At 32.9% G+C, this 57,671-nt stretch carries 54 protein-coding genes, 1 tRNA gene and 1 pseudogene (1 of these 56 running past the window's edge); 21 read left to right on the top strand and 35 right to left on the bottom strand.

Annotated elements, in window-relative coordinates:
* The 13 genes from ftsZ to mraZ all read right to left on the bottom strand — a co-directional run.
* Window positions 1-1,146, bottom strand: the 5' portion of a protein-coding gene (gene ftsZ / locus E0F76_RS17980; RefSeq protein WP_132009523.1) for a cell division protein FtsZ. Its footprint begins 819 nt before the window's first position; only the first 1,146 of its 1,965 coding nucleotides appear in the window; it begins with the start codon at window positions 1,144-1,146; the stop codon falls past the left edge of the window.
* Window positions 1,147-1,177: 31 nt separating this feature from the next.
* Window positions 1,178-2,548 carry a cell division protein FtsA gene (gene ftsA, locus E0F76_RS17975; RefSeq protein ID WP_132009520.1) on the bottom strand — a complete coding sequence of 457 codons (1,371 nt, stop codon included), beginning with the start codon at window positions 2,546-2,548 and terminating at the stop codon, window positions 1,178-1,180.
* 6 nt (window positions 2,549-2,554) lie between these two features.
* On the bottom strand, window positions 2,555-3,277 hold the full coding sequence (locus E0F76_RS17970; protein WP_132009517.1) for a cell division protein FtsQ/DivIB: 723 nt from the start codon (window positions 3,275-3,277) through the stop codon (window positions 2,555-2,557).
* A complete protein-coding gene (gene murC, locus E0F76_RS17965) occupies window positions 3,264-4,613 on the bottom strand; it encodes a UDP-N-acetylmuramate--L-alanine ligase (RefSeq protein WP_132009514.1) in 1,350 nt (449 codons plus the stop codon). Before murC ends, E0F76_RS17970 begins: the two co-directional genes overlap by 14 nt.
* Window positions 4,614-4,739: 126 nt before the next feature.
* A complete protein-coding gene (murG, locus tag E0F76_RS17960; protein WP_132009511.1) occupies window positions 4,740-5,828 on the bottom strand; it encodes an undecaprenyldiphospho-muramoylpentapeptide beta-N-acetylglucosaminyltransferase in 1,089 nt (362 codons plus the stop codon).
* 14 nt (window positions 5,829-5,842) lie between these two features.
* Window positions 5,843-7,150 carry an FtsW/RodA/SpoVE family cell cycle protein gene (locus E0F76_RS17955; RefSeq protein WP_132009508.1) on the bottom strand — a complete coding sequence of 436 codons (1,308 nt, stop codon included), beginning with the start codon at window positions 7,148-7,150 and terminating at the stop codon, window positions 5,843-5,845.
* Between the two features lie 95 nt (window positions 7,151-7,245).
* Window positions 7,246-8,583 (bottom strand): UDP-N-acetylmuramoyl-L-alanine--D-glutamate ligase, encoded by a 1,338-nt coding sequence (gene murD / locus E0F76_RS17950; protein ID WP_132009505.1) that lies wholly within the window; start codon window positions 8,581-8,583, stop codon window positions 7,246-7,248.
* Entirely contained in the window at window positions 8,583-9,812 is a 1,230-nt protein-coding gene (mraY, locus tag E0F76_RS17945; RefSeq protein WP_132009502.1) for a phospho-N-acetylmuramoyl-pentapeptide-transferase, read from the bottom strand. Before mraY ends, murD begins: the two co-directional genes overlap by 1 nt.
* A gap of 6 nt (window positions 9,813-9,818) precedes the next feature.
* A complete protein-coding gene (locus tag E0F76_RS17940) occupies window positions 9,819-11,282 on the bottom strand; it encodes a UDP-N-acetylmuramoyl-L-alanyl-D-glutamate--2,6-diaminopimelate ligase (RefSeq protein ID WP_165932739.1) in 1,464 nt (487 codons plus the stop codon).
* Entirely contained in the window at window positions 11,279-13,282 is a 2,004-nt protein-coding gene (locus tag E0F76_RS17935; RefSeq protein WP_132009499.1) for a penicillin-binding protein, read from the bottom strand. Before E0F76_RS17935 ends, E0F76_RS17940 begins: the two co-directional genes overlap by 4 nt.
* Window positions 13,273-13,620 carry an FtsL-like putative cell division protein gene (locus E0F76_RS17930; RefSeq protein ID WP_132009496.1) on the bottom strand — a complete coding sequence of 116 codons (348 nt, stop codon included), beginning with the start codon at window positions 13,618-13,620 and terminating at the stop codon, window positions 13,273-13,275. The genes E0F76_RS17935 and E0F76_RS17930 overlap by 10 nt, the downstream gene beginning before the upstream one ends.
* 15 nt (window positions 13,621-13,635) lie before the next feature.
* On the bottom strand, window positions 13,636-14,544 hold the full coding sequence (gene rsmH / locus E0F76_RS17925; RefSeq protein ID WP_181954052.1) for a 16S rRNA (cytosine(1402)-N(4))-methyltransferase RsmH: 909 nt from the start codon (window positions 14,542-14,544) through the stop codon (window positions 13,636-13,638).
* Window positions 14,519-14,992: a division/cell wall cluster transcriptional repressor MraZ gene (gene mraZ, locus E0F76_RS17920; RefSeq protein ID WP_132009490.1), complete on the bottom strand. Its 474-nt coding sequence runs from the start codon at window positions 14,990-14,992 to the stop codon at window positions 14,519-14,521. Before mraZ ends, rsmH begins: the two co-directional genes overlap by 26 nt.
* 627 nt (window positions 14,993-15,619) lie before the next feature.
* Between mraZ and E0F76_RS17915 the strand changes: the two genes are divergently transcribed.
* The gene (locus E0F76_RS17915) at window positions 15,620-16,393 is read left to right on the top strand and encodes an alpha/beta fold hydrolase (RefSeq protein ID WP_132009488.1); all 774 of its coding nucleotides are present in this window, start codon (window positions 15,620-15,622) and stop codon (window positions 16,391-16,393) included.
* Window positions 16,394-16,420: 27 nt separating this feature from the next.
* Window positions 16,421-17,041 (top strand): ribosome biogenesis GTP-binding protein YihA/YsxC, encoded by a 621-nt coding sequence (yihA, locus tag E0F76_RS17910; protein WP_132009485.1) that lies wholly within the window; start codon window positions 16,421-16,423, stop codon window positions 17,039-17,041.
* A gap of 80 nt (window positions 17,042-17,121) precedes the next feature.
* Here the strand turns inward: yihA and E0F76_RS17905 are convergent, their stop codons facing one another.
* The 3 genes from E0F76_RS17905 to gldB form a co-directional block, all read right to left on the bottom strand.
* A complete protein-coding gene (locus E0F76_RS17905) occupies window positions 17,122-19,575 on the bottom strand; it encodes a glycoside hydrolase family 9 protein (protein ID WP_132009482.1) in 2,454 nt (817 codons plus the stop codon).
* A gap of 167 nt (window positions 19,576-19,742) precedes the next feature.
* On the bottom strand, window positions 19,743-20,078 hold the full coding sequence (gldC, locus tag E0F76_RS17900) for a gliding motility protein GldC (protein ID WP_132009479.1): 336 nt from the start codon (window positions 20,076-20,078) through the stop codon (window positions 19,743-19,745).
* Window positions 20,078-21,034, bottom strand: coding sequence for a gliding motility lipoprotein GldB (gene gldB, locus E0F76_RS17895; RefSeq protein WP_132009477.1), 957 nt, complete (start codon window positions 21,032-21,034; stop codon window positions 20,078-20,080). The genes gldC and gldB overlap by 1 nt, the downstream gene beginning before the upstream one ends.
* 147 nt (window positions 21,035-21,181) lie before the next feature.
* Here gldB and nadE point away from each other — a divergent pair, with 147 nt between their 5' ends.
* Both nadE and E0F76_RS17885 read left to right on the top strand, forming a co-directional pair.
* On the top strand, window positions 21,182-21,988 hold the full coding sequence (nadE, locus tag E0F76_RS17890) for an NAD(+) synthase (protein ID WP_132009474.1): 807 nt from the start codon (window positions 21,182-21,184) through the stop codon (window positions 21,986-21,988).
* Window positions 21,989-22,079: 91 nt separating this feature from the next.
* A complete protein-coding gene (locus tag E0F76_RS17885) occupies window positions 22,080-22,709 on the top strand; it encodes a response regulator transcription factor (RefSeq protein WP_132009471.1) in 630 nt (209 codons plus the stop codon).
* Here E0F76_RS17885 and dnaG read toward each other — a convergent pair.
* The 5 genes from dnaG to E0F76_RS17860 all read right to left on the bottom strand — a co-directional run bounded on the left by dnaG (window position 22,706) and on the right by E0F76_RS17860 (window position 28,828).
* A complete protein-coding gene (gene dnaG, locus E0F76_RS17880; protein WP_132009468.1) occupies window positions 22,706-24,682 on the bottom strand; it encodes a DNA primase in 1,977 nt (658 codons plus the stop codon). The two genes, E0F76_RS17885 and dnaG, sit on opposite strands and share 4 nt — an antisense overlap.
* Window positions 24,683-24,759: 77 nt before the next feature.
* Complete coding sequence (locus tag E0F76_RS17875; protein ID WP_132009465.1) at window positions 24,760-25,737, bottom strand: polyprenyl synthetase family protein; 978 nt, start codon at window positions 25,735-25,737, stop codon at window positions 24,760-24,762.
* 308 nt (window positions 25,738-26,045) lie between these two features.
* Window positions 26,046-26,291 carry a hypothetical protein gene (locus E0F76_RS17870; RefSeq protein WP_165932738.1) on the bottom strand — a complete coding sequence of 82 codons (246 nt, stop codon included), beginning with the start codon at window positions 26,289-26,291 and terminating at the stop codon, window positions 26,046-26,048.
* A 208-nt stretch (window positions 26,292-26,499) separates the two neighbouring features.
* Window positions 26,500-27,687, bottom strand: coding sequence for a pyridoxal phosphate-dependent aminotransferase (locus tag E0F76_RS17865; RefSeq protein WP_132009459.1), 1,188 nt, complete (start codon window positions 27,685-27,687; stop codon window positions 26,500-26,502).
* A 46-nt stretch (window positions 27,688-27,733) separates the two neighbouring features.
* Complete coding sequence (locus E0F76_RS17860; RefSeq protein ID WP_132009456.1) at window positions 27,734-28,828, bottom strand: fatty acid desaturase family protein; 1,095 nt, start codon at window positions 28,826-28,828, stop codon at window positions 27,734-27,736.
* 106 nt (window positions 28,829-28,934) lie between these two features.
* On the opposite strand from E0F76_RS17860, the gene rsmG reads away from it, so the two are divergent.
* Window positions 28,935-29,564, top strand: a complete 630-nt coding sequence (gene rsmG / locus E0F76_RS17855; protein WP_132009453.1) for a 16S rRNA (guanine(527)-N(7))-methyltransferase RsmG — start codon at window positions 28,935-28,937, stop codon at window positions 29,562-29,564.
* A gap of 131 nt (window positions 29,565-29,695) precedes the next feature.
* On the opposite strand, the gene pruA is transcribed toward rsmG, so the two are convergent.
* From pruA to E0F76_RS17805, 10 genes are all read right to left on the bottom strand, one after another.
* Complete coding sequence (gene pruA / locus E0F76_RS17850) at window positions 29,696-31,324, bottom strand: L-glutamate gamma-semialdehyde dehydrogenase (RefSeq protein WP_132009450.1); 1,629 nt, start codon at window positions 31,322-31,324, stop codon at window positions 29,696-29,698.
* Between the two features lie 351 nt (window positions 31,325-31,675).
* Window positions 31,676-32,062: a Co2+/Mg2+ efflux protein ApaG gene (gene apaG, locus E0F76_RS17845; RefSeq protein ID WP_132009447.1), complete on the bottom strand. Its 387-nt coding sequence runs from the start codon at window positions 32,060-32,062 to the stop codon at window positions 31,676-31,678.
* Window positions 32,063-32,142: 80 nt separating this feature from the next.
* A complete protein-coding gene (locus E0F76_RS17840) occupies window positions 32,143-33,399 on the bottom strand; it encodes a type IX secretion system plug protein (RefSeq protein ID WP_132009444.1) in 1,257 nt (418 codons plus the stop codon).
* Window positions 33,400-33,477: 78 nt separating this feature from the next.
* The gene (locus E0F76_RS17835; protein ID WP_132009441.1) at window positions 33,478-34,242 is read right to left on the bottom strand and encodes a class I SAM-dependent methyltransferase; all 765 of its coding nucleotides are present in this window, start codon (window positions 34,240-34,242) and stop codon (window positions 33,478-33,480) included.
* Window positions 34,243-34,294: 52 nt separating this feature from the next.
* A complete protein-coding gene (locus E0F76_RS17830) occupies window positions 34,295-34,711 on the bottom strand; it encodes a GxxExxY protein (protein ID WP_132009438.1) in 417 nt (138 codons plus the stop codon).
* 39 nt (window positions 34,712-34,750) lie between these two features.
* Window positions 34,751-35,569, bottom strand: a complete 819-nt coding sequence (gene map / locus E0F76_RS17825) for a type I methionyl aminopeptidase (RefSeq protein ID WP_132009435.1) — start codon at window positions 35,567-35,569, stop codon at window positions 34,751-34,753.
* 41 nt (window positions 35,570-35,610) lie between these two features.
* A complete protein-coding gene (locus tag E0F76_RS17820; RefSeq protein ID WP_132009432.1) occupies window positions 35,611-36,999 on the bottom strand; it encodes a TolC family protein in 1,389 nt (462 codons plus the stop codon).
* Window positions 36,999-38,348 (bottom strand): HlyD family secretion protein, encoded by a 1,350-nt coding sequence (locus E0F76_RS17815; RefSeq protein ID WP_132009430.1) that lies wholly within the window; start codon window positions 38,346-38,348, stop codon window positions 36,999-37,001. Before E0F76_RS17815 ends, E0F76_RS17820 begins: the two co-directional genes overlap by 1 nt.
* A 5-nt stretch (window positions 38,349-38,353) precedes the next feature.
* On the bottom strand, window positions 38,354-40,012 hold the full coding sequence (locus E0F76_RS17810) for a peptidase domain-containing ABC transporter (RefSeq protein ID WP_132009427.1): 1,659 nt from the start codon (window positions 40,010-40,012) through the stop codon (window positions 38,354-38,356).
* 34 nt (window positions 40,013-40,046) lie between these two features.
* The gene (locus tag E0F76_RS17805) at window positions 40,047-40,724 is read right to left on the bottom strand and encodes a TetR/AcrR family transcriptional regulator (RefSeq protein WP_132009424.1); all 678 of its coding nucleotides are present in this window, start codon (window positions 40,722-40,724) and stop codon (window positions 40,047-40,049) included.
* 156 nt (window positions 40,725-40,880) lie between these two features.
* Between E0F76_RS17805 and E0F76_RS17800 the strand changes: the two genes are divergently transcribed.
* Window positions 40,881-42,119, top strand: a complete 1,239-nt coding sequence (locus E0F76_RS17800) for a DUF445 domain-containing protein (RefSeq protein WP_132009421.1) — start codon at window positions 40,881-40,883, stop codon at window positions 42,117-42,119.
* Between the two features lie 58 nt (window positions 42,120-42,177).
* Here the strand turns inward: E0F76_RS17800 and gpmI are convergent, their stop codons facing one another.
* Window positions 42,178-43,695, bottom strand: coding sequence for a 2,3-bisphosphoglycerate-independent phosphoglycerate mutase (gene gpmI / locus E0F76_RS17795; protein ID WP_132009418.1), 1,518 nt, complete (start codon window positions 43,693-43,695; stop codon window positions 42,178-42,180).
* Window positions 43,696-43,837: 142 nt separating this feature from the next.
* A complete protein-coding gene (locus E0F76_RS17790; protein WP_132009415.1) occupies window positions 43,838-46,231 on the bottom strand; it encodes a DUF5916 domain-containing protein in 2,394 nt (797 codons plus the stop codon).
* A gap of 186 nt (window positions 46,232-46,417) precedes the next feature.
* On the opposite strand from E0F76_RS17790, the gene E0F76_RS17785 reads away from it, so the two are divergent.
* Both E0F76_RS17785 and E0F76_RS17780 read left to right on the top strand, forming a co-directional pair.
* The gene (locus tag E0F76_RS17785; RefSeq protein ID WP_132009412.1) at window positions 46,418-47,146 is read left to right on the top strand and encodes a murein L,D-transpeptidase catalytic domain family protein; all 729 of its coding nucleotides are present in this window, start codon (window positions 46,418-46,420) and stop codon (window positions 47,144-47,146) included.
* A gap of 236 nt (window positions 47,147-47,382) precedes the next feature.
* Window positions 47,383-47,455 (top strand) — tRNA-Gly (locus tag E0F76_RS17780).
* Window positions 47,456-47,486: 31 nt separating this feature from the next.
* On the opposite strand, the gene pepE is transcribed toward E0F76_RS17780, so the two are convergent.
* Window positions 47,487-48,194 (bottom strand): dipeptidase PepE, encoded by a 708-nt coding sequence (pepE, locus tag E0F76_RS17775; protein ID WP_181954053.1) that lies wholly within the window; start codon window positions 48,192-48,194, stop codon window positions 47,487-47,489.
* Between the two features lie 144 nt (window positions 48,195-48,338).
* Between pepE and E0F76_RS17770 the strand changes: the two genes are divergently transcribed.
* From E0F76_RS17770 to E0F76_RS17755, 4 genes and pseudogenes are all read left to right on the top strand, one after another.
* On the top strand, window positions 48,339-49,103 hold the full coding sequence (locus E0F76_RS17770; protein ID WP_132009406.1) for a peptidase associated/transthyretin-like domain-containing protein: 765 nt from the start codon (window positions 48,339-48,341) through the stop codon (window positions 49,101-49,103).
* Between the two features lie 78 nt (window positions 49,104-49,181).
* Complete coding sequence (locus E0F76_RS17765; RefSeq protein ID WP_246022107.1) at window positions 49,182-49,946, top strand: carboxypeptidase-like regulatory domain-containing protein; 765 nt, start codon at window positions 49,182-49,184, stop codon at window positions 49,944-49,946.
* Between the two features lie 88 nt (window positions 49,947-50,034).
* Window positions 50,035-50,274 (top strand): annotated as a pseudogene (locus E0F76_RS19800) (Sec-independent protein translocase subunit TatA/TatB); the annotation flags it as partial.
* A gap of 239 nt (window positions 50,275-50,513) precedes the next feature.
* Window positions 50,514-51,077: a phosphatase PAP2 family protein gene (locus E0F76_RS17755; protein ID WP_132009400.1), complete on the top strand. Its 564-nt coding sequence runs from the start codon at window positions 50,514-50,516 to the stop codon at window positions 51,075-51,077.
* 149 nt (window positions 51,078-51,226) lie between these two features.
* On the opposite strand, the gene E0F76_RS17750 is transcribed toward E0F76_RS17755, so the two are convergent.
* Window positions 51,227-51,868 (bottom strand): O-methyltransferase, encoded by a 642-nt coding sequence (locus E0F76_RS17750; RefSeq protein ID WP_132009397.1) that lies wholly within the window; start codon window positions 51,866-51,868, stop codon window positions 51,227-51,229.
* A 71-nt stretch (window positions 51,869-51,939) separates the two neighbouring features.
* On the opposite strand from E0F76_RS17750, the gene rlmN reads away from it, so the two are divergent.
* From rlmN to E0F76_RS17705, 9 genes are all read left to right on the top strand, one after another.
* A complete protein-coding gene (gene rlmN / locus E0F76_RS17745; RefSeq protein WP_132009394.1) occupies window positions 51,940-52,983 on the top strand; it encodes a 23S rRNA (adenine(2503)-C(2))-methyltransferase RlmN in 1,044 nt (347 codons plus the stop codon).
* A 10-nt stretch (window positions 52,984-52,993) separates the two neighbouring features.
* Window positions 52,994-53,569 carry a Crp/Fnr family transcriptional regulator gene (locus tag E0F76_RS17740; protein ID WP_132009391.1) on the top strand — a complete coding sequence of 192 codons (576 nt, stop codon included), beginning with the start codon at window positions 52,994-52,996 and terminating at the stop codon, window positions 53,567-53,569.
* Window positions 53,570-53,701: 132 nt separating this feature from the next.
* Window positions 53,702-54,418, top strand: coding sequence for a pirin family protein (locus E0F76_RS17735; RefSeq protein ID WP_132009388.1), 717 nt, complete (start codon window positions 53,702-53,704; stop codon window positions 54,416-54,418).
* A 7-nt stretch (window positions 54,419-54,425) separates the two neighbouring features.
* The gene (locus tag E0F76_RS17730; protein ID WP_132009385.1) at window positions 54,426-54,710 is read left to right on the top strand and encodes a GNAT family N-acetyltransferase; all 285 of its coding nucleotides are present in this window, start codon (window positions 54,426-54,428) and stop codon (window positions 54,708-54,710) included.
* A 2-nt stretch (window positions 54,711-54,712) separates the two neighbouring features.
* Window positions 54,713-55,120, top strand: coding sequence for an OsmC family protein (locus E0F76_RS17725; RefSeq protein ID WP_132009382.1), 408 nt, complete (start codon window positions 54,713-54,715; stop codon window positions 55,118-55,120).
* A gap of 2 nt (window positions 55,121-55,122) precedes the next feature.
* A complete protein-coding gene (locus tag E0F76_RS17720) occupies window positions 55,123-55,347 on the top strand; it encodes a (4Fe-4S)-binding protein (RefSeq protein ID WP_132009379.1) in 225 nt (74 codons plus the stop codon).
* Between the two features lie 280 nt (window positions 55,348-55,627).
* Window positions 55,628-56,155 (top strand): YceI family protein, encoded by a 528-nt coding sequence (locus E0F76_RS17715; RefSeq protein WP_132009376.1) that lies wholly within the window; start codon window positions 55,628-55,630, stop codon window positions 56,153-56,155.
* A gap of 197 nt (window positions 56,156-56,352) precedes the next feature.
* Window positions 56,353-57,225: an ACP S-malonyltransferase gene (gene fabD, locus E0F76_RS17710; protein WP_132009373.1), complete on the top strand. Its 873-nt coding sequence runs from the start codon at window positions 56,353-56,355 to the stop codon at window positions 57,223-57,225.
* 214 nt (window positions 57,226-57,439) lie between these two features.
* Window positions 57,440-57,671: ISAon1 family transposase N-terminal region protein (locus E0F76_RS17705; RefSeq protein WP_456236441.1), on the top strand; the 232-nt coding region annotated here is incomplete at its 3' end.

The raw sequence follows: 57,671 nt of genomic DNA, 5'->3' as shown, positions 1-57,671 counted from the left end.
TAAATCGAAAACAATTTTGTCTTCTGTTTTTGAAATTGGAGATTCTGTTGTTAAGTTGAATGAAGGAATTGCAGATTTTGATAAATCATGCACACTTTTTTGTTCGTCTTCAAGTGTGTGAATAATTTTCTTTGGCTCTGTATTTACTATTTCATTTTGTTGCTCGATATCAAATCCTGTTGCAATAATTGTAACAGCAATTGCACCTCCAAGTGACTCATCATCTCCAACACCCATGATAATATTAGCATTATGACCAGCTTCAGCTTGAATAAAATCATTGATTTCACCTATTTCATCAATAGTGATTTCATCAGAACCAGAAACGATGAGCAACAATACGTTTTTGGCCCCAGTAATTTTATTATCATTCAACAATGGAGAATCTAAAGCCGACTTAATTGCCTCTTTAGCTCTGTTTTCGCCTTCGGCAATAGCAGATCCCATAATAGCTGTTCCACTATTATACAATACTGTTTTAGCATCTTTTAAATCGATGTTTTGAGTATAGTGATGCGTTATTACTTCAGCAATACCTCTTGAGGCAGTTGCCAAAACTTCATCAGCTTTAGAAAATCCAGCTTTAAAACCTAGATTTCCGTATACTTCTCTTAATTTATTGTTATTGATAACAATTAACGAATCGACTTGCTTGCGTAATTTATTAATTCCAATTTGCGCTTGTTCTTGACGCACTTTCCCTTCAAACAAAAAAGGCAAGGTTACAATACCAACAGTCAGAATATCTCTTTCTTTGGCCAATTGAGCAATAACTGGCGCCGCACCTGTTCCAGTTCCTCCACCCATTCCTGCCGTGATAAAAACCATTTTGGTATTGCTGTCAAGCATTTTTTCAATATCTGCAATGCTTTCTATTGCCGATTGTTGACCTATATCAGGGTTTGCTCCTGCGCCAAGTCCTTCAGTAAGGTTTACACCTAACTGAATTTTATTGGGTACGGAACTATTATCCAAAGCTTGGGAATCGGTATTGCAAACAATAAAGTCTACTCCTTTAATTCCTTGTTTAAACATGTGGTTTATGGCATTACTACCTCCTCCACCTACTCCAATAACTTTTATTACATTTGATTGGTTTTTTGGTAAATCAAATGAAATACTTCCAAATTCTGAGTTGCTCATCATCTTATTGGTTTTATATATTATTAAAATTATTTTATTCTGCGTTATCTAAAAAATCTTTTATTTTGTCGACATACTTATCAAAGAAAGATCTTTTAATTTTATCTCCAGTTGATTCTTTTACATCTTCATTTTCCTCTACAACTTCGACATTAGCCGCCTCAACTTCTGGTTTTTGAAAAGCAGGGGGTCTTTGAGTTGCTTTTGACGCCTCTACTATATCGAGTCTAATAGCGCTTTGCGTTTTATTCTCAATGCTATTCATCACCAATCCAACAGCTGTAGCATATAATGGACTTGATATTTCTTCATCAGAATTTCCAGCTAAGTGTTCATTTGGATATCCAATTCTAGTGTCCATCCCAGTGATATATTCTACTAATTGCTTGATGTGTTTCAATTGTGCACCACCACCAGTAAGCACTATTCCCGCAATTAATTTTTTACGAGGATCATCATGACCGTATTCTTTAATTTCTGTAAAAACTTGCTCAATAATTTCAACTACTCGAGCATGAATTATTTTAGACAAATTCTTTAACGAAATTTCTTTTGGTTCTCTACCTCTAAGTCCTGGAATAGAAACAATTTCATTGTCCTTATTTTCTCCTGGCCAAGCTGATCCAAATTTTACCTTCAACAATTCGGCTTGCTTTTCTATAATAGAGCATCCTTCTTTTATATCATCTGAAATCACGTTTCCTCCAAAAGGGATTACAGCGGTATGACGAATAATTCCGTCTTTAAAGATGGCCAAATCTGTCGTACCGCCACCAATATCTATTAATGCTACTCCTGCCTCTTTTTCTTCTTGACTTAAAACCGCATCAGCAGAAGCTAATGGTTCTAATGTCAAACCTGACAATTCAATACCTGAACTTTGAATACACCTACCTACATTTCGAATTGAAGAAGCTTGTCCAACTACTACGTGGAAACTAGATTCTAATCTTCCGCCATACATTCCGATTGGCTCTTTAATTTCAGATTGCCCATCGATTTTAAATTCTTGTGGCAACACGTGAATGATCTCTTCACCCGGCAACATGGCCAGTTTATTAACTTGGTCAATCAAAAGCTGAATATCATTCCCTCCAATTACTTCTTCAGCATTAGTTCTAATAATATAATCACTATGTTGAATACTACGAATGTGTTGACCTGCAATTCCAACTACTACATCTTTTATTTTATAACCTGATTTATTTTCGGCTTCAAGAACCGCTTGCTGTATTGATTGGATTGTTTGAGTTATATTATTTACAACGCCTCTTGCCACACCTAAACTTTTAGCTTTCCCTACGCCTAAAATTTCAAGTTTTCCATATTCATTTTTCTTGCCAATCATGGCAACAATTTTAGTTGTCCCTATATCTAGACCTACTGCAATTTTCTCTTTTTCCATTATCTATTATTTAGTACACACTACTTGTTGAGCAAATCTAAGATCAATCGTATTGTATTTATAAAGTGAACTGTCTAGAACTGCTTTTTGAAAAAAAGCTTTGTAATTATTGAACTTGGCATTCATTCTGGTCATTCCACCAAAATCTATTTCAAAATTAAAATTTCTATTCAACATTTTTAAGCTCCCGTTCGGCATAATTTGCACACCAATGATGTTCTTTTTCAAAAAATCATCGTTATGAATTATCCGAAATAATTCAGCCAAATCCTCTCTATTTTTTTCTTTGATTTCCCCAGAAACAAGTGGAACTCTAGCTGTAAAATTAGTTGATAACGGCATTCTATTCCCTTCAATATCAATATAAAAAGAATCTTCGCCATCAAAAACTCTAGCTATAGGAGTTTTTTGTTTCACTACTGCTTTCAGAACTCCATCAATGCTTACAAACACATCTGATTTTTCAATCATTTCTTGTGCATTCAAAGCTTTTTCAATCTCATTCAAATTTAATTTATCTTTTGCTATACTTTGCGCATCTTTTTTATTTTCTATTAACAATTTATTAACCGTTTGATGATCAACAAATGGCGCGTTATCTCCTACAAAAACAACAACCGATTTTGTCAATTTCCTGCTATTATTTCGTTTTGTCGTAAACGAAAAAAGGAAAATCACTAATGAAAACATTAGAATTAGTCGAATATTTGTCCAATTAAATACTTTCATTGATTGCTTTTTTAATTGACGGAATCATTTCTCCAATATCTCCCGCACCTATAGTCACAATTACTGTGGCGTCACTTTCTAAAATAGTTGCAATTAACTCTTGTTTTTGAACTATTTTTTTATTCAAATTATTCATTTTACCCAACAACCATTGTGAGGTTATTCCTTCCATTGGTAACTCCCGAGCTGGATAAATATCCAACAAAAGTACTTCATCAAAATTAGAAAGACTAGCTGCAAAATCATCCCCAAAATCTTTTGTTCTACTAAACAAATGTGGTTGAAAAATCGCCAATACTTTTCTATTGGGATATAATTCACGAACCGCTTGATGAACCGCATTTATTTCTGTTGGATGATGTGCATAATCATCAATATAAACTAATTTTTCCGTTTTAATTTGAAATGAAAATCTTCGTTTTATTCCTTTGAATGAGAGCAAGGCATCAGCAATGTCTTCGGTTGGGGTACCAAAAGTTTTTGCCATCGCCAATGCCATTAAAGCATTCATTAAATTATGTGTTCCAGGTAAACTGAATTGTAAGTTTTTTAAAATTTCCGTTGGCGTTTTAACATCAAAAACATACTCACTATTCACTATTCTTATATTAAAAGCCGAATAATCCGCCTCTTCATTTACTGCACAAGTAATTCCTTTTAATGGTAAATCAGTGGTAATAAACAGCTTGCTTTTATCAGTCACTTTATCTGCAAATTCTACAAACGATGCTTCAATTGATGATTTATCGCCATATATATCCAAATGATCTGCATCCATAGACGTTACACAAGCAATATTAGGATGCAAATGCAAGAAAGAACGATCGAATTCGTCTGCTTCAACGACCGTAATTGTCTTACCATTACCAATTAAATTTGAATTATAATTCTCTACTATACCACCTACAAATGCGGTTACATCCACTCCACTTTGAAATAAAATATGTCCTAGAATACTCGATGTCGTCGTTTTTCCATGTGTACCCGCTACGGCAAAACAAAAGGTGTCTTTTGTAATTATCCCTAACACTTCAGCTCGTTTTTTAATCTCAAATTCTCTTTCTAAGAAAAAATTCCATTCTGAATGGTGTTTTGGTACTGCCGGTGTAATAATTACTAAAGTGTTTTCTATATAATAATCTGTTGGAATTAAATCAATAGCATCTTCAAAATGTATATCAATTCCTATTTCTTGTAATTCTTTTGTTAATTGCGTTTCTGTTTTATCATAACCAGACACATTCTTTCCGATAGCTTTGAAATAGCGAGCCAAAGCACTCATTCCAATTCCTCCGATTCCTATAAAATAGACGTTATGTATTTGATTTAAATTCATCTTTCAATTTCAATTTCAAGAGCAATTTCAATTTTCAAAAAAATTAGAATTGACATTACTATTGTATTAATTATTTCCTTTTATTTACTCACATTGCAATTGAAATTGCAATTGTTATTGACATTGCTATTTTATAAGTTTCACAATTTCGTCGACAATTTGTTTTGTTGCGTTGGGCAAAGCCAATTTTTTTATATTTGAACTTAAATATTTCAGTTTTCCTTCATCTTTTAATAATGCTTCAAAAACAAGAGAAAATTCTGCATCCAATTCGGTTTCCTTAATCATCAAAGCTCCTTTTTTATCCACAATCGATTGTGCGTTTTTCGTTTGATGGTCTTCGGCCACATTGGGTGATGGAATAAAAATCACTGGTTTTCCAACAATACACAATTCCGATACTGACGATGCTCCTGCTCTAGAAATAACTATATCTGCAGCAGCATAAACCAAATCCATTCTATCAATAAACGCTAAAACTTGAACGTTTTTTGAATTGTATTTCTTATAATCCTCAAAATATAATTTTCCACATTGCCAAATTATCTGAACATTTTGGGCAACTATTTTATCCAATTCCTTTTCGATTAATTGGTTCATACGCCTAGCACCAAGACTCCCACCAAGAACCAATAATGTTTTTATAGTAGCATCTAAATTAAAATATTTTAATGCTTCTTCACCTTTAGATGAAATATCAATTAAATCTTGCCGTACAGGATTTCCTGTCAAAATCATTTTATCTTTCGGAAAAAACCGTTCCAAATTTTCATAAGCAACACAAATTTTATGTGCTTTTTTGCTTAATAATTTATTGGTTATTCCTGGAAATGAATTTTGCTCTTGAATGACTGTTGGAATATTCAACATGTTAGCCATTTGCAACAAAGGCCCAGAAGCAAAACCTCCAGTTCCAATTACAACATTAGGTTTGAATAGTTTAATTACCTTTCTTGATTTCACTAAACTATCCATTAGTTTAAATGGAAACATGGCGTTTTGCAAAGTTAATTTTCTTTGTAATCCTGCAATCCAAAGTCCTTCAATTTTATAACCCTCTTGTGGAACTTTTTGCATTTCCATTTTATCCTTGGCTCCAACAAAAAGAAATTCAGCATCAGGAAAACGTAATTTTAATTCATTGGCAATAGCAATTGCAGGATAGATATGCCCTCCAGTTCCTCCTCCACTTAATATGAATTTTAATTTGTCCATTTTAACTTTAATTACTATTTATTTAAAACTGCTTTCATTGGATTTCCTACTTTTTCCTCAATTGAATAATTCTCTTCAATAGTGGCACCCTCTTCTTCTTCAATATCCTCTTCTAATTGCTTATCGATTAATCTTTGTAATGCAGCTTCTCTTTTTGCTTTATCACTCATCTCTTGGGCAATTTCCTCTTCTTTTTTGGTTACATTAATAATAATCCCTAATGCAATACAGGTCATCCAAATAGAACTACCTCCACTACTTATCAGCGGTAAAGTTTGTCCAGTTACTGGCAATAATTCGACGGCAACAGCCATATTAATCATCGCTTGAAAAATCAATGGAAATCCTAACCCTACTACTAATAATTTTCCAAACAATGAATTGGCTTTATGAGCGGCAATCACAAACCTAAAAAACAATAACAAATACATAAACAATACACCTAAACCGCCTATTAAGCCCCATTCTTCGACAATAATGGCATAAATAAAATCGGATGAGGATTGGGGCAAAAAGTGTTTTTGAACGCTTTTACCTGGACCAAGTCCGTAAATTCCTCCAGATGCAATGGCTATTTTCGCTTTTTCAATTTGATAATCATCCTCACCCGGCTTATTTGTTCTAAAATTTTCTATTCGACTCTCCCAAGTATCAACCCTACTAAACAAGTGAGAATCGGGAAAAGCTTTTGATAACAATACAAATAGTGCTAAAGCAGCAAAACCTGTACCTACAATAATCCCTATATATTTCAAAGGATATCTACCCACGAATGTCAACATTAAAACCATCGAAAACATCAATGCAGCTGTTGAAAAGTTTGCCGGTAAAACAAAACCTAACGTAATGAAAACGGGCATCCAAAGTTCGACAAGTGATGTTTGAAAGGTAACTTCTTCTTCTCGTTTTTTAGATAAATATCTTGCTACAAACACCAACAACACCAAAGTTGCAAGAGTAGATGTTTGAAAAGATATTCCAATAAAAGGAAGTTGAATCCATCTACTGGCATTTGCACCAGCAATAACAGTTCCTTTGACCAAGGTATAAGCTAACAAAATCCAAACTATTGGCAATGCAATTATAGAAATCCCCCTATAATAATGAAATGGTACTTTGTGAACCCAATAAATTATTATAAAACCGATGAAAATATGAGCTAAATGTTTTAATAAATAACTTAAAGTATTTCCTGTTCCATGATTCAAATAAGCCAAATTACTACTCGCACTAAAAACAGGCATAAACGAAAACAAAGCCAATAAAGCCACGAATGACCATATTACTTTATCTCCTTTTAAACTGTTTATTAGTTCTTTCATATTTTTGTGTTTAAAGTTTAAAGTAGTTTAGAATTGTTTAAAGGTTTAAAACTGTTTTATTCTTACTACCAAAATCTTAATACTTAATTCTAAAATTACAAATGCTTAACTGCATTTTTAAATTGATTCCCTCTATCTTCATAGTTTTCAAATAAATCAAAACTGGCGCAAGCTGGTGATAACAATACTGTATCTCCTTTTTCGGTTAAATGTTGAGCCGTTTTCACAGCATCTTCCATATTCGATACTTCTACCATCATATCAACAACATTTCCAAAAACATCGATTATTTTTCGATTATCAACACCTAAACAAATAATTGCCTTCACTTTTTCACGAACCAAAGACATTAATTCATTGTAATCGTTTCCTTTGTCAACTCCACCAACAATCCAAACTGTTGGAGTATTCATACTATCCAAAGCAAAAAAAGTAGCATTTACATTTGTCGCCTTTGAATCATTGATGTATTGCACGTTTTGTATCTTTAATACTTTCTCTAAACGGTGTTCTACCCCTTGAAAATTGGACAAACTTTCTCTGATGGTTGCATTTCGTATTTTCATCAATTTTGCAACAGAGGTTGCCGCCATAGCATTCTTCATATTGTGCTTCCCTTCTAGTGCCATAGTTTCTGTTTCCATTGTGAATTCTTCCTCGTTGATGATGTTAATTTCCATATTTTTATTTTTTATAAATGCTCCGTTTTCTAAAGTTTTTGTCAATGAGAAAGGAATTAATTGGGCTTTTGTTTTGTTATTTTTTAACCATTCAGTGATGGCTTCATCATCTGCATCGTATATAAGGAAATCATCCTCAGTTTGATTCATTGTTATTCTAAATTTAGATGCGATATAGTTTTCATATTTGTAATCGTATCGATCTAAATGATCTGGACTAATATTTGTAATAATGGCGATATGTGGCTTATAATTTATAATTCCATCAAGTTGAAAACTGCTCAACTCCAGCACATAACTCTCAAAATCACCATCGGCAACCTGCCAAGCAAAACTCTTTCCAATATTACCTCCTAATCCTACATTCAATCCAGCAGATTTCAGCAAATGATGAGTCAACATTGTTGTGGTTGTCTTTCCGTTACTACCCGTAATTCCAATAGTAGTTGCATTTGTAAAAGGAGCAGCAAACTCAATTTCTGAAATTACAGGAATACCTTTTTCAATTAATTTAAGTACTATAAGAGATTTTTTTTCAGGAATACCAGGACTTTTCATCACTACATCTGCATTCAAAATCAAGTCTTCAGAATGTTGACCTTCTTCCCATGCAATCCCATTATTAATAAGAACTTTTTTGTAACTTTCTTTAATTTTACCATAATCGGAAACAAAAACATCATATCCTTTCTTTTTACCAAGGATTGCTGTTCCTACTCCACTTTCACCACCACCTAAAACTATTAATCTCATTATCTTAGTTTTAAAGTAATAATTGATAATATGGCAAGCATTATGGCAACAATCCAAAAACGAGTTACAATTTTACTTTCGTGATACCCTTTTTTTTGAAAATGGTGATGTAATGGTGCCATTAAAAACACTCTTCTTCCTTCTCCATATCGCTTTCTGGTATATTTAAAATAAACCACTTGAACGATCACAGATGCATTTTCAGCTAAGAAAATCCCACAAAACAAGAAAATCAATATTTCTTTTCGAACAGCTATAGCCAAAACTGCTATAATAGCGCCTATGGTTAAACTCCCTGTATCTCCCATAAACACTGATGCGGGATAAGAATTATACCAAAGAAATCCTATTAAAGACCCTACAAAAGCAGCGATGAAAACTGTCATCTCACCCGAATAAGGGATGTACATGATGTTTAAATAATTGGAGAAAATAATATTACCCGAAACGAAGGTGAAAATTCCTAATGCCAAGACCGAGATTGCGGAAGTCCCCGCTGCTAATCCATCTATTCCATCCGTTAAATTAGCACCATTAGAAACTAATGTAATCATAAAAATAACCATCGGAATATAAATTAACCAAGCCAAATTTTCATAGTCATCTCCAGTCCATGCTAATAATTCAGCATAATCAAATTCATTGTCTTTGAAAAAAGGAATCGTAGTCGCTGTTGATTTTTCCTCCATTGGAGCAGGAGAAACCATAACACCTGAGGTGGCACTAAAAATATTGGTTTTACCAGTATCCGTTCTTACGGTTACCGAAGGATTAAAATACAAAACAGTACCTACTATCAACCCTAAGCCAACTTGACCAAAAACCTTAAAAATTCCTTTTAAACCTTGTTTGTCTTTTTTGAAAATTTTAATATAATCGTCTATAAACCCTATTGTTCCCATCCATAATGTGGTTACAATTAACAAAACAATGTAGATGTTTTGTAATCTAGCAAAAAGCAAAACCGGAATCAATGTAGCAAATATGATAATTAGTCCACCCATTGTTGGTGTTCCAGCCTTTTCCTTTTGACCTTCTAAACCTAACTCACGAACCGTTTCACCTATTTGTTGTTTTTTTAGAAAACTAATTACTCTCTTACCATAAATAGTTGAAAGCAACAAAGAGAGTAAAAAAGCCAATGACGATCTGAAAGTGATATATTGAAATACTCCCGTTCCTGGAATATTCAAGATTTTGTTTAAATAATCAAATAAGTAGTAAAGCATATATTTCTATTTATTGAGTTGGTTTAATAAATCTGTCACTATTTTCATATCATCAAAATCATGACGTACTCCTTGAATTTCTTGATATGTCTCGTGTCCTTTTCCTGCAATTAAAATAATATCATTTGGCTGAGCGAGTTGGCATGCTGTTTTAATGGCTTGCATTCTATCGGTTATTGATAATACTTTTTTATAATTTTGAGCCGCAATTCCTAGCTCCATTTCTTCGATAATAACATTTGCATCTTCATTTCTAGGATTATCCGATGTCAATATCGTATTATCACTTAATTCTGTGGCAATTGCTGCCATAATGGGCCTTTTAGTTTTATCTCTGTTTCCTCCACACCCTACAACCGTTATCAATTGTTCGTTTTTAGTGCGGATATCATTTATAGTATTAAGTACGTTTTCTAAAGCATCTGGTGTATGTGCATAATCAACTATAGCCGTGACATTTGTCTTAGAAACTATAAATTGGAAACGTCCTGAAACACTTTCTAAATCTGACAATAATCGCAGTACTTCAAGCTCTTCCAAACCAAGCTGAACAGCAGTTCCGAATATGGCTAATAGGTTATAGGCGTTAAAAGTTCCAATCAATTTTACCCAAACTTCATTTCCATTTATTTTCAATAATAATCCTGACAATTGATTTTCGAGGATTTGTGCTTTGTAATCTGCATAGGATTTTAAAGCATAGGTCAATTTTTTTGCTTTAGTGTTTTGCAACATCACTTGACCGTTTTTGTCATCTATATTAGATAATGCAAAAGCCGTTTTTGGTAAATTGTCGAAAAATGATTTTTTCACGTCACGGTATTCCGCAAAAGTGGGATGATAATCCAAATGATCGTGAGATAAATTTGTAAAAACACCACCAACAAAATGCAATGCTTCGGTTCGTTTTTGATGGATTCCGTGAGAGCTCACTTCCATAAAACAAAACTCCACATCAGCATCAATCATCATTTTCAAGTAATGATTAATAGTAATTGAATCCGGAGTAGTATGGGTTGCTTTATATTCTACGTTGTCTACCATTATTTTTACAGTGGACAACAACCCAACTTTATAACCTGCTTTTTTGAATAATTGGAAAAGTAAAGAAGCAATAGTTGTTTTACCATTAGTTCCTGTAATTCCTACCAATTTTAACTTTTGCGATGGATCTCCAAAATAATTAGCAGCCATAAAAGCCAAAGCTTCGTTGGTGTCTTTAACTTGGATATAGGTAATTCCGATGATGACATTTTCTGGAAAAGTATCGCAAACAATTGCTATTGCTCCTAGATTAATAGCATTATCAATAAAATCGTGTCCATTAGAAACCGTTCCGCGTATTGCTACAAAGACATCATTAGCCACAATATTTCTGGAATCAAATTCCATTTTATTGATTTTAATGTCTGTTGTACCTTTGACAGCTTCGATAGCGACTTTGTATATTATTTCTTTTAAAATAATCATGATAATTCTAATGTTATAGTTGTGTTTTTAACTAAACTTTCTCCGGCTTGTACGGATTGTTTTTTTACTTTTCCAATTCCAATTACTTTTACTTTGATTCCTAAATTTCCTAGTAAGGCCACGGCATCCATGCCTGACATGCCTTTAAGATTCGGAATTGACAAGGGCATATTTTGTGATTTCTCAAAATACTCATCATATTCTTTTTCTTGTTTTTCAATTTTTCTATTTATGTTTTTTATCTCATTTGTCGAAGGAGCATCCGTAAAAATCTTTTGCGCTATTCTCTTAAAAACTGGACCAGCAACATCAGCTCCATAATAATTATTATTTGCTGTGCTTGGCTTATGAACTACAACTATGCAAGAATACTTTGGTTTGTCAGCTGGAAAATAACCTACAAATGAGGAAGCATAATATTTATCTGAACCTCCATTTGAGGAATAGTTTACCTGCGCGGTTCCTGTTTTTCCTGCCATCGAAAAATCTTTTGAATACAACTTAGCACCGGTTCCTTTTTTAACCACGTTTAGCATCAGGGCTTTCAGTTTTAATATGGTTTCTTGTGAGCAAATTTTTGGATTTATAATTTCAGTTTCAAATTTTTTTATAGATCTATTCCATTCTTTAATTTCTGTAACAAATAGTGGTTTTACCATCACACCATTATTGGCCACAGCATTATAAAAGGTTAATGTTTGCAATGGTGTGATTGAAACGCCATATCCAAAAGCCATCCAAGGAAGTGAAAGATTTGACCAATTTTTATCTGTTGGTTGAGGAACATAAGGCTTTCCTTCACCTATTATTGGAAGTCCTAAAGTTTTATTTAATCCATACCCATTAACATGATTTACAAATTCCGAAGGATTGTTTTTGTAATTTTCATAAACCGCCTGAACTAAAACGGTGTTTGAAGACACTTCAAATCCACGAGCTAAAGAAATTTTCCCATATCCTCCTTTATGAGAATCTCTCACTGATTTTCCAGAAATTTTAATTTCACCTCCATAAGTATCAAAAACCGCACTTGTGTCAATTTTTTTATCCTCAAGCAAAGTCATCATGTCAACTAATTTGTAAGTAGAACCGGGCTCATGTGACTCAGCAACAGCATAATTTGTTGTTTCATAATAAGACCCATCTCCTGCTCTTCCTAGATTTGCAATAGCTTTAATCTTGCCCGTATTTGTTTCCATAACTACCACACAACCATGATCTGCTTCATAATCTGTTAATTGTTTTAATAGTGCATGATGAGCAATATCCTGGATAAAAACATCAATTGTTGAAATCACGTCATATCCGTCCTGAGGATCTACTTCATTAACATCTCGAATGGGTTTCCACTGTCCTTTTGAAATTTTTTGCTTTAAAATTTTACCATCCTTTCCGTTCAGGTATTTTCTAAAAGCCCACTCTAATCCTTTTCCATCTTGAGTGCCGTTTTGATTTGTTCTTTCGTATCCAATGGTTCTTTCTGCAATTTTACCAATTGGATGCTCCCTAACTGTTTCTTGTTCTACTATAATTCCACCTTTGTAAGTTCCTTTATTAAATAATGGAAAACTTTTTATTTTTATATAATCAGTGTAACTCAAATCACGAGCAACTAAATAATATCGGTTGTTATTCGCCCTTGCTTTTTGAAATTCATTTAAATAAAAACTAGCTGGTTTCCCTAACAGTATCGATAATGAATCAGACAATGGTTTAACATTTTTTTCAAAAGCTTCTAATTTAGGAGCTAGTGCATCAAAACGAATTTCATAATTAGGAATTGAGGTCGCTAACAAACTTCCATCAGCTGAATATACATTTCCCTTATTGGAAGGAATAATAAAGTTTTTTACGGTTCTGTCCTTGGCTAATTTTCGATAATAATCTCCTTCGACCCATTGGATATTGGTCAATTTGACAGTTATCGCAATCGCCATCATAAAGATTGCAAAAGCGACAATGTAAATTCTATAGGATATATTTTTATCTTCTACGGCCATAATTTGTCGAAAAAACTTTTTTCTTTTATTTTCTTTACTTTTATTTTTATTGGTGGAACTGTTGATGGGAATATTTCTTTTGCTACCATTTTTTCTGAAACAGTCGATTCCATTCTTAATTTCATTAATTCAGATCTTCGATCAACAAATTCTGAACGTAATTCTTTTACTTCATTGGTCAATTCGTTGATTCTAAATACTTTTTGCTCAAATCGTTGTGTATTGGCAATCATAAATATTGCTAAGGCAATCAAGAATACGATAAACCGCCAATTTTTTATTGAATCATCTTCAATAAGAAATCGCGCTTTCAAAATACCGTATACTCCGTTTTTCATAGTTTTATTGACTAATTAAATCTTTTCGGCAATTCTTAATTTAGCACTTCTTGCTCTGTTGTTGATTTTGATTTCGGCAGCATTAGGAACTATTAATTTTCCTATAGTTTTGAATGGAACTGAAAAGTTTCCAAAAAAGTCTCTTTCGGGTTCTCCTTCAAACATGCCGTTTTTCATAAATCTTTTAACCAATCGGTCTTCCAATGAATGATAAGAAATCACACTTAATCTTCCTCCTGGATTTAAAATTTCTAATGATTGCTCTATAAATTCTTTTAAAACATCTATTTCCTGATTTACTTCAATTCGAATCGCTTGGTAGATTTGAGCCAATACTTTATTCCTAACTCTTTCTGGTAAAAATTGCGCGAGAATTTCTTTCAATTCATCTGTCGTTTTTATTGGACTTTCTTCCCTAGCTTCAATAATTGTTCTAGCCAAAGCAGCTGCATTTTTCAATTCACCATAATCCAAGAATACTCTTCTCAAATTAGCATCATCATATTCATTGACAACTCGATAGGCGCTTAAATCATTTTTTTGACTCATTCTCATATCTAATTCCGCATCAAAACGGGTGGAAAACCCTCTTTCCGGAACGTCAAACTGATGAGATGAAACACCCAAATCACCCAGAATTCCATCTACATTTTTCACACCATAAAAACGCAAAAACCTTTTTATAAACCTGAAATTTTCATTGATAAGAGTAAACCTATCATCCTCCAATGCGTTGGCCAAAGCATCTTCATCTTGATCAAAAGCAAACAACTTTCCGTTTGGCCCAAGTCTTTTCAGGATTTCTTTCGAATGTCCTCCACCACCAAATGTTACGTCAACATAAACACCATCCGGTTTTATATTTAAGCCATCTACTGATTGTTGAAGCAAAACTGGATTATGATATTCCATTGTCGTCGTCATTTAAATTTCCCATTACGTCTTCGGCTAAATCAGCAAAATCTACATCATTACCATTTATCGATTGTTCATACAAATCCTTATCCCAAATTTCCACAATATTTACAGCCGATGAAAAAACCACCTCTTTTGAAATATTAGCAAATCCTACCAAATCTTTTGGAACCAACAAACGCCCTAAAGCATCAATCTCAACCACTTTGACACCCGCAGTAAAACGGCGAATAAAGTCATTGTTCTTCTTAACAAAACGATTCAGTTTATTAATTTTTTGCATCATTAAATTCCATTCTTGCATAGGATATAACTCCAAACAAGACTGAAAAACAGAACGCTTCAAGACAAAACCGTCTTGAAGTGAAGTAGCCAATTGCTTTTTTAAAGGCGCAGGTATTAGCAACCTTCCTTTGGCATCGGCTTTACATTCATATGTTCCTATTATTGAATTCAATTGCAACTAAATTAAATGGTGATAGCAAAAATATAAAAATAATTACCACATTCTACCACAATTACCCACTTTGTTAATAAGTTTTACCACTTTTAGGCAAGAAACCTTAGTTTTAGGTCAATAATCAGATCATGGTTAATTTATGATTTTGTCAAATCCTTTGAAACACAAAAAAAACTACCCTAAAACATTGAATTTTAGATTTTTCACTCTTTAAAATTATCACAGGAAATCACTTACCCTATGAACTTATTCATAGGGTTCTACCATCTAAAAATTATAAAATCTATGTGGTTTTCGTTAACTAAAGTAACATTTGGACAAATTGTTTAGTTGTGCTATTCCGATTACTTTTTAAACCAGACATTGTACTCGATACCCCCATCCAAACCTTGCAAGAAAATCATTAAAAACTGTTTCTAAATATAACCCAGTTAGTAAAAAAGGAAAAAAAATGTTAGTATAGAAAAAGTCATAAGGTTGTTTAAAAAAACGAAGTACCTTAAATTGAAGCCAAAAAGAGAATCTGTTATTCGAAAAGAATAAATTTTAAATAATGATTTCAATAATTCTTTTTAATTTATTAAATCCTATCTTTGTGGCAATTGAAAATTTTCGAAAAACCGTATGGAAAAATACTTTAAGAAAGAAGGTAGATACAGCTATTATGAAGCAGGAGTAGGTACTCCAATTGTTGTTTTACATGGATTAATGGGAGGGTTAAGCAACTTTGACGCTGTCGCTTCGTATTTTTCGGAAAAAGGATATAAAATTGTCATCCCCGATTTGCCTATATACTCACAAAGCCTTTTAAAAACAAATGTAAAAAGTTTTGCAAAATACGTGAAGGACTTTATCACCTTTAAAGGATTTGACAGAGTAATTCTTTTAGGGAATTCATTAGGGGGACACATCGCTTTATATCACACTAAAATGTATCCAGAAAAAGTAGCAGGACTAGTACTAACAGGAAGTTCTGGTCTTTATGAAAGCGCCATGGGAGATAGCTATCCTAAAAGAGGCGATTATGAATATATAAAGAAAAAAGCCGAAGCTGTTTTTTATGACCCTAAAATAGCTACAAAAGAACTAGTTGACGAGGTTTACGCCTCTGTTAATGATCGAATTAAACTGATAAAAACATTAACTATTGCCAAAAGTGCTATTAGACATAATATGGCCAAGGATTTACCTAAAATGCACGTGCAAACTTGCTTGATTTGGGGCAAAAATGATACCGTAACACCACCAAATGTTGCCCAAGAATTTAATGAGCTATTACCTAATGCTACTCTATATTGGATTGATAATTGTGGTCATGCCGCCATGATGGAACAACCAGAAGAATTCAATCGTTTACTCGAAGACTGGTTGTCTCATACCCACTTAAAAGCGCACTAGCAAAGCCTAGTATTTATAAAATATATCATGAAAATTAATACTGCCGAATTTATTATTAGTAACTCTGAAGTTGCAAAATGTCCTAAAGATTTTTTGCCCGAATATGCTTTTATAGGCCGTTCTAATGTTGGAAAGTCATCACTTATTAACATGTTGACTAACCATAAAAACTTAGCTAAAACATCTGGAAGACCAGGAAAAACGCAGTTAATCAATCACTTTTTGATTAACAATAATTGGTTTCTTGTCGATTTACCAGGATATGGTTATGCCAAAGTTTCTAAGAAAACAAAATCGGTATTTCAGCAATTTATAACGGATTATTTTGAAACTAGAGAGCAATTAGTTTGCGCTTTTGTTTTGATTGATATTCGCCTTGAAGCTCAGGCAATCGATATTGAGTTTATGTCTTATATGGGCGAAAGTGAGATTCCTTTTTGCATTGTTTTCACAAAAGCGGATAAGATTAGTAAAACCAAAATTGACTCACACATTGCCGCTTACAAAAAGAAAATGTTTGCTAACAATTGGGCCGAAATGCCTACTTATTTCGTGACATCGGCAACGGAATCTACAGGAAAAGAAACGCTTTTGAATTATATAGAAGAAGTAAATCAAGAGGTTTTTAAGAACAATAGTGAGTTTTAAATATAATTTCAAAAAAAATAGAAATCCAAAATTCCAGTTACATTGGAATTTTGGATTTTTTTATTGACTTTTATATTGACTTAATTTCCAAAATGTTTTTTTACTGCCAGTACTAAAAACATAAAATCCGTAGACCCGCCACCCATAACATATTCTGTTTGCTGCCAAAAGTAAGGCCAGGTTTTAAGTTCCGGTAAATTAGGTCTGATTAGTGCCGTTCCTGAAGTTACTCCTCCAGGTATATAAGACCAATCTGCTCGATTCATACCATAAGCAACCAACAATGAATTTGACCCAATTCCTGAAGCAAAAGAAGCTGTATTATTCCCAGGATGTACTCCGAGTATAAAATTCAACGCATTACTATATAATTCGTAATTAGCAAACTCTGGCCATGATTTAGAAAAATAATATTGTTGCACTCCAAAATCTTGCAAAGTCCAACCCGCTCCCCAAATATTAGGCTTATATGGAACACCATATGGAGAATCTGTAAGTGAATTATTTTTTATCTTTAAACCCCATTTTTCCGCTTCAGAATTTAATTTAGAAATGAATGATTTGTCTTTGATAAGATGTTTCATCCTACCCACTCTCCATCCCAAATTTTCAAAATTTGACAAGACTTCAGCTTGTAAGTCGACAATTTGATTCGTATAAATCGATTCGTTGGTTGACAAAGCCAATTCGACAAGTAGCATTATTTTACTTCCTGGTTTTTTTGCTTTTAAAAATGAAGTTTTGTACAATGCCTTAGCTGTTTCTAAGCACTCCTCGGCCAGATTTGGATTCTTGCTTTTTAAAACACGATAGGAAGCAGCAAGTCCAGCAGCAACATATAATTCTCTATCTGGATTGTCTTCTGTAAAAACCCATCGGTCATCGTCTTTTGCACTTGGATTACTTGCCCATTTACCATCAGTTACTCCTCCAAAATCTCCCAGAAGCACATATTGTTTTAAACTGTTAGTAATAATCCCTCGGTATAAGCGCCCCATAGATCGATAGCCTCCCAAAACCGAAGCCAATCCGTGCTCCATTTGCTGAATAGCATCCGACTTACCGTCTGGCTGATGAATTTCGACTATTCGTTTATCTTCATCAATACTCGTAGCGTCATAAGACTCAATGTCAAATTCTTCTAACATAAGGGCTAAATTCCAGATTGTGCCTATTTGAGATTCTACCCTTAAATCATCATCTCCCGCATCATGCCATCCTCCTTGATTCAGATTTTCAACAACTTCATTAGACTTATATTTTGTAAGCGTAGAAGGACCTTGGACGTATCCATCAAAATGATTTAAATTAATTGGCGCCATTTGTGCATCATCTAAATGACAGAAGTTATGCCAAATCCTATATTTTTCATTCACTCTAACATGACACATTTGTACTGGCAAAAAATATTCAAGTATAGGTTGCCAAACATTTCTATCATATAATGACTTACTTATTTGAAAAGCTACTGTTTCATTTCCTCTATAACTCAAGGAATACATTCCTTCCTCTTTTATTTCAGAAAAGTCCAATTGATAATAGTTGTATCTTAAAAATTCACCCCATTTTTTAGGTTTGATGGTTTTAATATTTTTTTCTCCAAATTCAGTATGCTGTATCAATTGCACTTCGGATCGTTCAATATCATTGGTATCAGTCTCTAAAATGGCAATTTTTGATTGACTAGGATAATAACCAACTTGAGAAACTTGCACTACAGGTTTGTACAACCAATTAGGAATTACGTTTGGCGAAACAACAATATCTACCACTCTTTTTCCTGAATTTTTGGCTATAGGAGCACGAATGATAAACCATCCATTATTGTGATTGATGCGTCCGTCCCATAAAGCAATATCTTCTAAATTAGACTGAATGGTTACTCTTGACAAATCACTTTCGGGAGCAATTGTGATTTTTTTTCCTTTACATAAAGGAGTTCCAAGCTGCTGACCATCGCTTTGCACTTGAAGAGGGCCATAAGGAGAATGGGTAAAAATTCCCATATTCCCATCACATATATAGGATTTTCCAAATAGATTTCCAGGAAACAATTCGATGTTGAACCCGATTTTACCCAACCATTTTAGATCAACTTCATTTTCTAAATCAACTGTAATTCGAAAATTATTCCCTTCTGTAGGTGTAACGTTAACTTTATATTTTAACTTTAAATCGGGATAATCTATTGGATTGAAACCAATATGATTTTTAGTTTCGTCTGGAAAAGACAAAGATTGAGAAATTGTTTGTGTTAAAGGGTCAATTTTTTTTTCAACTTCTTTAGGCACAGGTGACCATTGCCCGGGTGAAATTTCTAAACGCAAATCTCCATTAGCCATAACGCGTTCCCCATGTTGTATCATGGTTACTCCAGTTTGATGGCCATCAGGATAGATGTCATCAAATACCGTTACATCAATACCACGAGCTGAAAAATAGCCTTTGGGTTGAAGTTTTAGATTTTGTGCGTCAATTTTAATTTGCACAATTAAAAGCAATAAAACTATTGTAAATCTAACTCTGTTTTTCATTTCGATATATTGTAAGGATTATCCAAATATAATATAAATCATATTGATACACACAATTTTAAAAAACGAATCAGCCAAAAATGAATACTAATTTTGGCTGATTTATTTTTTAAATATTCTGTTTAGAATAAAACTGACCTAGTTAACAAAATGAATTAAAAGCCATATTAAGCTTTAATTTCTAATTTCTCGGCAAAATAATCGCAAAAATCCTTCATGGTAGCTGACATTTTTTCATCGCCAGTAGCGCGCTGAAATGTTTCAGTCATAGACATCAAGGTTTGATGAAAAAATATTTTCATTTCATCAACAGGCATATCTTTAGTCCACAATTCGATACATTTTGATGTTTTTTCGTTACTATCCCAAACAGAAAGCATAAAAGCTTTTGATTCTTCGGTTTGGATTCCTCCTTCAGAAGCTGACCACAGTAATTTTTCTGGAACTCTATTTTCGTCCAGTTCTATTTGTATTTTTATTTCGGATGTATTTGTATTTGACATTATTTCTTGGGTTTATATTTTGATTTTTCGAATAATTCTTTGGCATTCATTTTTAAAAGCTCATCAATTGGAATCGGATTATTTTCGGCAAATGAACGAACAATTTGCCAGCCGATCCATGCTCCCACTCTACCTGGAGATTCATTATCAATTTCGAGGTAAAACTTTGAAAAAGGAGCTAAATTTATAAATCTGTTTTTTAATTTTTGATCGTCACTGTACAGCATTTCTTTTTCGATAAAATAACGCCAAATATAATTTTCGTTTTCTTGACACCACACTATTTGTTCGGGTGTATAGCCCATTTTATCAGCATCAGTGTATTCTGGTAAAAGTACGTCTTTTAGATACAATTGTTTTCCATAATAGATCATTTGACTCAATAAACTATTATCGCTTACAGCCGTAATTTTATTTAATGAAAAACTAGTAACTACATCGGGCATCATTTGTTTTTCTTCAAAATTTTGTTTTATATATTCTGGAAATTGATAAAATTTATGTGCTTTTCCTAAATACAATTCGAGTGAAATAATAACCAAACTATCGGAATAAATTACTTTATTATTGTAGTCCATTTCTGATATAACTGTAATTACTCTAGGTGTTTTTGTTTCTGGGAAATTGTACTTTATGTGTTTAAATAGCGTTTCGAGTTCATTTTGAACAGCATCGAAATTCGAATATTTTTTTTGCACTTCAGCATATAATTCTCTCCATTGAGGATTTTTCATTTTTTCCAACCAAACATTATTTTCGTTTCCTTGTGGAAAAAAAAACGGATATTCTCTTTTAAGTTTATCTAAATCTTCTGGTTTAGTTTCGAAAAATTGTTTGTCAAAACGTTCCACTTTGAATTTCACAGGAATAGCTTCGATTGCCTTTTCGACTTTTGATTTTTTTTGACATGATCCAAATGCGAATAATATGGTCATTAAGAAAATTATTCTCTTCATTTTATTTTTTTTAGCCCCGATAAAAGTGGAAATCCTTTTATTTTTTTCTTTAAAAAATAAAAGATTACAACGTATAGCGGGAATAGCTCCTTAAAATTATTATTTTTGCAAATATACAATTCCTACTTTTTAAAAACTCTATCTATTATGACTAAAAAAAGCACTATTCAAGTCGAAAAAGTTAATTCATATATTGTAAACTGGTTGAAAACCTATGCTGAAAACGCAAAAGTGAATGGATTTGTTGTTGGAATTTCTGGAGGAGTTGATTCGGCTGTTACTTCTACACTTTGTGCCCAAACTGGTTTTCCTACGTTATGTGTAGAAATGCCAATACATCAAGCACCTACACACGTGAGTCGTGGACGCGAACATATAGAATTACTAAAAAGTAGATTCCCTAATGTTTCAACTATTGAAGCTGACTTAACACCTGTTTTTGAATCTTTTAAAAATCAAGTTCCCGCTACGGAAGATGACTACAAAGTACATTTATCTCTTGCCAATACTCGAGCGCGACTGCGTATGACTACATTGTATTATTTTGCAGGAATTAAGGGGTATTTAGTTGCTGGAACAGGAAATAAAGTAGAAGATTTTGGGGTAGGTTTCTTTACAAAATATGGAGATGGCGGTGTGGATTTAAGTCCAATTGCCGACTTAATGAAATCGGATGTGTTTGCATTGGCTGATTTTCTAAAAATCCCAAGATCTATTTTAGAGGCCTTGCCTACAGATGGATTGTTTGGAGATGATCGTACAGATGAAGATCAATTGGGAGCCAGTTACGATGAACTTGAATGGGCTATGCTTCTGGATGAGAAAGGTTCAACTGCAAATAACTTTTCTGGAAGAGAAAAAACAGTCTTCGAAATTTATAAAAAATTAAACTCAATCAATCAACATAAAATGTTAGATATTCCAGTTTGTGTTATTTCAAAAAATTTAAAGTAGTATTTTTCTAATAAAATTAACAATTAAATGAAATGTTTTTATTAACTTTACTATTCACACGAATTATTAACATTTCTAAAAAAGTAACATTATGATAAAAGTTTGTTTAGCAGAAAATAATCCCGTAGTGCATTTTGGAGTAAAATCGTATTTCAAAGATCACGATGACATTTCTGTCGTTGCTAATGTAGGTAATTTTATGATGGTAAGAGATATTCTTCTAACGAAGGAAATCGATGTTTTAGTTTTAGATTTAGAATTAGAAGGCCTTTCAAGTATTTTTGAAGTAAAAAACGTTTTAAAAAACTTTCCTAAAACTAAAATAATAATCTTTAGTAATCTTTCAGAACAAATATATGCGCCAAATGCAATTAAAGCCGGAGTTTCAGGGTTTGTTTCCAAAAAAGAAAAACTAGAAACTTTAGGACAAGCAATTGTAAAGGTAAGTCAAGGTAAAATAATATTAAATGAAACCGTAAAGAAAAACCTTGCCTTGATTGCTAAACAAAACAAAAGCGAGCGTTTGTATAGAAAACTATCTAATCGCGAAGTAGAAGTTTTGCGTTATTTAAGCGATGGTAAAAAGAATAATGAAATTTCAAAAATTCTTGGACTTAATGAGAAAACAATAAGCACCTATAAACTAAGACTGTTGCAAAAATTAAACGTTACAAATCTAGTTGATTTAGTAAATAAAGCAAAAACACTGGAAATCGTTTAACTATAACGCGACATTACTCTACCTAATTTTTTCGAAAAAGAATTAATTAATTTGTAATAATCCATTGCCATAGACATAGACTCTATATTATCAGAATCTGGTTCTGTTGATATAGAGTTTTTTATTTCTTCGATGATTTTATCAACTAAATACCAACGCATCGTTAATATCGTTTCTGAAACATATTGACTAATTGATTCGGTTTTAGCTTTTGGAAAAATATTCTGTCCTTCCCAGTTGTGCAAGACAACTCGTTCATCTTCCATTAAAATATCCGTAATTTCTTGAGCAAATTCGGGCTGCAAATGCATTAAATATTGCTCAATACTAAAGGTTTCGTTTTGATAATAATAGCTTGTCAGGTTTTTAAATATGTCTCGAAATAAAGGATTTGCTAGCTCTACTTCGTCTTCTTGTAAACTCAAAAATATTCTTTGAAATACTTTGTATTTATTCCGTTCTACTACATTTTCAATTTCCCCTTCATCATTAGTTTTTAAAAGCACATCTTCAAATTCCTCTGTAATATTCCCATACAATAAAAGAATTTCTATTATTTTTCGCTCCAATCCATAGAGAATATCGATTTTTCTTGGCTGAACTGGATCTTCATTTTTCACAACTTCAAAAGTTTTTTGCTCTTGTTTATGCTTTTTTTCAACATCAGAAACATCCTTTTGTACCAATTGTGCCAATGTACTAACCAACACTTGTTCAGAAATATCCATAATTCGAGAACATTCCTGAATGTAGATTTCGCGTTGAATTCGGTCTGGAATCTTGGAAATACTCACCACCATTTCCCGAATTAAATCAGCTTTTTTTATGGGATCATTCTTGGCATCATCCATCAACAAAGAGGCTTTGAACTGAATAAAATCCTTAGAATTATCCTCTAGATAGTTGACTAATTCTTCATAAGGCGTTTTCTTGGCAAAACTATCAGGGTCTTCACCATCAGGAAAAGCACAAACTTTGACGTTCATTCCTTCTTCAAGGATTAAATCGATTCCACGAATAGAAGCACGAAGTCCCGCAGCGTCACCGTCAAAAAGTACCGTTATGTTTTTTGTTAATCTGTTGACTAACCGAATTTGATCTGGTGTTAATGCTGTTCCTGAGGAAGAAACTACATTTTCGATTCCAGATTGATTGAATTGAATAACATCGGTATACCCTTCGACTAAATAACAATTATTAAGTTTAGAGATGGATTGTTTTGCTTGAAATATTCCATATAAAACCTTGCTTTTATGATAGATATCACTTTCAGGTGAATTGAGGTATTTTGCCGCTTTTTTATCATTGGTTAAAATTCTACCTCCAAAACCCAAAACCCGTCCAGACATGCTTTGTATGGGAAACATCACCCTACCTTTGAATCTATCAAACGGTCTATCGTCTTTAGGAATAGTTAATCCTGTGCTTTCAAGAAATTCTAATTTATAGCCTTTCCCCAAAGCCTCTTTAGTAAAAGCATCCCAAGCTTCTGGAGAATATCCCAGCGTAAATTTTTCTATCGTTTCAGCCGTAAAACCTCTTTCTTTGAAATAAGAAAGCCCAATAGCTTTCCCTTCTTCGGTTTTTAATAAGGTATTGTGAAAATAGGTTTTAGCAAATTCAGAAACCAAATACATACTTTCTCGAACATCGGTAATTGCTTTATCTTCGTCGGATTGTTCCGTTTCTTCGATTTCGATATTGTATTTATTGGCTAAATATTTTATAGCTTCCGGATAGGTAAAATGAGAATGCTCCATCAAAAAAGCGACCGAATTCCCCCCTTTTCCAGAACTAAAATCTTTCCAAATTCCCTTTACAGGCGAAACCATAAACGATGGAGAACGTTCATCCGAAAACGGACTTAACCCTTTGAAGTTGGTTCCAGCGCGTTTTAATTGTACGAAATCGCCAATAACCTCCTCTACTCGAGCCGATTCAAATACTTTATCTATGGTTTCCTTAGTGATCAATTTTTAGTGGGAATTTAATTTTTTTAAAAGACTACAAAAATACGCAATTCATAGTATAAAAAAACGTATTTAAGAAACTACTTCTTCCTCTCAATTACATAATTCACCATCAAAATTAGGGAGTCTTTATATTCTGATTGAGGATAGTTTTCTAAAAGCAATAGTGCTTCTTGCTGAAATTGCCCCATTTTTTGCTCAGCATACAATAAACCATTGTTATTTTTCACAAAGCCTATCACTTCTTTTACACGCTTCTTGTCTTTGTTGTGATTTTTTATAGAATTGATAAGCCAAGACTTTTCCTTAGAAGTACAATTATTCAATACATGAATAAGTGGTAAAGTCATTTTTTGTTCTTTAATATCAATTCCTGTAGGCTTACCAATGGCTTCTTCGGAATAATCAAATAAATCATCTTTAATTTGAAAAGCCATTCCGATAAGTTCACCAAATTTTCGCATATTTTCTACTTGCACCTCATCTTCAATAACAGATTTTGCACCTAAAGCACAACAGGCAGCAATTAGGGTAGCTGTTTTTTTTCGAATGATTTCGTAATAAATATCTTCTGTAATATCGAGTCTTCTTGCTTTTTCAATTTGCAATAATTCCCCTTCACTCATTTCTCGTACCGCTACAGAAATAATTCGCAACAAATCGAAATCACCATTATCTATAGAAAGTAACAATCCTTTGGACAATAAATAATCGCCAACCAGAACTGCAATTTTGTTTTTCCAAAGTGCATTTATTGAGAAAAAACCTCTTCTGCGATTGCTGTCATCTACCACATCATCATGAACTAAAGTAGCCGTATGAATAAGCTCAATAACACAAGCTCCTCTATACGTCCTCTCGTTTACATTACCTGAGGCAAGCATTTTTGATGTTAGAAAAACAAACATCGGGCGCATTTGTTTTCCTTTCCTATTTACAATATAATAGGTAATTCGATTCAATAAAGCCACTTTAGAGGTCATAGAATCATAGAACTTTTTTTCAAAAAGTTCCATTTCTTTAAAAATGGGTTGTTTTATTTGAGAAGTGATATTCATTGAGATTCCAAATATACTGTTTTCGAATAAAAAAACAGCAACTTTTTGATAAAGTGAAAGTATTTTTTAATAATACATTGTTTAAGATTAAAAGCAATTTTTATTGTGTTGGATTCCAATTTTAATCAGCTTCATAAATAGTATAAAACACATTTTCGCATAAATTTTTAAACTTACAACTTACATTAAAACAACGTAGTTTATGGATAACTATTCATTTACAGATATACAAAACGATTTTTAAATTAAATATGTATGTCCTCAATTAATGTTTTTTTAAAAAATTAATCAATCTAAAAAAATATTTATTATGAAAACAATTTTTTTTTATTTGCTGCATTATTTTCTATCAGCTTTTTTATTGGCTGTACTTCCAATGAAAAAGTAGATTTTTCAGCTACTTCAAACACAATTACAGTTGACGATGCTTTAGCCAATTCTGAAATTGACGCTACTCTAGACGGTGTTTCTTTTATTGTTGAAGACCAATTTGACATGCAAAAAAGCTTGGTAAGCAAGACCTGTTTTTGATAGCGACGTAGTAAATAATCCACCGTTTAAGAATATTGAGAATTATGTCTTTTTCTAGTGCTGCGGCAATTACTAATTGATGTATTTTTAAAACTCCTCAAATACAGCAAAGTTTAAATTCATAACATTATTTGACTTTTCTTTCCATAAAAATACCCCCAAATAGCATCTAACTTTTTGGGGGCATTTCAAATACTGAATGAGTATTTGGTGTTTAATTTCAGAAATTAATTAAGCTACAGCTTCTTTTATTCTTCTTAATGCTTCTGTAAGTAAATCTTCGCTTGTTGCATAAGAAAAACGAATACAATCTGGATTACCGAAAGCGTCACCTGTTACAGTTGCAACATTGGCTTCGCCCAAAAGATACATTGAAAAATCATTGGCATCTTTAATAAATGTTCCTTTTAATGTTTTTCCAAAGAAGGAAGAAACGTCAGGAAACACATAAAATGCTCCTTCAGGAACGTTAATTTTGATTCCTGGAATATCTTGAAGCAATCCTACTACTAAATCTCTACGGCTTTTAAAAGCGGCAACCATTTCGTTCAATACACTTGGATCAGCATCTACAGCAGTAATCGTAGCGCGTTGAGCAATAGAATTTGCTCCTGAAGTTACTTGTCCTTGTATTTTTGTACAGGCTTTTGCGATGAATTCTGGTCCACCAATATATCCAATTCTCCATCCTGTCATTGCGAAAGCTTTTGCAACTCCGTTAACAGTTATGGTTTTTTCTAACATACCCGGAATAGAACCGATGCTGCAGAAAGTTCCAGAAAAATTGATGTGCTCGTAGATTTCGTCAGCAACAACATATACGTGTGGGTGTTTTTCCAATACTTTAGCCAAAGCAGTTAACTCTTCACGGTTGTAAACAGAACCACTTGGATTACAAGGAGAACTGAACCACATCATTTTTGTTTTTGGAGTAATAGCAGCTTCTAATTGAGCTGGAGTGATTTTAAAATCGGTATCGATAGAAGTTGGAACCTCTACAGGAACTCCACCAGACAATTTTACAATTTCGAAATAAGAAACCCAGTAAGGCGCAGGTAAAATCACTTCATCTCCGTCATTTAACATTACTTGCGCAATGTTGTATAACGATTGTTTTGCTCCAGTTGAAACTACAATTTGAGAAGGTTTGTAATCCAGTCCGTTGTCTCTTTTGAATTTTCTGCAAATAGCTTCTTTCAAATCACCGTAACCATCTACTGGAGAATAGGTACTGTAATTTTCATCGATAGCTTTTTTTGCAGCTTCTTTGATGAAGTCAGGAGTGTTAAAATCTGGTTCACCCAAACTTAAACTGATAATATCTTTTCCTTGTGATTTTAATTCTCTGGCTAATGCAGCCATAGCTAATGTTTGTGAAGTAGCTAAATTGTTAATTCTGTCTGAAAGCGGATTGTTCATTAAAATGTAATTTTGATTTATAAAGTCTAATTTGTAATGTTTGATTTTATTGTAAAGCGGGCTTCATTCCCAATTCTTTTAAATGTTTGAAATGGGCGATAACGGCACTTCTAAAAGTTTTGTATTCGTAATAAGGCAATTGGCATTCTTTAGCTGTTTCTTTTACGATTTTTGAAATTTTATCATAATGCACATGGCTAATATGTGGGAATATATGGTGCTCTATTTGGTGATTTAAACCTCCTGTATACCAGTTCACAATTTTGTTTTTTGGTGCAAAATTGACTGTGGTAAACAATTGATGAATCGCCCAAGTATTCTCCATTTCTCCTTCTTCATTTGGCAGTGGATTTGCAGCTTCATCAACTACATGAGCCAATTGAAACACAACGCTTAAAATTAATCCGGCTGTGTAATGCATGATAAAAAATCCAACAAGGACTTTCCACCATGTAATTCCAATTACGATAGGTAAAACAATCCAAATCGCTAAATAAATGACTTTTGTAATGATTAATGTCGTCCAAAGTACCTTTGGACTTTTAGGTTCACCATAAGACAATTTCCGTTTTAAGTAGCTCCTCATTTGTTTAAAATCTGTAGTAATAGCCCAATTAAAAGTCAATAAGCCGTATAAAAAAACCGCATAATACTGTTGAAATTTATGGAATTTATGCCATTCAGCATCTTTGGAGAACCGCATAATTCTTCCTGCTTCTAAATCTTCATCATGACCGATGATGTTCGTATAGGTATGATGTAAAACATTGTGTTGAACTTGCCAGTTGTGTACATTGCCAGCTAACACATAAATGGTACCTCCCATTATATTATTAACCCAACTTTTGGTTGAATAGGAACCGTGATTGGCGTCGTGCATCACATTCATACCAATTCCTGCCATACCAATTCCCATAACAATGGTCAATAGTAAATGGATCCAGAAAGGCATATTTAAGGTAAGTATCAAAAAATAGGGAACAAGAAAAACGGTAAATAAAATTACAGTTTTCAAATGAATTTTCCAGTTGCCTGTTTTTGGTATATTGTTTTCTTTGAAGTAGCTGTTCACCCGAGAGTTAAGCGTCCTAAAAAACTTTAGACTATCTTGCTTTGCAAATGTCGGGGTGATTTTATTCATTATTAATTTTAATTAACCACAAAGATAATTATTATAAATTTTCAATCTACAAAATAGAGTTAAATATTCAGAACTAAAAATTGTACTTTTGTTAAAATTTACAATAATGAATGAGATTACTAAGTATTTTCCCAATTTGACTGAACTTCAAATTGAACAATTCGCAAAATTGGACTTTTTGTACCACGATTGGAATGCAAAAATTAACGTCATTTCCCGAAAAGATATTGATGAATTATACACTAAACATATTTTGCATTCGCTAGGGATTGCCAAAATAATCAAATTCGAACCAGGAACTTTTGTTCTCGATGTTGGAACAGGAGGCGGATTTCCTGGAATTCCTTTAGCGATTCTTTTTCCAGAAACACGATTTTATTTGATCGATGTCATTGCTAAAAAAATAAAAGTGGTTCAGGCTGTCGCCGAAGCCTTAGAACTTAAAAATGTAAAAGCGGAACAACTTCGTGCCGAATTGGTAAAAGGTGATTTCGATTTTATTGTGAGTCGTGCCGTGACTAATATGCCTGATTTTGTTTCTTGGATAAAAGACAAAATCAAGAAAAACAATAAGCACCAACTTAAAAACGGCATTCTTTATCTCAAAGGCGGCGATTTAACCGAAGAATTAGCAGCTTTCCCAAAAGCAACCGAATATAATTTAGCTGATTATTTTGAAGATGAATTCTTTGAAACGAAGAAAGTGGTGCATGTGCCTTTGAAGTTTCAAATATAGTTATAATGTCGAAAGTCTTAAAGTCGAAAGATATAAAGAGTAAATAAAAAGCCGAATCTTAAAACTATAGATTCGGCTTTATGTACATATATATTCTTTATGACTTTAGACTTTAGAACTTTAAGACTGATTTACTCTCCCAAAAACGGATATCTATAATCTTCCGCAGTTACAAAAGTTTCTTTGATAGTTCTTGGTGAAACCCAACGCAATAAGTTTAATACTGAACCGGCTTTATCATTGGTTCCTGAAGCTCTTGCGCCACCAAAAGGTTGCATCCCAACAACAGCTCCAGTTGGTTTGTCGTTGATGTAGAAATTTCCTGCTGCATTTTGCAAAGCAATTGTTGCTTGCTCAATCGCATAACGGTCTTTGCTAAAAACCGCTCCAGTCAAAGCATAAGGTGAAGTTGTATCTACTAATTTTAATGTTTCTTCCCATTTCGTATCTTCATAGACAAAAATTGTCATTACAGGTCCAAATAATTCAGTTTCCATTGTGGAGTAATGTGGATTGGTGGTTACAATTATGGTTGGCTCAATAAAGTATCCAACGGATTTATCATAGTTTCCTCCAACGATAATTTCAGCATCTGCATCTTTTTTGGCTTGATCAATAAAATTGGCCAATTTATCGAATGATCCTTCGTGAATTACTGCTGTAATAAAATTACCAAAATCATCTGGCGGGCCCATTCGCATCGATTTTACATCGGTAATTAATTGTTTTTTTATTGCTGTCCAAAGGCTTTGTGGTACATAAGCCCTCGATGCTGCTGAACATTTTTGCCCTTGAAATTCAAAAGCACCACGAACAATTCCAGTAGCCACTTGTTTTACATTCGCACTTGGATGCACTACGATAAAATCTTTTCCACCAGTTTCTCCTACGATTCTAGGATAGGTTTTGTAGTGATGAATGTTGGTTCCAATTTTTGACCAAATTTCTTTAAAAACATGAGTCGAACCTGTAAAATGGAGTCCAGCTAAATCACGACTTGCTAATATGGTATCAGTAATCATTACTGCATCGCCAAATACAACATTAATAACTCCATCAGGAACACCCGCCTCCTTGAAAACATCTATAATAATTTTGGCAGAGTAAACTTGACTATCACTTGGTTTCCAAATCACGACATTTCCCATCATCGCTGCACTTGACGGAAGGTTTCCTGCAATAGACGTGAAGTTGAAAGGTGTAATGGCATAAATAAATCCTTCTAGGGGACGATATTCCAATCGGTTCCACATGTCGGAATTTGATTGAGGTTGGTCGTTGTAGATTTGAGTTATAAACTCTACGTTGAAACGTAAAAAATCGATAAATTCACAGGCGGCGTCAATCTCAGCTTGGAAAACATTTTTAGATTGCGCAATCATCGTAGCCGCATTTATTCGCGCGCGATAAGGTCCGGCAATAAGTTCAGCAGCTTTCAAGAATATGGCTGCGCGTTGTTCCCAAGCCATATTTGCCCATTTTGTTTTGGCCTCTAAACCATTGGCGATGGCACTTTCTATATGTGATTTATCGGCAAGATGATAGGTTCCCAAAACGTGTTTATGATCGTGTGGCGCAATCATATTGCGAGTATTTCCAGTTTTTATTTCTTCACTCCCAATGTATAATGGAACATCGATTTTCGAATTCCACATCGATTGGTAAGCTGCAAGAACTTCCGTTTTTTCCGGAGAATTTGGCGCATACGATTTTATAGGTTCGTTTACGGCTTTGGGCACATTGAAAAATCCTTTGAGCATATTTATTTATTTAGCTTCACACAATTCAAGCTTTATCCTTGAGTGAAAATTAGAAAAGTTATAAATCTAACCTTTAGATTTTAAGTAGTATTTAACAAAAGTACAAAGTATTGTTTAAAAAAAAGAAAACTAAGTGTTTTAATATTTATGTCTGTTTTGTGAATTGAGCCAAGTTGGCACTTTGCTAGTCAAGCGGTAATAATACCTCACAGTAAAAAAAAGTGATATTTTATTTTAATTGCAGATCCAGCAAATAAAACCTTTTCCAACAAATCATATTAGAATATAGTTTTTAAACGAAGATTTTAAAGATCTTTACAGCTATGGGAAAGGAAGAAATTGCTACAAGAATTAATTCAAAGCGAAGGGGGCACATAATTTAAATGTTGGCACAATAACTTTGAATTTTTTTGTTGAGGTAAAGTTAATCATATTAAAGTAGCCTTTCATTGCACCATAGGGAGACGCTAAAAGGCAACCAGAATTATAGGTATAATGTTCGCCAGATTTCAAAACAGGCTTTTTGCCTATGACACCTTCTCCATCAACAATTTCCATATTATTGAGCGAATCAATAATTTCCCAATGGCGAGAAATTAATTGAACAGCATCTTTACTGTGGTTTTCGATTGTAATCTCGTAACTAAAGGCAAAATGAATCTTATGGTTTTTGAAGTACGTGCCTTCAAAACTAGTTAGAACTGATATTTTTATTCCTTTTGTTATTTGAGATACCATTGCATAGTATTAAAAATGAGTTGAATAATGACAAATTTACAAAAAAAATTGAATTTAGTTGACCGTTGTAAGATGTTTTTTCAATTTGTGATGGAATGTGAGTTTGCAGTTGCTTTACCTATAACTTTTTGGTAACGATCACTACTTTCTCGATAATACACTAGAATGGTATAATCATTCTCTGTTTGCCAAAAGTTTCCATCAATCGCATTTTTGGCATCTATATTTCCTTTATCGTCTGCGACTTGATATTGATAATTAGTGAATCCTTGTTTTATTAAAATAGCTTTTTCGAAGATGTTTTTTTTAGGATTGAAGTCCATTTTATTTTCAGCTGACAAACTATAATTATTGAACATTCCAGTAATGTAAATCCCTTTTTTCAACATAAATGCGGGTGCCGAAAGGCTAAAATACACCCAGGCATAATCAGCTTCGATTTCACTATTTGCTGAACTAATATTGCGAACTAAAAAATTACCATTGACATCTTGAGTGAAAGAATAAGGCTGATACCCTCTTGCTCCATTCGTATATAAATAGGAATTATAAATACCACTACTTGAATCTATTTTAGAAATATTATTACTTGCTGATCGGATGTCGTTGTTGTCGAAATATAAAAATTCATTTCCAGCCCAAAATTGGGTTTGACCATCGTATTTGTATATTAAGTCATTCCCAATAGTATATTGTGGTGCGATGTTTTTGATAGCATCATTCATTTGTCCGTTTTGCAAGATTTCCACTTTTACATTTTTTAGCGGGTTTTGAAAACGAATTAGGTTCGAGGTCACCGAAAATTCGATATTGTGTTTGAAGTCAATTAAATCGGCCGTTCGAGCTCGACGCACTTGGATTGGAATAGTTACTAAATCTTCATAAAGGATAAATTTCCTGGAGAATACCGCCACTCTATCTTCTCCAAGTATTTTTAACATATAATTGCCACTGAGCAGTATTTCGGTATTTTGATTGGGCAAAGGCAATTTATAATGAGAATATATCTGCAATGTATTAATAGAATTCTCATACTGTTGAATTCTTTGCACGTCAAAACCTTTTATATAATCAGTTTTTGGTATGTCAGTAGGATTCCAGTTGTAATCACAATGAACAATTTCGTAATAATAATTGGCTTCATTGCCAAACAAATCATCAAATTGAAATTGAAAACCTTCTCCTAATTTGAATATTGGAATTGCATTAGCATTGTTTTGTACAAACGTTACAGTTTTGATATTGTAAGGAGGAATAATTTCTGTTTGTGTTTGCGCAATAAGAGTCGAACTTACGATAAAAAGCAATAGTAGGTTTCTATAAATAGATTGAAGCATAGTGTTGTATTTGCTAAATGGTAAATATAACAAATTCTATTTTGTTTAATGCATCTAAAAAAAATAGTTGCTTAAATGCTATTTAAAACAAACAGGAATAATTTCGCCTTTAGCTAAACAATATTTCTCTACTAATTCGGGAGCAATTTTGCTGGTATAATCTTCTTCAATTACAGTAAAACCAATACTTCTAAGTTTGTCAAAATAATCACGACCATAAATGCGAACGTGATCGTATTGTCCAAAAATTGCTGCACGTTCTTTTTGATCAGTAATTGAATCATCAGAAAAAGTTACTTCTCTTTTTAAATCTTGTGGAATTTGAAGAATTGCCATTCCACCCGGTTTTAACACTCGAAATAATTCCTGCATAGCTTTCGTATCATCCGGAATGTGTTCTAAAACATGATTGCAAAGAATAATATCATATTGATTGTCTTCGAAAGGCAAATCACAAATGTCAGCTTTCACATCTGCCAATGGAGAAAACAAATCGGTAGTTGTATAGTCCAAATTTTTTTGGTTTCGAAACAATTTGTAAAATGCTTGTTCCGGAGCAAAATGTAAGACTTTTTTTGGCGCTGTAAAAAAATCGGTTTTTTCGTTTAAATAGAGCCATAACAAACGATGACGTTCAAGCGAAAGTGTGCTTGGCGAAAGCACATTCGTGCGCTGTTTTTCATAACCATATGGCAACATCGACTTGAAACTTTTACCATCTATAGGATCGGTAAATTTAGTTCCTTTTAACGTAAAAGCAATTATTGGCCGCGCTACATAACTCAAACGAATAAGTAGTGGTCGCGGTATGGTATTTAGGATTAATTTGAAGAGTTTTTTCATTATTTATTACGCAAAGATTCACTAAACAACTACGAAGATTCACAAAGAGTTTTTATGAATTAGGAGCGGTATTAATAAATCGTTTTATATTATTCTTTAAGATTTTACTATTGTAATTTATTAATAATCCTAATGCATAGTTTCCTAGTTTTAAATAGGTAAGTATTTGAGCAAAGTGAACGGAAGTATATGACTCGACTGTTTTTAGTTCAATAACAAGTTGGTCTTCAACTAGTAAATCAATACGGTAACCATGATCTAATTTAATTTCTTTATAGGTAATTGGTAGCGTTATTTCTTTTTCAACTTTCAATCCTGCTTTTTTGATTTCATAATATAGACACTCTTGATAAGCTGATTCTAAAAGGCCTGGGCCAAGTTGGCGATGAACCTCAATTGCCAATCCAATAACCTTGTAAGATATAGATTGTAATTCTTCAGGAATATCATTTAGTTCCTCGTTTATCATAAAAAATTGAAAGTTAAATCTTAGCGAATCTTAGTGTAATTAAATTACCAATGGCACTTTTCTAAATTCATCTTCTTCATTACTTACTATTCCTAAAGCTTGATAAATATATGCGAACGTAGATAGAATCTCTGGCTTGCCATCAATTAAAGCTACATCGTGTTCAAAATGAGCAGATGGTTTTCCATCGGCAGTCAGGATCGTCCAGCCGTCTTTGAGTTGTTTGATGTTTTTTGTACCTAAATTAATCATCGGTTCGATAGCGACAACCATTCCTTCTACAAACAATTTTCCGCGACCGCGTTTTCCATAATTGGGCATTTCGGGATCTTCATGCATTTTTTGACCAAGACCGTGACCAACTAATTCACGTACTACACCATAACCGTGGCTTTCGGTATATTTTTGAATAGCGTTACCCACATCTTCTACACGATTTCCGGCTTTGAATTCTCGGATACCGACATAAAGTGATTCTTTGGAAACTTGAAGTAATTTTTTTGTTTCTTCTGCCACATCGCCAATTTCGAATGAATAAGCGTGATCCCCATGAAATCCATTTTTAAATGCACCACAATCTACTGAAATTACATCGCCACTCTCAAGAGGGGTATTGTTTGGAATTCCATGAACAACTTGAGCATTTGGACTCATACAAAGTGAGTTTGGAAAACCGTACAATCCAAGAAAACTAGGTACTGCCCCATGGTCTCTAATGAATTCTTCGGCTAATTTATCTAAGTGTAAAGTAGTTACTCCTTCCTTAATTTCAGAAGCAATCATTCCTAATGTTTTGGATACGATTAAAGCACTTTCGCGCATCAATTCTATTTCTTCTCTTGTTTTTTGGATAATCATTTTATAAAAATAAGTTGCAAAAATACACTTTTTAAAATTATTTAATTTGGATTTGCCATTATTTTATAGAGTTCAGAATTGGAAACACAAAACTCATTATTGAGTGCTATGGCATTCAATTGGGCGCTTATCAAACTACTTTCTCTACTATTGATTAAAAACAAGGAGCTTTCGCCAAATGAAAACAAACGTTCTTCTGAGTTTAACATCGTTTTATAATTCCGTACTAACGCATTGGCCAAACTTCGCTGTTTGAGCAAGGATTTGATAACTTCTTGCTGTGCATTAATTTTGTTTTTAAGTTGAAGGCGTTCTAAGTTCAAGGTATTAGCTGCTTCTTGTAGTTTAAATTTTGTGATTTTCAAACTCCCTCTTTCTTTTCTAAGAAACAAAGGATAGGAGAAATCGATGCCAATTTTATAATTTTCGAACTTGTAACGCTCAATATACTGTGGTTCTGACAAATAGGAATAACCAATATTGATTTTAGGCAAAAGGCTATTGGCTTTTAATTTGCGTTCTACATTAAGGATGTCAATTTTACTTTCAATGGCATTTATTTTAGGATGATCCTCGATAGATATATCCGTTTGCAATAGATTGTTTGTATTCAATGTTTCCTGAATACTTGATTCTAGTTCTACCTCAGGGTAAAGTACATCTGTAATTTCCATTGGAATAGCATTTTCTAGCCACAAAAAATTAGAAAGTTCCAACTTCGCTTTCGTTAATTTTAATTTTGAATTTTCTAAACTTAACTTTCTACTAGTTACACTTATACCTGCTTCGATACTATCAATTGCTCTTTTATCACCTTGCTTAATTAAGGATTCCACCCCTTTATATCGTAGTTCTGAGTTGGTTTTATATTGCGTATAAAGCTGAACTTCTTCAAAATTTCGTTTCCAATTAAAATAAGCAATCGAAGCGTTGTATAGCACATCAATCGCTTGTAATTTTCTTTCAGCTTGACTTAATTCTACTTGCATTTTGGCTTTTTTCAAATCGGCCATTCTTTGATTGATAACAAGTCCTTGCCCTAACGGAATGGATATTCCAAATGAAGCAAGTCCTTGGTTGGGCAGATAGTTTTCTGGGTTTAAATACAGTCCATCATTTTGATCAAAACCTGCTTTAATTTCCACCCCATACCAAGTTGGAATTTTGAAACTACTATTAAAAACAGAATAATAGTTCTTATCTTTAAATTGTTTTTTATCAAAATCAACTTCAATTTTAGGGTCGAATGATCCTCTGGCAGCCATCAAATTAGCCTGCGCTTTATTCAATTCTAAATTGGCATTTTTCACTAAAGGATGGTATTTTTTTACATAACCCAAAAATTCATTATAGGTTAATTCATGAGAAACTGTTTCTTGACCATTCATTCCAAGAGCAAAAAATAAAAAAAAATACAGGAGTCGTTTCATTATTTTTTTTCTTTTTTAGTTTTAGTTTCGTTATAGTAATAATTAGGAGGAAAACCATTTAATGTTCTCCATACTTCAAACCAGATCGGTACGTTATCTAAAAGTGCTATCGTTTGTGCGCCGGAACCAACGCTTAATTGCTTGGGCCAGCTTGTTTCATTTTTATCAGGAGCAATTAAAATTCTATATTTTCCATTGTCACTAATGAAATTTTCAACAGCTACAATTTGTCCTCCAAAAGTTCCATAGGAAGCATTTGGCCAGCCCGAAAATACTATTGTTGGCCAGCCATCAAACCAAACACGTACTTTTTGACCACGTTGTATTAACGGTAAATCAATAGGATTTACATAACTCTCAACAGCGATATCATATTGCGATGGCATAATAGTAGCAATTGCTGTTCCTTCTTTTATTGTCTCACCGATCCCAGATTGCAAAGCTCGATTGATGTAGCCATCTTGAGCCGCTTTTATATAATACATGCCATTTCTAATGCTATAATTGGCATGTTGATTTTCGAGCTTACTTACTTGGGCTTCCGTATCAAACTGATTACTCATAGCTGTATATTGATCACTTTGGGCTTTTGAAGATTTTTCAGAATACTCTGCTTTGATACGATTAATTTCTACTTTGGAGTTGATTAAATCATTTTTACTACTTAGTAATTTGTTTTCTTGATTGATGATTTTAGCTTCTACTTCCTGCAGTTTCAATCTCTTTTCTTCCACATCTGTAAGTGGTTTTAAACCTTCATTATTTAATTGAACCGTACGATTAAATTGGGTGGTTGCAATTTTCAATTGTGTATTTACTGCTACTAAATCAATACTATCACTTTTTATTTTCAAATAGGACTGTTTGATTTTGTTTACCGCTTGTTCTAATTTTAGTTTTTTCTCCGACTCGATTGCGTTAATTTGGGTAGAAAGCGTCCCTACTTTTGATTCATAAGATTGCAAGGATTGTTTTTTTGCATTCACTTGATTTTTAGTGTTGGCAACTAAATTGGGATCCATATAATCTTCTTTGATTTCAGATATAAATAATATGGTGTCTCCTTTTTTTACAAAATCACCTTCTTGTACATACCATTTTTCTATTCGCCCTGAAATAACGCTCTGAATGGATTGTGGTCGTTGATTAGGTTTTAATGTAGTCACAGCTCCTTTGCCCGAAATGTTTTGTGTCCAAGGCAAAAAAAGCATTAAAAAACCAAGAATGGCAATCCCGATAATTATTTTATTTAATATTTTATAATGCTTTCTAACATTTATATTATGAATGCTTTTATAGCTTTCCAATGAATGAAGATGAAGTTTATTGTTGTCTGAAATATTTAGCATCGCTCTTATTTATTATTATCCTGTTGAATACTTCCGTTTTGAATGACAATGGAACGGTTGCATTTAGTTTTCCAATATGGGTTTTTTGAAGTAACAATTATCGTCCAAGGGTGTTCTTTAGCAGTAATAAAATCAATGATTTCATTTGCCGTTGCATCATCCATTGTATCGGTAGGGTCTTCGTAAAATAAAATTTTCGGTTTGTGAATAATACTTCGCACCAATAATAATTTCTGAGCATTAGACGCTGATATTTGCCTTCCTTCAGGAAAAAGAGTTGTGTCCAATCCTTTTGCTAATGATTTAATATAATCCGAAAGATGTATTCCTTCTATTGCCCATTTTAGCGTTTCTTGGTTAACATTAGGGTCATTGAAAGTTATGTTTTCTAAAACTGTTCCTTCAAATGGAGTTTCGCCATATATTACACTTCCTATTTGTGAGCGGTATTGTCTTAGATTTATTTTTCTAAAGGTTTCATCATTAATAAAAAATGATCCAGAAGTGGGTTGCATTAATCCTGATAAAACACGAATAAGAGTTGATTTTCCTGAGCCATTTTTTCCTTCTAAAAAGATATGTTCATTCTGATTTATTTTTAATGAAATGCCTTTTAATGTTTTTTGTTTTGAATCAGGAAATTGAAAACTCAAGTGTTCTGTTTCTAAAGTGATATTAGTGTAGTAATTGTCATAATTTTCTTCACTATCCTCTTCTAAACTCATATCGGTAACTTGGCCTATTTTTTCTACAGAGGTCAAAACATCGTAAAAGGTTTCTAGTCCAATTATTATTTTTTCTACAGATGAAATTACTAACAAAATAATGATTTCTGCAGCTACAAATTGACCAATATTCATTTCTTGAGACAATACCAAATACCCTCCAATGGTTAATAAACTAGCCGTAATCAGGATTTTAAATAATATTAACTGAGTGAATTGTCTTTTGATAACATTGAAATGTTTTTCTCTGTAATTTAGATATTCTATAACCAAATCGTCATTTTTGTGCAATGCAAAGTCGTAGTTCAGTTCGTTTCTGAAACTAAAATTATTTCGGGCAATTTCTTGCAGCCAGCCTGCAACTTTATATTTGTATTTTGATTCTTTTAAACTGGTTTCAAGTCCCTTATTGTAGGAGAATTTAAAAATAAAATAAAGCAAACCAAAAAGTAATATTCCAAAAACTATAAAATACGGATGATATAAGGATAGTAAAATAATTCCAAAAACAATTTGTAAAATAGCCGCCGAAAAATCGATTAACAATTTTGAAGTTCCTTTTTGTATCGTTAAAGTGTCAAAAAAACGATTGGCTATTTCTGGCGGATACGAATTATACAATTGATCAAAATTGATTTTAGGCAAACGCGCGGCAAATTCAAAAGAGGAACGCACAAATATTTTTTGCTGTAAATTTTCAGTAATTCGAAGTTGCATGATTGATAAAACCCCAACTAGAGCTACGCCAACTACAACTAATACAATCAGCACAATCCATGATGCACTCACTCGACCTGACTGAATAAAATTGATAATTGCTTGGATTCCTAATGGCAATGAAAGACTTATTAGACCTGCAATTATAGCATAAAAAAAGAGTTGAGTAACGTCCTTTTTGTCTAGCTCAAGTAAATTATAAAAACGTTTTAATGGTGTCATATTAATGGCAGTTTTTTGATAACTATTATAAATCTTATTCTTTTTTTAAAATACGTTCTAGAAAATCTAAATAAAATGTGGTTACAGAAATTGTTTCATTACAATCGGTAATTGTATTTAAATGATCTTTTAAAAAATGCTGATGCAAACTTCCTTCGACAATGGTAGAGACAAGACTTTTGGCGAATACATAATCAGGATTCACTTCGTTAACTATTGCAACAATTCGGTTAATTACTCTTTTGTAAACCAAATAATAACCTTCCTTATTGTCTTGGTCTACTTCTTTGGTGTGCATTGTTTTTGAAAATTCAGCTATTATTATTTTGTTTAAAACGGCTTCATCTATATGTTCCGTCATTAAATCATCGGTAATACTATCCGTTACAATGGCGATGGCTTTTTTTAATTTAGCAAAAGGATCAGTAATATTAGTAGTCGCAATTACTAAATTATATTCCACCCAACCCCAATACCAAGAGGATAAATAAATCATTAATTTGTGTTTGTTTTCAAAATAACGATAAAGCGAACTTTCGTTGGAACCGATACGTTCCCCTAGTTTTTTAAAGGTAAAATGTTCAAATCCAATTTCATCTATTAATAGGATACTGTGTTGAATTATTTTTTTTCCTAAATCGGAGGTTTCAGGATCTTTTAGATACAGTTTGTGGTTAACCTGAATTTTTATAGTACTTAGTATGGGTTGCATGATTGCATTTTTTTAGTGCAAATATAATAGTATCACTGTTAACTTTAGAATTTTTAACTTTTATTTTTAAAACAAATACTTTTAGAAGAGTTTTACTTTTGATTGAATAACAGATTCTAATCGGTAAATTAGCATACAATTTAAAAAAGAATCGCCATGGCTATGATAAATGAATCGAATGTAAATAAAGAAGGTAGTTTAGCTAAAATGAAACGTATAGCTTTGATCGTTTTGGGTTTTGCTGTACTTTGTTTTTTTGTGGGACATTATTATAAAATAATTTGGCTGAAGGCTTTTAGTGAAGCGGCAATGATCGGCGGTATTGCAGATTGGTTTGCTGTTGTGGCTTTGTTTAGACATCCGTTAGGAATTCCGATTCCGCACACTGCTTTAATTCCAAAAAACAAAGATGCGATTGGTCAAAATCTAGGTAATTTTGTATCGGATGAATTTTTGATAAAAGAAAAATTAGAAGTGAAAATTGATGAATTTAATTTTGCAATCAAAGCAACGACATGGCTATCGACTAAAGATAATGCTACTAAAATAGCTGGATTAGTGGTCGAAAATCTAATTCCAGGTATTCTTAAAACAGTAGACGATGAAGATGTTAGACAGTTTATCCAAACGCAATTTGAAGTTAAATTACAGGAAATGAATTTTGGAGAATGGCTTGCAGCGGGATTAGCATCTTTGTCCAAAAGCGAAAAACAAGAGCAATTAATAAGTAATATGCTTAAAATTTTGTCCGAGGAATTGCACGACAACAAGGAAGTTATTCGAGAAAAAGTAAAAAAGTCCACACCTTGGTACACTATGGGAATAGTCGATAAAAAGTTAGCAGACGGCATTTTTAATGGGTTATATGATTTTATTGATCAGGCCAAAGTCCCTAATAGTTTGATCCGAAAACGCATTGATTTGTATGTAGTGAATTTTATTGAAGAATTAAAAAATTCCCCTGAAATGCAACAAAAAGTAAATTCGTTAGTAATTGAGTTTACTCAAAAAAAAGAAGTACAAGACTACATCAGTTCCATTTGGGAGAAATTAAAAACCGAAGTCACAACTGATTTAGAAAAAGGCAACAACTCGAAAATAAAAATGAGTTTAACTACTATGATTTGCAATTTTGGAAAAAATCTTCAGGAAGATCCAGTGATGATTGCTAAAATTAATGATTTTGTAAAAATAGATTTACTAGGGATTTTGATTCGGAACAAAAAAGCTATTGGGGATTTAATTGCCCATTCAGTCAAAAGTTGGGACAAAGAAGAAATCTCCAATAAACTAGAATTAGAAATCGGGAAGGATCTTCAATATATTCGAATTAACGGAACTGTGGTAGGTGGCTTGGTGGGACTTTTAATCTATGCTGTAGAACAGTTTCTATAAACAAAAAAGGCTACTCTTTTGGGGAATAGCCTTTAGAATAATATATATTTCGTTGTTCTTATAACAAAGAATGTTGGGTCATAACTGCTGGTTTTTCGATTCCCATCAAATCAAGAATAGTTGGAGCGATATCACCCAATACACCATCATGAATTGTTTTTAATTCTGGATCAACTAAAATAATTGGTACAGGATTAGTCGTATGCGCTGTATTTGGGCTACCATCAGGATTAATCATTGTTTCACAGTTCCCATGATCGGCAATTATTATTGTGGTGTAATCATTGGCCAAAGCCGCCTCGATAACTTCTTTAACGCAAGCATCAACAGCTTCACAAGCTTTTATAGCCGCACTCATAACTCCAGTATGACCAACCATGTCGCCATTGGCAAAATTAAGACATACAAAATCAACTTCACCTTTGTTTAATTCAGGAATCAAAGCATCTTTTAATTCAAAAGCGCTCATTTCAGGTTGCAAATCGTAAGTGGCAACTTTTGGTGAGTTTTTAAGGATTCGGCTTTCGCCAATGAAAGGTAATTCACGACCTCCAGAAAAGAAGAAAGTCACGTGTGGATATTTTTCTGTTTCAGCAATTCGAATTTGTTTTTTATTCGCTTTTTCTAAAACCTCTCCAAGAGTTTCTGTAATGTTGTCTTTGTTGTAAACTACTTTTACATTTTCGTAGGTTTCGTCATAGTTTGTAAGCGTAACATAGTACAATTTCAATTTGTGCATGTTTTGCTCATGGAAATCTTGTTGCGAAAGCGCTTCAGTTAATTCACGACCTCTATCTGTTCTAAAATTAAAGAAAATAACCACATCATCCTCCTGAATAGTTGCAACTGCTTGGTCATTTCCATCCACCATAATCATCGGAGCAATGAACTCATCAGTGATATGGTTTTTGTAGCTTTCTTTCATAGTTTCGACAGCGTTTGTCGAATGAATTCCTGTAGCGTTTACTAATAAATCATACGCTAATTTCACTCTTTCCCAACGTTTGTCTCTATCCATTGCATAATAACGACCTACAACAGATGCTAATTTTACTGTCGTATTTGAGATGTAGTTTTCTAAATCCTGAATGTATTTTTTACCTGATTTTGGATCCTCATCCCGGCCATCAGTGAAGGCATGTACAAATACATTTTGTAAACCATAATCTTGTGTTGCGTCTATTAATCCGCGCAAATGAGAAGTATGAGAGTGAACTCCTCCATCAGAAAGTAATCCTAAAAAATGAACTTTTTTATTATGTAGTTTGGCATATTCGAATGCGTCAACAAGTACTTGTTCTTTTACCAAACTTTTATTAGCAACAGCTAAATTTATTTTAGCCAAATCTTGGTATACGATTCTTCCAGCTCCAAGGTTCATGTGACCTACTTCGCTATTTCCCATTTGACCTTCTGGAAGACCAACATGTAAACCATCGGTTCTCAATTGTGCGCTTGGATATTTTGTATAAAGACTGTTTATAAATGGAACATTTGCATTATCAATTGCAGAAACTTTAGGATCAGGAGATTTTCCCCAACCGTCTAAAATCATTAAAATCACTTTTTTGTTCATAATACTAATTTTTTTTGCAAAGTTAAAGTATTTCTTAAAATTAGTATCTTACTAAAACCACAATTTGTACAAAAAATGTATAATTAAACCAATAAAGAATAAAAGTGAATTAGAAGCAGAATTTTCTTAAAACAATAACGTTTTAGTGTTTTCTTTTTAAGGAATTGTAATCAATATAATAACGAAGACTAACGGATAGAATATTTGTTAGATTATTATTTAGTACATTCGAAAAGTTAGTTCCTATATTTTTTTCAACAAATTTGGTATCCTCCAATGCAAAATTACGATAAAGGACCACAAATTCACTTCCAGGGGCAAACCACCAAGAGTAGGACAAATCAAAATTCCAAGAATTTAAATTTCTATTTTTGTTTAAAGCATAACTAGAGTTTGGCAATAAATGCCCGTCGTCTTGCAAAGTAAGAAACTCGTGATTTTCAGCATAAGACCAATAATATCGCGCAGTAAGATTTATCGTCATCTTGTTGGATATTGCATATTTACCTTCAAAGTCGCTTTGAATGATTTCGCGATTGCGCTCTGCAAAAATAATAGATGCATTTTCAAAACCTACCCAACCTCTATCATTTGTTTTCAGCCAATATTGTTGACCTATACCTACAGATAATTTGTTGTTAAATCTGTAAATTGCTCCAGCATTTAAATAAGAAGTTGCTCTTTTGTCCTCGTCAAACTCGGTGACACTTCCTTCAATATAATAGTTAAATGACTTGTTTACATTAGATGAAAAACCTCCATAGATATAAAAACTTTTTGGGATAAATGAGTATTTTCCTGGAGTGCGAGGCTCGTAGAAATCGTATTTAACGAAAGGATTTAATTGAAAAGAAAGATTTATAGAGTGGTTTTTTAGTGTTGTAGCATTAAAAGTAGTTTGGTACCAGGCTTCTTGTAATTTATTTGTAGTGTTTTCTAGATCGATATTTATATTTTGATACGCTCTAAAAGTGTTAAACATCTTAGTTGGGTTTACGATTCTATAACTTGTCTCTGCAAAAGCGTTTTTATAATTGTTTATAAATAAAATCCCCAAATCATTGGTATCATAATTTTTAGATAGGTATTTAGCACTTAAAGCATACCTGTATTTCCCTCTAGTTTTAGCAAAACCTAATTGGGTTTTAATACCATTTGAATTCTCAACATCGTTAATTTCACTGTACTTAAAATCCCCACTCAGGTTGTACTTGTTGGTTTTAGTATTCAAATCGAATAAAACTGCAGAAACATTGGCATCTCGAAACTCACCTCCTCTGAAGGTGTTCGTATTTATGAATGATACCGAAGAATTTTGATTGAATCTTTTATCTAATACGAATATATTATAATTTGTTAATGGCTGTATAACTTCCTTACGTGTTACATTTGTGTCAGTATTTAAAATAGTAGCATACGTTTTCTCAGTAATGGCATTCATAAAACCAATTCCTAATCCGTTTTCTGTGCGTCCAGAAATTTTCACTGCATTTATTAAATTTACCGTATTGGGGTATTTTGTAATCACTTCTTTTGTTCCTGTTACAGGATACATTGTAGGCGTCCCTCCAATTCTTCTGGAATAAAAAAGATTTCCTTTAGTAAACAAATCAGTTGATTCAGTAAAAAAAGGCCTATTTTCATTAAGTTGTTGCTCAAAAGGTTCGAGATTTAAAATAGCATTATCAAATTTGGTTTGGCCAAAATCAGGCACTAAAATAGCATCAAGAGTAAATGCATCATTTATCCCATATTTTATATCAAGTCCCGCCTTGAAAGTTTGATCGGACCCACTGTTGTCCTGCTGATGATATGCCGAAATATAAGGTATAAAGAAGAGGCGGGTTGGAGTTTTAATATTTTCAATCCCTTCAAGAATTCCTTCTTGAGTAATTTCAGATTTGATTTTAGTATCAACATGATTCCAAGTATATTTTTGATAGTCACGTTTTATTTCACGCATAAAATTCAAACCCCAAGTCTGTTTTTTTGCTTTTGAAAAGCGAATTGCAGCATAGGGTATTTTCATTTCAACTGTCCATCCTACATTTGTCAATTTTACTTTACTAAACCAAATAGCGTCCCAAGAATAATCTTCCGAGCCTTCTGTTGCAATACAATCTGATTGTACTCCAGCAGCACTTATATAAAATCTATAATCTTGTTGACCATCATTGAATCCATTTATTGATACAGAAAAAACATCCGAATTTCCAAAAACATCACGATTAGTTAATTCTTTAGAAATTTCATTAGGCTGGTCATCATACAACAGAGCAGAAATGTATAAAGCGGTATTGTCATACAGAACTTTTACTTCTGTTGTCTTAGAATTGCTAATTGGAATACCGTTGTCTGGTTCAAACATAATAAACTCAGAAGCAATTGGAGCAGTTTTCCATGATTCTTCCTCTATCTTACCATCTATGTTGATGTTTTCGATGGTGGGTTTTGCAATTAAAATCTTTTTTTGACCATAAGTACACATACAAATAAATGCCAAAAATATGGTAAATGAAAAGTAATATTTAGGCATATTGTTCTGTTAGGGTAAACAAATATAATATAATTAGCACAAAAAGCGAAAAAAGATTGAACTGTATAAATTTAAAATTACTTTAAAGAATCATGAAATCATATTTTTTTCTTAAATAGTTGCATTTAGCATGTTTCAAATGTATATTTACAGTCCTAAATATAACATATAACCTAAACACAATCAATGATATATAAGATATTTCCTCCTGTTTTATTCTTAATTTTTTCTCTTTTTCCTAATAAAGAGATTCCCACTACTTCAACTATTACTATTAATAAAAAACCAGATGTCTCCATTTCTTTAGAACCAAGTTCCGATTCTAATATAGAAATGGTTTATGACAATTTACATTCTAATCAGTTTGATTTACCTAATCTCGAAAGTTTTAAAGAAGCTTTAAAAGGATTTTATAGTCTAAAAGACAAAGGATTAATCCAAAAAGACATATTGACCTTAGTAGATTTTAGCATGTCTTCTAATACTAAAAGGCTTTGGGTAATAGATTTGTCAACGAATACTATATTATATAATTCTCTTGTTGCTCACGGAAGAAACACTGGAGAAGAATATGCAAGCAGTTTTTCAAATTCTAATAGCTCTTTTAAAAGCAGTTTAGGATTTTATGTGACAGGAGAAACGTATAATGGCAAACACGGAATGTCACTTAAACTAGATGGAATTGAAAAAGGAATAAATGATAACGCAAGAATTAGAGGCGTAGTGATGCATGCTGCAGATTATGTTTCAAAATCATTTATAAAATGCAATAAACGTTTAGGAAGAAGTTTAGGCTGTCCTGCTATACCTGAAGAATCATTAAAAGGAATTGTTAACACAATAAAAGATAAATCTTGTTTATTTATTTATCACCCTTCAAGAGGTCCCAAAGCCTTTTCTGCTTTGTTTACCTAGAATTTGAATATAATTAGCTTTCAACATATTTTTAATTCCATTTTTTTGTATGGATTACAATCTTAAAGGGAGTTAGGCGCTACTTTTATAAAAAAAAAGCTTCATGACTATAAAAAATAAATTTATAATGATTTAATTTTAAAACCATTATAAATTTATTTCAAAAAGTTTTAAAAAAAATTAAAAAAAAATTTGCAAACAACTTTAATTCTTATGTATATTTGCACCACAGTAATGCGAAAGTAGCTCAGTTGGTAGAGCTCCAGCCTTCCAAGCTGGTTGTCGCGAGTTCGAGCCTCGTCTTTCGCTCTAAAAACCTCAAACTAAAGTTTGGGGTTTTTTATTTTATATAATTTACGTTAGTTTCACTATCAATTTCTATTGGTAACAGGTTTTTTCTAAAAAGGCGTGCCGTTAAATCTCCTTTTAATACAATAGCATCTCCTTTTACATCCAGCCAACTTCCTTCTCTTAATCCTAAAACAGGAGCGTTATTAAATGAATGGAACTCATTTATTCGGGTTTCACGAGTTTCTCCCATGTGTTTTGATTCAAGATCTGGATCAAGATAATGCGGATTCAAATTAAATGGAATTAATCCTAAAGTTTGAAAACTCGGTGGATAAATTATTGGCATGTCATTTGTAGTTTGCATAGTTAGCCCACAAATATTACTTCCTGCACTCGTTCCTAAATAAGGAATCCCTCCTTTTACCGCATCAGCAAGAACTTTCATTATATTGTTTTTGTATAATTGCGACACTAATAAAAAGGTATTTCCTCCGCCAGTAAAAATTCCTTCTGCATTAGTTATTGCTTTCGTCACATCTTCAAATTCGTGAATTCCTTTTACATTTTTATCTATTTTGCCAAATGCCAAAGCAACTTTCGAAGTGTATTCTTCATATGAAATACCTCCTGGTCTTGCAAAAGGAATAAACAATATTGTTTTGCAATCTTTAAAATGAACTTTTAATTCTGGAAGTAAGTAATCTAAATAATCTCCACCGTGAAGTGTAGAAGTACTGGCGATAATAATGTTTTTCATCTGTTTTCTAGGAATAATTTTCCTTAAAGGTATAAAATACTGCATTTTATTGCGTTTTTATTAACAAAGTTTTACCATGGCATTAATAAATAATTTGGATGGAGTTGAGATACTTTTACAGAATCACTTTTTTGATTGTACTACATGCGTTCAACATTTCTTTTCTTATTTGTTCTAACTATTCATTCTTGTTTTTCCCAAGAACTGGCAAAAGTTAAAATCAAAGGGGCAATAAGAGCCAATACGCATGATCTAGAAGGCATTTATGTTATAAATTTAAAGACTGAAAAGTCTACAGTTACTGATAAAGAAGGCTTTTTTGTTATGGAAGCTATCCCTGGTGACACTCTTATTTTTTCGGCAATACACCTAAAAGAACTTAGAATAGAATTGACTCCAAATAATTTTCAAAAAGAGCTGTTTGATGTAAAAATGGAACTTAGAATTAATCAACTAAATGAAGTCTTGATTAATCGTTATGACTATATAAATGCAGTTTCGCTTGGAATTTCCCCAAGTGGAATAAAACATCTTACTCAAGCAGAGAGGCATTTAAAAACCGCAACTGGATTAAATGCTACTGCGTCTGCTGGATCTATGGCGGGCGGTTCTGTATCTTTAGACCCGCTTCTTAATCTTATTTCAGGAAGAACAGCGATGCTCAAAAAAGAACTTGAAGTAGAAAAAAAATTATCTTATATGCAACTTATAGATAATATGTTTGATGAAACCTACTTTCGAAAAAATCTAAAAATCCCTGCTGATTATATTAAAGGATTTAAATATTATATGGTCGACAATCAAAGATTTACGAATGTATTAAAGACTAAAAACAAAATAACAATCGATTTTTTGATGGGTGAATTATCGATTAAATATATTGAAATCATAGCGTGTGAGAACGAATAATTCACTAACTTTAAGTGTTTCTATTAACTTTAGTTTTACATGATAGTCTTTAAGCTCAAAAATTTAACCAACTCACACATGATGAAAAATAAAATTGGAATTCTTTTTTTGTTTTTATTTTATCAATTTTCCGTAGCACAAATATTGACCAGAATACCTTTGCGAGGCCAAGTAGTAAACGATTCAATTCAAATCGATAATGGAATAGTTTTTAATATAAACGCAAAAACAGGAACGGTAATAAGCCCTAAAGGATATTTCACAATATTGGCAAAAGTAAATGACACCTTAGTATTCTCAAGTCTAGCTTTCAAGTCAAAAAAAATCAGACTTAGTTCAAATGAATTTTCCAATTCTTATTTAAGGGTAAAATTAGAAATTTTTGCAAAACAATTAATTGAAGTTGTTGTTTTTGCCAAAAAAGGAATTCACCCAATTGAAGGAAACACTCAAGCAATTGTGGATAAACAATATTTTGATGATGAGAAATCTTCATCAAAAAACAGAGCTATGCCGCCAGATGGAACCATTGAAAACGGAATGGATTTTGTTCGTATGTACAAAGACATTTTGAAAATCCTCCAAATAAACAACCCTGAAAGGACTGATTTTATTACTCCAGCTAGTTTTACTGAAGTTGCGATGAAAACAATTAGTTATAGTTTTTACACCAATACATTAAAACTTAAAGAAGATGAAATTGGACTTTTTCTTATTTACTGCGAAAACGATTCCAAGTCAAAAACACTTCTAAAACCAAAATCAAAAATTGAATTGATTGATTTTCTTATTACGAAAAACGATGAATTTAATGCTATTATCACTTCTGAAAATGAAAAATAATGTGTAATTTGTAAATGTTAAATATTTATAAATTAATACATTTAATCCCTTCGCAAGTTTGTAACTTTGTAACTTAAAGAAATCGATTATGTTTGGAATAGGAGGAGGCGAATTAATATTCATTTTATTTGTTGTGTTAATGCTTTTTGGATCTGATAAAGTACCAGAAATTGCCCGCACAATGGGAAAGGCAATGGCGCAATTAAAAAACGCAACCAATGACATTAAAAATGAAATTCAAAAAGGAGCTGAGGAAAATGGTTTGGATAAAAATTTATTGAGCGATATAACAAGTAGCGTAACATCAGAAATTAATAAGACCAAAGATAATTTGATAGGAAATAACTCAGACTTAAAAGGAATCAAAGATACTTTTACAACTGAACTTGACCAAACAAGAAATAGCATATTGAGTGAACCAACTAATTCAGCTAGTAACAAAACTGCTCCAAATGAATCAGAAAGTGATACTACAATAACCAAAGTTTCGGATGAAGTTAAAATTCCTACTGAAAAAAGCGCCGAAGTTATCGAAGAAATAACAGGTCCAATAAAACGTAAAAAATAATGTTGGATAAAATTTTGTCACTTGACCAAAAACTTTTTGTTTACTTAAATAGTTTGGGCTCCGAAACCTTTGATGGCCTTTGGTTGTTAATCACAAAACAAACATCTTGGATTCCGTTTTTTTTAGTGCTGTTGTACTTCATTTACAAGAAAATTGGTCAAAAACAAACCCTCTATTTATTATTATTTATAGCTCTTTTATTGGTTTTTACAGACCAAACAACCAATTTGGTCAAAAACACTTTTCAAAGACTTCGACCTTGTAACAATCCAGAAATCAGTCCTTTTATCAGAATTGTACAATCAAGATCATCATTTAGTTTTTTCTCAGGTCATGCGGCTAATACTATGGCGGTTGCCTCTTTTTTATATCTTAACTTCAAACGTGATTATAAATACTTAGGATTCTTGTTTTTATGGCCGTTAATTTTTGCTTATAGTAGAATATATCTAGGATTGCATTATCCGTTAGATATTTTATGCGGCTATTTTTTTGGCGCTCTTTTCGGATTTGGAATTTTCAAATTGTATAAAATAGCTCAAAAAAAATATTTCCCTATTTAGTTTTACCAGAAGCTTTTCCTGCTATCATCCCAAATCTTTGGGCTTAAAATGGTTTTTTCTACCCTAAAAAAGGAGCTTCCGTTGGTCGCTCTTTTTTAGCAAGAAAAAAATCCATTTTCATCCACAAAGGATTTTCCTTTCTATCAGGGCTACAAAATCCTACTTACCGTCAATCCGTCACGAATGGGTAATAAAACCGTTTCTACTCTTGGATCGTTTTTTAGTAATTGATTGTATTCCAATAAAATCTTAGTACTTATGTCATTTTTCTGTAATGGTTCCAATACTTTTCCGCTCCACAAAACATTATCGGATAAGATTATTCCTCCTTTATTCATTTTCGGAACGATCAATTCAAAATAATTAATATAATTTTCTTTGTCAGCATCGATAAAAACCAAATCAAATTTCAAATCTAAAGTTGGAATTATACCAATAGCTTCACCAAGATGTTGCACAATTTGATTTCCCCAAGGCGATTTGTCGAAATATTTTCGCTGAAAATCGACCAATTCCTCTTTGATATCAATAGTGTGTAGGAATCCATTTTCTTGCATTCCTTCGCACAAACACAAAGCAGAATAACCAGTGTAAGTTCCTATTTCAAGAATATTCGTAGGACGAGCTAATTTTGCTAGCATACTTAAAACTCTACCTTGAAAATGACCACTAAGCATTCGAGGCAATAAAATTTTCTGATAGGTTTCTTTGTCTAAAGCTGCAAGTAATTCAGGTTCATTTTCAGAGTGTTTCTCGATATAATTTTCTAAATCTTGGGAAATGAAGTGCATTTTTTTAATTTTTAGCAAAGTTATCAAATTATCAAATGAACAATTCAACAAATAGTCATTAAATTTGCAGCATGCAAATCGATAAAAAAGACATCAGAGCCCTATCTAAAATTCAATTACGTGATTTTTTTGTTGCCAATGGCGATAAATCCTTTCGCGGAAATCAAGTCTATGAATGGTTGTGGAGCAAAGGCGCACACAGTTTTGAGGATATGACCAATGTTTCAAAAGCAACTCGCGAAATGCTAGAGAATAACTTTGTTATCAATCATATCAAAGTTGATACCATGCAACGGAGTGAAGATGGAACAGTAAAAAATGCAGTTCGCTTACACGATGGTTTAGTAGTAGAAAGTGTTTTAATTCCAACTAATACCAGAACTACAGCCTGTGTTTCTAGTCAAGTGGGTTGTAGCCTAGATTGTAATTTTTGTGCTACGGCACGACTAAAAAGAATGCGTAATCTGGAACCAGCTGAAATTTACGACCAAGTAATTGCCATTGACAAAGAAAGTCGTTTGTATTATAATCATCCCTTGTCGAATATCGTTTTCATGGGAATGGGTGAACCGCTTATGAATTACAATAATGTAATGAAGGCCATCGAAATGATAACTTCGAATGAAGGTTTGGGAATGTCACCTAAACGGATAACGGTTTCGACTTCAGGTGTACCTAAAATGATTAAAAAATTGGCGGATGATGATGTAAAATTCAATTTGGCTGTTTCTTTGCATTCTGCAATCGACGAAATTCGTTCTCGAATTATGCCTTTTAGCGAAAGCTTTCCTTTGGCGGAATTGAGAGAATCATTAGAATATTGGTATAAGAAAACCAAAAGCAAAATTTCCTTTGAATATGTAGTTTGGAAAGGGATTAATGATGATAAAGCGTCTATTGATGCCTTAGTAAAATATTGCAAATACGTCCCTTGCAAAGTAAATTTAATCGAATACAACCCCATCGATGATGGCGAATTTCAACAAGCTTCACAAGAATCGATAAACGAGTACATTAAAGCGCTCGAAGCTGCGGGAATTGTGGTGAAAGTTCGAAGAAGTCGCGGTAAAGATATTGATGCTGCTTGCGGTCAATTGGCCAATAAAGAAGCATAAAATTAAAACAATGCCGTTAATAATTGAAAATTTATCCAAACACATAACTCTGACACCGCAAGAGCAAGAGCTTTTTTTGTCTAAAATAGAAATCAAACAGTATAAGGCCAAAACCATTTTGCTTAATGCAGGCGAAATCTGCGCGACTTCCTATTTTGTCAATTCCGGCGTATTACGAAGTTTCAATATCAACGACAATATTGTAGAACATGTTTTGAGTTTTGCTTGCAGTGGTTGGTGGATTGGCGATATGTACAGCTTGCTTTCACAAAAACCCGGAAACCTGTTCATTCAAGTTATAGAAGATGCTGAAGTGGTCTTACTATCCAAAGAAAACCAAGAAATTTTATACCAGGAAATACCCAAACTCGAACGCTTTTTTAGAATCCTCATCGAAAACTCATTAGTCGCATATCAAGAACGATTGATGGATAATTTAAGCTTAACAGCCGAAGAACGCTTCGAAAAATTCTGCTCTAAACATCATGATTTAATTCAGAAAGTACCCCAAAAACAAATTGCCTCTTATCTTGGCGTTACTCCCGAATTTTTTAGCAAGATGAAAAGTAAGCTTTTAAGAAAGTGATCCGTTTTCAGCCCAAATGCAAACTGAATACTGCCAATCACCATTACAACTACATTTCTTAATCTAGATTAAGTGCCTTTTACTTAAATCAAACGTAAATTTGTATAAAAATAATCACTAAATTTATACATTATGGCAACTACAGTTTTACACAAAGCAAATACAAGAGGACACGCAGATCACGGATGGTTAAATGCTCATCATAGTTTTAGCTTTGCCAGTTGGTACAATCCAGATCGTTTACAATTTGGCGTGCTTCGTGTTTTGAACGATGACACCGTTGCTGCAGGAATGGGTTTTGGAACTCATCCGCATGACAATATGGAAATTATTACTATTCCACTCGAAGGAGATTTAGCTCACAAAGACAGTATGGGAAATACTGAAGTCATAAAAACAGGTGACATACAAGTAATGAGTGCTGGCACTGGAATTCAACATAGCGAATTCAACCCGAATGCGGATCAACAAACCAAATTATTCCAGATATGGTTGTTTCCAAAAACTAAAAATGTAACACCTCGTTACCAACAAATCACTTTAGATGCATCTGAACAAAAAAATAATTTTGCTCAAATACTTTCTCCAAATCAAGATGATGAAGGTGTTTGGATTCATCAAGATGCTTGGTTTTATTTAGCTGATTTTGATGCTGGTTTTATTAAAACTTATACTGTGAAAAAAGAAGAAAACGGCATCTATGTTTTTGTAATTTCCGGCACAATTACTGTAGATGGTCAAGAATTAGAGACTCGTGATGGATTAGGAATTACCGATTTTCGCACTTTAGAAATAAAAGCTACGACCGATGCGAAATTCTTATTGATGGAAATCCCAATGAAACAATAATAAAATCATGGAAAACGCAGTGCAATTAGAAGTAAACGACAAAAAAGGTTTTTTTTATATTGCAATTGATGAAAAAATAGCTGCTAAAATGACCTTTGTTTTTGCGGGACCAAATAAAATTATTATTGACCACACCGAAGTAAATGAAGCATTTAAAGGGAAAAATTTTGGTAAAAAGATGGTTGCTCAGGCAGTAGAATTTGCAAGAGAAAATAACATTGTCATAATACCACTTTGTCCTTTTGCTAAAAAGGTTTTTGATAAAACTCCCGAATTTAAAGACGTTTTATAATTATGGAAAAGCTATTAGAAGAAGACATCCAAGGGAAGATTGGGTCTCAAAAATACAAAAGTACCATTACATGGCGAAAGGGCTCCTTTTTCATGGACGAACCAACAACAGTAGATGGTCAAGACCTTGGGCCAGACCCGTTCACTGCTCTTTTAGCTTCATTAGCGGGTTGTACCTTATCTACCTTACGAATGTACATTGACCGAAAGGGCTGGAACATTCCAGAAATAAATATTACGCTAAATATGTCACAGGAAACTGATTCGGAAATAACAACAACCATTACGCGTTCTATCAGTTTTCCGACTCCAATTGACGAGGATATTAAAAAAAGATTGTTAATCATTGCTGAAAAATGTCCCGTTTCTAAAATATTAAAGAATCAAATAGTAATCAACACTTCTTTATAGCTATGAATCCAAACGACATCAAAAAAGAATATACAAACGGTGAAGTAACCGTTGTATGGCAATCAGGAAAATGCATTCATTCTGGCAACTGTGTTAGAAACAATCCAGCAGTTTTTCAACCCAAAGAACAACCATGGATAAAGATTGATGCTTCATCCACTGACAAAATAATTGAAACTGTTCAAAAATGCCCGTCAGGCGCTTTGACTTTTTACAAAAACAAATAAGAGCATTTACTTTTAAACATTCATTTACAATGCAGTCTACTTTTCAAGTAAATTGAAATAAAGAAACTTTAATAAAATGAAACTGATTCCACGAATTTTCACAAAGTAATTAGCTGTGAAAATTTGTGGAATCTGTGTTTAGAAACAATCTTTGAATTTAATTGGGATACACCAATTTAATTATCTGTTATTTATTTCTTAATCTAGGTTAAGTGCTCAAACTTAATTGTCGTAGTAAATTTGTCTTATCAAAATAACTTAACAATTAAAAAATAAAATTATGGCAACTACAAAATGGACAATTGACCCGACACACTCAGAAATTGGATTTAAAGTAAAACACATGATGTTTACCAATGTATCTGGGAAATTTGGAACTTATGATGCAACAATCACTACTGAAAACGACAACTTTGAAAATGCGACTATTGAATTTTCGGCAGACATCGATTCCATCGATACCAATAATACCGACAGAGACAATCACTTGAAAAGTGGCGATTTTTTTGATGCTGACAACTATCCAAAACTAACCTTCAAAGCATCTACTTTTACAAAAAATGGAAACGATTATGAATTAACAGGCGATTTGAAATTAAGAGACATTACAAAATCAGTGAAATTCCCTGTTGAATTCAGCGGCTTATTAACAGACCCATGGGGAAATACCAAAGTTGGTTTGAATATTGAAGGAAAAATCAACCGTAAAGATTGGGGATTAAACTGGAATTCCGCTTTAGAAACTGGAGGCGTTTTAGTTGGAGAAGAAGTGAAACTTAACATTGATTTGCAGTTTGTAAAGCTGTAATTTCATTATAAATTTTATATCAACCTCACAGATTTTATAATTTGTGAGGTTTTTTTATGCTAAAAAGATTATTTTTGCCTGCTGTTTTGTTTCCATTTTAAATAAACTTAAAAAATCAAGCCTTAAATTTAAAACAAAAAATAATGAAATGCCGAAAGGTATTTCGCCTTACATATTAAAAAAACAAAAAACTAAAGATGAAAGCATACGTATTTCCAGGTCAAGGATCACAATTTACAGGAATGGGCAAAGACTTATATGAGAATTCTGAATTAGCAAAATCACTATTCGAACAAGCAAACGAAATTTTAGGTTTTCGTATAACCGATATTATGTTTGAAGGTACTGTCGATGAATTGAAAGAAACTAAAGTGACCCAACCTGCTGTTTTCTTACACTCAGTAATTTTGGCAAAAACACTTGGAGAAAACTTCCAACCAGAAATGGTAGCGGGACATTCTTTGGGAGAATTTTCAGCTTTGGTTGCCAATGGAACTTTGAGCTTTGAAGACGGGTTGATATTGGTTTCGAAACGTGCTTTAGCAATGCAAAAAGCGTGTGAATTAAAACCATCAATTATGGCTGCGGTTATCGGATTAGAGGATCATATTGTTGAAGATATTTGCAACTCAATCGACGGAGTTGTGGCGGCAAACTACAACTGTCCGGGACAATTGGTAATTTCAGGAGAATTACATGCGGTAGAATTGGCTTGCGAAAAAATGAAAGAAGCAGGTGCAGTTCGCGCCTTATTATTACACGTTGGCGGAGGTTTTCACTCCCCAATGATGGAACCAGCGAGAGAAGAATTGGCAGCAGCCATAGAAGCTACGACATTCGCAACTCCTATTTGCCCTGTGTATCAAAACGTAACGGCAACAGCTGTATCGGACCCAAATGAAATCAAGAAAAACTTAATTATCCAATTGACTGCTCCTGTAAAATGGACACAATCTATACAACAAATGGTAGCCGATGGTGCAACTTTGTTTACCGAAGTAGGTCCAGGAAAAGTTTTGGCCAGAGTTATTGGAAAAATTGACAAAGGAGTAGTGACGGCACACGCTTAAAATAGTATTTACCATTCCAGTTGCAATGTTCAATTATTACGAGTAGTCAACGAATTTTAAAAAAAGAATCCTAAAAATCTTTGCGATATTTTAGGATTCTTTTTTGTATTAAAAACTAATTTTTTATAAACTTATTAGAAATTAATCTGGATCAAGTCTAAAAGTTGTGGGGAAATATTAAATTTCGATATTTGTATTTCAAAATTATATAGAAATGCAAGACTCTTTTATTGAACTTCTCAAATTGTTATTACCTGAAATTATTGTTGATTATTTCGAACTTACTTCCTATAAAAAAGGGGAAGAAATTCTTCATCTTTATTTAAAAGAGATCAATTCTATACCCAAAGAATATCGTCAAGCTAAATTAAGCTCCAAAGGTTTTTTTGATGAGATAACTGTTCAAGACTTTCCTATTCGTGGACATCAGGTTTATCTGCACATCA

The sequence above is a fragment of the Flavobacterium cellulosilyticum genome (assembly GCF_004349355.1).
GTDB lineage: Bacteria > Bacteroidota > Bacteroidia > Flavobacteriales > Flavobacteriaceae > Flavobacterium > Flavobacterium cellulosilyticum.
This window is presented reverse-complemented; position numbering and strand designations above follow the sequence as displayed.

Coding starts and splice junctions, on each gene's coding strand:
- E0F76_RS17725 (WP_132009382.1), top strand. CDS start 54,713: ATGGAAAAGCTATTAGAAGAAGACATCCAAGGGAAGATTGGGTCTCAA.
- yihA (WP_132009485.1), top strand. CDS start 16,421: ATGAAAATTAATACTGCCGAATTTATTATTAGTAACTCTGAAGTTGCA.
- E0F76_RS17875 (WP_132009465.1), bottom strand. CDS start 25,737: ATGAATATCACTTCTCAAATAAAACAACCCATTTTTAAAGAAATGGAA.
- gpmI (WP_132009418.1), bottom strand. CDS start 43,695: ATGAACAAAAAAGTGATTTTAATGATTTTAGACGGTTGGGGAAAATCT.
- pepE (WP_181954053.1), bottom strand. CDS start 48,194: ATGAAAAACATTATTATCGCCAGTACTTCTACACTTCACGGTGGAGAT.
- E0F76_RS17800 (WP_132009421.1), top strand. CDS start 40,881: ATGGCTATGATAAATGAATCGAATGTAAATAAAGAAGGTAGTTTAGCT.
- map (WP_132009435.1), bottom strand. CDS start 35,569: ATGATTATCCAAAAAACAAGAGAAGAAATAGAATTGATGCGCGAAAGT.
- rsmG (WP_132009453.1), top strand. CDS start 28,935: ATGAATGAGATTACTAAGTATTTTCCCAATTTGACTGAACTTCAAATT.
- E0F76_RS17835 (WP_132009441.1), bottom strand. CDS start 34,242: ATGAAAAAACTCTTCAAATTAATCCTAAATACCATACCGCGACCACTA.
- gldC (WP_132009479.1), bottom strand. CDS start 20,078: ATGTCAAATACAAATACATCCGAAATAAAAATACAAATAGAACTGGAC.
- murD (WP_132009505.1), bottom strand. CDS start 8,583: ATGAGATTAATAGTTTTAGGTGGTGGTGAAAGTGGAGTAGGAACAGCA.
- E0F76_RS17885 (WP_132009471.1), top strand. CDS start 22,080: ATGATAAAAGTTTGTTTAGCAGAAAATAATCCCGTAGTGCATTTTGGA.
- E0F76_RS17930 (WP_132009496.1), bottom strand. CDS start 13,620: ATGAAAAACGGAGTATACGGTATTTTGAAAGCGCGATTTCTTATTGAA.
- E0F76_RS17750 (WP_132009397.1), bottom strand. CDS start 51,868: ATGCACTTCATTTCCCAAGATTTAGAAAATTATATCGAGAAACACTCT.
- E0F76_RS17905 (WP_132009482.1), bottom strand. CDS start 19,575: ATGAAAAACAGAGTTAGATTTACAATAGTTTTATTGCTTTTAATTGTG.
- E0F76_RS17740 (WP_132009391.1), top strand. CDS start 52,994: ATGCCGTTAATAATTGAAAATTTATCCAAACACATAACTCTGACACCG.
- E0F76_RS17810 (WP_132009427.1), bottom strand. CDS start 40,012: ATGACACCATTAAAACGTTTTTATAATTTACTTGAGCTAGACAAAAAG.
- apaG (WP_132009447.1), bottom strand. CDS start 32,062: ATGGTATCTCAAATAACAAAAGGAATAAAAATATCAGTTCTAACTAGT.
- E0F76_RS17770 (WP_132009406.1), top strand. CDS start 48,339: ATGCGTTCAACATTTCTTTTCTTATTTGTTCTAACTATTCATTCTTGT.
- rlmN (WP_132009394.1), top strand. CDS start 51,940: ATGCAAATCGATAAAAAAGACATCAGAGCCCTATCTAAAATTCAATTA.
- E0F76_RS17915 (WP_132009488.1), top strand. CDS start 15,620: ATGGAAAAATACTTTAAGAAAGAAGGTAGATACAGCTATTATGAAGCA.
- E0F76_RS17840 (WP_132009444.1), bottom strand. CDS start 33,399: ATGCTTCAATCTATTTATAGAAACCTACTATTGCTTTTTATCGTAAGT.
- gldB (WP_132009477.1), bottom strand. CDS start 21,034: ATGAAGAGAATAATTTTCTTAATGACCATATTATTCGCATTTGGATCA.
- rsmH (WP_181954052.1), bottom strand. CDS start 14,544: ATGACGACGACAATGGAATATCATAATCCAGTTTTGCTTCAACAATCA.
- E0F76_RS17865 (WP_132009459.1), bottom strand. CDS start 27,687: ATGAACAATCCGCTTTCAGACAGAATTAACAATTTAGCTACTTCACAA.
- E0F76_RS17730 (WP_132009385.1), top strand. CDS start 54,426: ATGGAAAACGCAGTGCAATTAGAAGTAAACGACAAAAAAGGTTTTTTT.
- E0F76_RS17955 (WP_132009508.1), bottom strand. CDS start 7,150: ATGAAAGAACTAATAAACAGTTTAAAAGGAGATAAAGTAATATGGTCA.
- E0F76_RS17940 (WP_165932739.1), bottom strand. CDS start 11,282: ATGATTATTTTAAAAGAAATAATATACAAAGTCGCTATCGAAGCTGTC.
- E0F76_RS17820 (WP_132009432.1), bottom strand. CDS start 36,999: ATGAAACGACTCCTGTATTTTTTTTTATTTTTTGCTCTTGGAATGAAT.
- E0F76_RS17720 (WP_132009379.1), top strand. CDS start 55,123: ATGAATCCAAACGACATCAAAAAAGAATATACAAACGGTGAAGTAACC.
- E0F76_RS17765 (WP_246022107.1), top strand. CDS start 49,182: ATGATGAAAAATAAAATTGGAATTCTTTTTTTGTTTTTATTTTATCAA.
- ftsA (WP_132009520.1), bottom strand. CDS start 2,548: ATGGAAAAAGAGAAAATTGCAGTAGGTCTAGATATAGGGACAACTAAA.
- murC (WP_132009514.1), bottom strand. CDS start 4,613: ATGAATTTAAATCAAATACATAACGTCTATTTTATAGGAATCGGAGGA.
- murG (WP_132009511.1), bottom strand. CDS start 5,828: ATGGACAAATTAAAATTCATATTAAGTGGAGGAGGAACTGGAGGGCAT.
- E0F76_RS17785 (WP_132009412.1), top strand. CDS start 46,418: ATGATATATAAGATATTTCCTCCTGTTTTATTCTTAATTTTTTCTCTT.
- E0F76_RS17970 (WP_132009517.1), bottom strand. CDS start 3,277: ATGAAAGTATTTAATTGGACAAATATTCGACTAATTCTAATGTTTTCA.
- E0F76_RS17860 (WP_132009456.1), bottom strand. CDS start 28,828: ATGAATAAAATCACCCCGACATTTGCAAAGCAAGATAGTCTAAAGTTT.
- E0F76_RS17790 (WP_132009415.1), bottom strand. CDS start 46,231: ATGCCTAAATATTACTTTTCATTTACCATATTTTTGGCATTTATTTGT.
- E0F76_RS17805 (WP_132009424.1), bottom strand. CDS start 40,724: ATGCAACCCATACTAAGTACTATAAAAATTCAGGTTAACCACAAACTG.
- nadE (WP_132009474.1), top strand. CDS start 21,182: ATGACTAAAAAAAGCACTATTCAAGTCGAAAAAGTTAATTCATATATT.
- E0F76_RS17735 (WP_132009388.1), top strand. CDS start 53,702: ATGGCAACTACAGTTTTACACAAAGCAAATACAAGAGGACACGCAGAT.
- E0F76_RS17935 (WP_132009499.1), bottom strand. CDS start 13,282: ATGGCCGTAGAAGATAAAAATATATCCTATAGAATTTACATTGTCGCT.
- E0F76_RS17755 (WP_132009400.1), top strand. CDS start 50,514: ATGTTGGATAAAATTTTGTCACTTGACCAAAAACTTTTTGTTTACTTA.
- E0F76_RS17830 (WP_132009438.1), bottom strand. CDS start 34,711: ATGATAAACGAGGAACTAAATGATATTCCTGAAGAATTACAATCTATA.
- mraY (WP_132009502.1), bottom strand. CDS start 9,812: ATGCTTTACTACTTATTTGATTATTTAAACAAAATCTTGAATATTCCA.
- E0F76_RS17715 (WP_132009376.1), top strand. CDS start 55,628: ATGGCAACTACAAAATGGACAATTGACCCGACACACTCAGAAATTGGA.
- fabD (WP_132009373.1), top strand. CDS start 56,353: ATGAAAGCATACGTATTTCCAGGTCAAGGATCACAATTTACAGGAATG.
- pruA (WP_132009450.1), bottom strand. CDS start 31,324: ATGCTCAAAGGATTTTTCAATGTGCCCAAAGCCGTAAACGAACCTATA.
- E0F76_RS17815 (WP_132009430.1), bottom strand. CDS start 38,348: ATGCTAAATATTTCAGACAACAATAAACTTCATCTTCATTCATTGGAA.